Genomic DNA, 56,496 nt, shown 5'->3' with positions numbered 1-56,496 from the left:
TGCCGGGGGTGCGGGACACCGTCGTCACGGCTGCATGAGCGGTATCGGCGCAGGCTGGAGGATGTGTCGTGCGCGGGTCGGCCGGTGCGGGTGGAGTTGGAGGTCCGCCGGTTGTGCTGCTTGAACGCCGACTGCGCCGTGGTGACGTTCGCCGAGCAGGTCGAGGGAGTGACCCAGTGGCGGCAGCGGCGGACTCCGGGCCTGCGCCATGTGCTGGAGCGGGTCGGCCTGGCACTGGCCGGGCGGGCCGGAGCGCGCCTAGCGGCGGTGTTGGGCGCGGTGGTGTCGCGGTGCACGATGCTGCGGCTGATCCGTGCCCTGCCCGATCCCGAGGTCGGCACAGTAAGAGTGCTGGGCGTCGACGAATTCGCCAAACGCCGTGGTCAAAGCTATGCCACCATCCTGATCGACCTGGACACCCACCGTCCGGTCGACGTGCTGGACGGCCGTGAGGCCCAACCTCTGGCCGACTGGCTGGCCGCCCACCCCGGGGTTGGCGTCGTGTGCCGCGACCGGGCGGGAGGGTTCGCCGAAGGCGCACGGCTGGGAGCGCCTGACGCCCGGCAATGCGCCGACCGCTGGCATCTCTACAACAACCTGTGCGTAGCGGTCGACAAGACGATCCGAGCAAACCGCGCCGACCTGCGCGAACCCATCCCCGCCGGGGACGGCCAGGACGCGCCGGAGGCCTCGGGTACCGGCACCACCGCCGCCGCCCAGAACAATGCCGACACTCAGATCTCCGAGCCTCCTGAGGAGGCCAGCCGCACCGGCGCCGAAGATCTACTTCCCAGCGCCGAGGCATCCGCCCAGTTGCACAACTTCATCCCCTACCTGCGCAAACGCATCCTCGATGATCGGTGCGCCAACGCCGCCCTCCTCTTCCAGGAACTGCGTGAACACGGCTATCAGGGCAGCGCCCGCACCCTTCGCCGTTACCTGGTCCCGTTCCGGGACGAGCTGGCCGCGCGGAAGTTGCCGTCGGTGCCCCTGTCCGGCCCCAGCACTGTGTCAGTCGCCGACCGGACCCGCCAGCGTCACGCCGAGATCCACGCCCTGCTCGCCCAGGGCTTCAATCAGACCCAAATCTGCCAGATCACCGGCCTGTCCGAGCAGACCGTCAAGAAGTTCCGCCGAGCCGCCACCGCCGACGAGCTGCTGGGGGACCCCGGCAACCAGTACCGCCTCTTCGAGAGGTTCGTCCCCTACCTGCGCAAACGCGTCATCGAAGACGGCTGCGACAACGCCGCGCTGCTGTGCCGGGAACTACGTGATCAGGGCTACCGCGGCAGCACCCGAACCATCCGCCGCTACCTGGTCCCGCTCCGCGCCGGACTGCACGGCCCCGACCTCCCACTCAAGCCACCGTCCGTCCGCGACGTGCGCCGATGGATCACCAGCGACCCCGACCACCTCACCGACGACGACAAAGACCACCTCGCCGCCATCCTGGACCGCAGCCAGCCCCTGTCCGCCCTCGACCAGCACGTCACCACCTTCGCCAAAATGCTCATCCACCGCACCGGCGAACGCGACCTCGACGACTGGCTCACCGCCGTCGACACCGAGACCACAGACCTGCCCCACCTGCGGTCCTTCGCCCAAGGCCTCCGCCGCGACCACACCGCCGTCCTCAACGGACTGTCCCTGCCCTACTCATCCGGCGCTGTCGAGGGCGAAAACTGCAAGATCAAGCACCTCAAGAGAATCATGTTCGGCCGCGCCAACCTCGACCTCCTCCGAACCATGATCCTTCACAACTGAGCGTCACCACCGACGGCCCGCCCCAGAGTGAGACAGAGCCCCTTCTGGATGGCCACCAGCAACGCCCGCCACCACTGGTCCGCACTGGCGTGCTTGAGGAAGTGGAGCGCAGTCACCGCGAAACTGTCGTGCTGTCGGATCGCTGACGACCGGCGTCCCGAAAGGTTCTTTGAAGAAATCCGGGAGGCGGTGTCGGATCGGGGCGGTGGTGTTCGTAGCAGGGGTGAGGCCGCCCACAAGGGGCGGCGCCAAGGTAAGGAACCGCGATCATGAAGCTGACGACCATGACTCAGGTCACCATCGATGGAGTGATGCAGGGAAACGGCGCCGCGTCGGATGACCGCAGGAACGGATTCGAGCGCGGCGGATGGGCCCGGGGGAAGGGCGACGACGAGACCAGGATGTTCATCACGCAGACCTACCAGCGCGCAGAGGCGTTCCTGTTCGGCCGGCGCACCTACGAGCTGTTCGCCGGCTCCTGGGGATCAATCGACCAGATGCGCGCACATCCCATCGGCGTGGCCTTGAACGAGGCCCCCAAGTACGTTGCCTCGACCACGCTCACCGCGCCGCGTTGGGAGGACACGACCGTTCTCCGCGGTGACCTCGCGGCGGCCATCAGTAAGCTGAAGGCCAAGCCGGGGGGTGAGTTGCAGGTGCACGGCAGTGGCATCCTGACCCGGTGGCTGCTGGAGAACGATCTGATCGACGAGATGACTCTGCTCACCGTCCCGGTGGTCGTCGGCCAGGGCGCGCGGCTGTTCCCGGACGCGGGCCCGGATCTTGCGCTCGACCTGGTCGAGTCGCGCGTCGACTCCAAGGGCGTGACGATCCAGGTCTACCGGCCGGCCGGGCGCCCGCAGTATGCAACGGCTTGAAGTCCCTACCACCGAACCACGCTGTCTTGACACCGCAGGAGATGATCTTCAGATGCAGTACCTGGTTTCCGTGATCGATGACAAGAGCAATCCCGGCAGCACGGACAGGCGGCCTGCCATCAGCGCGTTCAACGAACGACTGATCGCCGAGGGCTACTGGGTTTTCTCGGGCGGACTCGCGGACACCGACGCGGCCACGGTCATCGACAACCGGGGCGAGCAGGCGGTGTTCAGCGACGGGCCTTTCGTGGAGTCGAAGGAGTACCTCGCCGGCGTCTGGGTGTGGGAGGCCCCCGATCTGGATGTGGCGCTCAAGCTCGCCACCGAGGCGTCGAAGGTCTGCGATCGGAAGATCGAGGTACGGCCGTTCCAGTGAGCGACGTCGAGGAGGCGATCACCCGGGCCCACCACGACGAGTGGGCGCGGGTGGTCGCCGCCGTGACCAGGCGCTTCGGTGACCTCGACATCGCCGAGGAGGCGGCCGCCGAGGCGTTCGCGACCGCCGTCGAGCGCTGGCCGGCCGACGGCGTACCGCCCAACCCCGGCGCCTGGCTGACCACCACCGCCAACCGCAAGGCCATCGACCGGATCCGGCGCGAGAACAAGCGCGACGACAAGCACAAGGAGGCTCAGATGGTGTACGACGACCCGCCCGAGCCTGTCGGCGCCATCGACGACGACCGGCTCCGGCTGATCTTCACCTGCTGTCACCCAGCGCTGGGGATCCAGGCCAGGGTGGCGCTGACGCTGCGCATGGTCGGCGGTCTGACCGTGCCCGAGATCGCCCGTGCCTTCCTGATCCAGGATGCCGCCTTGGAGCGGCGGATCACCCGCGCGAAGGCCAAGATCAAGGCGGCTCGCATCCCGTATCGGGTGCCGCCCGCCGAGGATCTCCCGGCACGCATCACCGGCGTACTCGCCGTGCTGTATCTGGTGTTCAACGAGGGCTACCTGGCGACCGGCCCCGGCACCGACCCGGTGCGTCACGACCTGACCGCCGAGGCGATCCGGCTCACCCGCCTGATCCGTGCCCTCCTGCCCGACGACGGCGAGGTGGCCGGGCTGCTGGCGCTGATGCTCCTCACCGAGGCCCGCCGCACCGCCCGGGTCTCGGCCAGCGGCGAACTGGTCGCCCTCGACGAGCAGGACCGTGGGGCCTGGGACACGGCGCTGATCGCCGAAGGTCACCACCTGGTGCGCGAGCGCCTCGCCGCGGCCGCCGCCGGGGTGGCTCCAGGCCGCTACCAGATCCTCGCCGCGATCAACGCCGTGCACACCTCCGCCCGCGACGTCCGTGACACCGACTGGTCGCAGGTCCTCGCCCTCTACGACCAACTCGTCCGCCTCGACCCCTCACCGATCATCGCCCTCAACCGGGCCATCGCGGCCGCCGAACTCGACGGCCCGCAGGTGGCACTGGCAGCCATCGACCGTCTCGAGGACAAGCTGGCCGGCTATCACGCCTACCACGCCACCCGCGCCGACCTGCTGCGCCGGCTGGGCCACAGTCAGCAGTCGCGCGCGGCCTACGACAAAGCCATCGAGCTGGCGGGCAACACCGCCGAGACCGCCTACCTGACCCGCCGCCGCGGCCAACTCCGGTAGCACCCACCGATCCCGATCGACACCCCTCGCGCAGCGGCGGCCGACCCCGAGGCGCCCTGCCGCTGCATTCCGCAACGTGTCGCCCCAGCGACGGGTCTCGCTTCGTCCGAGCTTCGAATGCCAGGTCGCGAATACGCATTTCGCGACGCCGAGCGCGCAACTGAGCGTCACCACCGACAGCCCGACCCCGCAGAGTGAGACAGAGCCACCCATGGCCGTCCGCCAGGGTTGTCATGGCCGCCAATCGGGGCTCCCCGATGACCGCTAACGCACGGCAACCCCGATCCAGACGATGGTGGCGGACGGTCGGCCTTCGACTCCCCGGGAACATTTGTCCAAGACTGATAGTCGACCGCCCGTGCACAGTCTCCGCATGAATGAGTACGACATCGAGCCGCGTGGTGAAGGCCGCGGTCGAGAGAGCCGCCGACTGGAGAGGGCGGGGTCTTCGTAGACGGGGGCGCCTGCGGCCAGTAGGGCGGTGAGGGCGTGCCGCTGGCGGGCGTCAGTCTGCATGTCTGTCGAGTGCCACAGGCGGACCCGGTCAGCCACGTCCGGCATCCGTGACGGGTGGGTGCGGGTGAAGGCCAGGGCGGTGGGCAGGGCGGTGCCCGCGCTGGTAGGGGCGTAGTCACGCCGCTCCTGGGTGTCGGCCTGCCAGGCCAGCTCGACCGGGCCCTCGCCCCCTCATACGCCGCCCCTCATCCACCATCGGCTCGGCCACGGGCCGGGTCGTGACGAGATCGACGAGACCGGAGAACGATGACCACCACCAGCGACCTCGCTCGGACGACCGAGCAATCGCATGCCGATTCCGCGGCGGGACAGAGCATGACCCGGCTGTTGCGTCCCCATCTGCGAAGCTTCGCGGCCGTGGTGATCTTGCAGGTCATCGGCGCGCTCGCGGGTCTGGCCCCGTTGCTGGCGGTCGTCGAACTGGGCCGTGCCCTGCTGTCGCCCGGCCCGATCGATCACGCTCACGTCTGGACTGTGGTGATCGCGGGTGCGGCCGGCCTGTTCGTCCGGCTGCTGTTCACCGCCGCATCGTCGGGGATCGGGCATGTTCTCGACAGCCGGGTGCAACTGACGTTCCGCCGGCAGTTGGCCGCGTCGCTGGGACGCGTCCCGATCGGCTGGTTCTCCCGGCGCCGCACCGGTGAGCTGGCCAAGGTGGTGGGCGAGGACGTGAGTGCCGTGCATCCGTTCATCGCCCACGCCCCCGGCGAGCTCGTCGCCGCGTTCGTGGTGCCGCTGGTGTCGCTGATCTACTTGTTCACTGTCGACTGGCGGCTCACGCTGATCACGTTGATCCCGGTGGTGCTGGCGATAGCGCTGGTCCCGCTGCTGATGCTGCCGGCCAGGACACGCGAGCAGGAGGCCTACGACGCGGCCATGGGACGGATCGCGATTTCCGTCGTCGAGTTCGTGCAAGGCATCTCGGTGGTCAAGGCGTTCGGCGGAGGCGAGCGTGCCCACCGCACGTTCCTGACAGCCGCCGACGATTTCGTCAGCATCTTCTCCCGCTGGGTGCGCGGCATGTCGGTGGTCGCCGCCGGGATGCAGCTGGCGCTGTCGCCGCCGTTCGTGCTGCTGGTCGTGCTGATCGGCGGCACGGCTCTGATCACCTCCGGCGGCCTGGCGCCAGCGGACCTGCTGCCGTTCCTGCTGCTGGGCCTGGGGCTGACCGCTCCGGTGGCGGCGCTCGGCCACGGCTTCGACGACCTGCAGGCCGCCGGCCGCGCGGTCGGCCGGATCAAAGACGTGCTCGCGGTCCGGCCACTGCCCGAGCCCGCCCACCCGCGTCCGCCGCGGGGACACCGGGTGGAGCTGCGTGACGTCCGCTTCGCCTACGACGCCGGCCGCGAGGTGCTGCGCGGCATCGACCTGGTGCTGGAGCCAGGGACGGTCACCGCGGTCGTCGGGCCGTCGGGAAGCGGGAAGTCGACGCTGGTCCAGCTGTTGCCGCGGTTCTTCGACCCCAGCCACGGCTCGGTCCTCCTCGGCGGCGTCGATCTGCGCGAGATCGGCGGCCGGGAGCTGCATCGGCACGTGTCCTTCGTCTTCCAGGACGTCCGTCTGCTGCGTGTCTCGGTCGCCGACAACATCGCGCTGGCGGTGCCGCGGGCCGACCGCGATGACGTAATCCGCGCCGCCCGGCTGGCTGGCATCCACGACCGCATCCTCCAGCTGCCGCACGGATACGACACGGTGCTCGGCGAAGAGGCCAAGCTGTCCGGAGGCGAGGCGCAGCGGATCTCGATCGCCCGCGCGCTGCTTGCCGACGCTCCCGTGCTGGTGCTGGACGAAGCGACCTCCTTCGCCGACCCGCAGACCGAACAGGCGGTCCGCCGGGCCCTGGCGATGCTGGGCGGCGACCGCACGATCGTCGTCATCGCCCACCGGCTGGAGACGGTCGCCGACGCTGACACTGTCGTGGTGCTGGAGGACGGAGCGATCGTCGAACGCGGCAGGCCCGCCGACCTGCTGACACGAGGCGGAAGGTTCGCCGCGTTCTGGCGATCCCACCAATCCGACGAGATCAAAACCCACGGTGGCGTACTGCGAGGAGACGAGCCCCGATGATCCGAATGCTGCTGCGTGTGCTCGGAGATGAGTACGCCTGGGCGATGCGCCGCACCGTGATCCTGATGACGATCACCGCGGTGGTCGAAGGTTTGTCCTACGCGCTGCTGGTCCCGGTGCTGCGGGCGCTGCTCGGCAGCACGCCCGCGGATGCCGTGCCCTGGCTGGTCGCGTTCGGGGCCGCGGTCGCCCTCTACGCCGTGCTGCGCTACATCAGCGACTTGTCCGGCATGCGGGTCGGGACCACCATGTTGCGCGGCATGTATCGCCGGCTCGGCGAGCATCTGGCGCGCCTCCCCCTCGGCTGGTTCAACGCCGGTCGCATCGGCGAGGTGTCCGCCCTGGCCGGCCGTGGCCTCCTGCAAGCCATGGGCGTGGCCGCGCATCTGCTGGCACCGTTCATCTCTGCCCTGGTCACGCCCCTGACCATCGTGGCCGTGATGACCGCCTTCAACTGGCGGATGGGGCTGGCCGCGTTGCTCGCCGCACCCGTCGTGGCGGCGATCCAGGTCTGGACGGCACGCGCGACGGCCGCCGCCGACGTTGAGCGTCACGAACGCGACCAGGAGGCCGGCGCGCGTGTGATCGAGTTCCTCCAGGCCCAGCCGGTGCTGCGGGCCGGCGGACGGACCGGCGAACGCTTCCAGCTGCTCGACGACTCGCTTCGGAATGCCCAGCGCGCCTCCCGCCGTACCGTGCTGGCGACGCTGCCCAGCGCCGTGGGGCTGACGGTCACCGTGCAGGCGATGTTCACCGTGCTGCTGGTCCTGGGCGCCTACCTCGCGCTCGGCGGGAACATCGGCGCGGCGGAGGTTCTGGCGATCCTGGTGCTGGCCGCCCGCTGTGCCGATCCGCTGCTGTCGCTGTCGGACATGGGCGGCAAACTGCGCGGCGCGCGTTCGGAGCTGGCCAGACTCGAGACGGTGCTGCGCACCGAGCCGCTGCGAGAACCCCGCGAGCCGATCCAGCCGGCGCACCACGACCTGGAGTTCGACGCCGTCGCCTTCCGGCACGGCGCGCTCACGGTGTTCAACGAGGTGTCGCTCACCGTCCCTGAAGGACAGCGGCTCGCGGTCGTCGGACCGTCCGGCGCGGGCAAGAGCACTCTGCTGCAGCTGCTGGCGCGCTTCTACGACGTGGACGCCGGCGCGGTGCGCGTGGGAGGCGTGGACGTGCGCGCGATCAGCACCGAGGCGCTGATGGCGCGGATCGCCATCGTCTTCCAGGATGTCTATCTCTTCGACGGCACGATCGAGGAGAACGTGCGCCTGGGCCGTCCCGGCGCAGGCGCGGCCGAGGTGCGGGCGGCGGCGACCGCGGCGCGGTTGGACGAAGTGATCGAGCGACTGCCCGGAGGATGGGCTGCGAAGGTCGGCGAGGGCGGCGCACTGCTGTCAGGTGGTGAGCGCCAGCGTGTCTCGATCGCGCGGGCGCTGCTGAAGAACGCGCCCATCGTGCTGCTGGACGAGGTGACCTCGGCGCTGGACCCGGTCAACGAGGCGGCCGTCCACGAGGGCATCGAGCGCCTGATGGCGGGGCGGACGGTGGTGATGGTGGCGCATCGGATGCGGACCGTCCGGCGCGCCGACCGCATCGTCTTCCTGGACGGCGGCCGGATCGTGGAGGACGGCAGCCACGACGAACTGCTCGACCATGGCGGCCGCTACGCCGGCTTCTGGAACATCTCCATGGCTCCCGCCGCGCGGGAATGAGCCCGCCGGGCCCGTGTTCCGGCCTTGGGACCTCGGTACGGCCGTTATGGTGACGGCCGCCGGTCTTCGACTGCGCGGGAACATTTGTCCAAGACTGGCGGCCGGCCGCGCGTGCATAGTCTCCGCATGAGTGAATACGACATTGAACGTTCGCATGGGATGCACGTGGTCCATGACGGCTCGCGGCAGGCGCCACCGTTGTTGCTCATCCACGGGTCGGGGGCCTCGGGCGGTTTCTGGGGTCCGGTGGTCCCGGCGCTGGCCGGTCACCATCACGTCATCCGGGTCGACCTCCCGGGTTGCGGCCAGTCCCCGCCCGCGCCGTCGTATGACGTGCCCGCGCAGGCGGGTCAGGTGGCGGCGCTGCTGGACAACCTCGGGCTTCGTCACGTCGCCGTGGCCGGGCACTCCAGCGGCGGCTACGTCGCCACCGCGCTGGCCGAGCAACGTCCCGACCTCGTGGGTTCGCTTGCGTTGATCAGTAGTGGCCCGAGTCCGGATGCGCTCCTCCGGCAGCCGTTCATCCTTCGGGTGCTGCTGGCCCCGCCGCTGGGCCCGCTCATGTGGCCGAGGCGTTCGGATGCGATGATCCGCAAGGGGATCAGCGCGACGGCCGTTCGCCCCGTGGACCTCCCGGCCGACGTGGTCGCCGATGTACGGGGCATCACCTACCGCGTGATGAGGACGGTACTGCGCCAGAACACCGCGTACATCGCCGAACGGAGCGTGCCCGAGCGGCTCGCCGCCCTCGGGGTCCCCGTGCAGGTGATCTTCGGTGCTGCCGATCCCCGTTGGGAGCCGTCGTCGGCGCGCCGATACGACGCGGTGCCGGGCGCGCGGGTCGAGCTGCTACCCGGTGTCGGGCACCTACCCATGCTGGAAGCGCCCGAGACGATCGGCAAACTGCTGCTGGACTTCACGGCGGCGGGGCCGACGACGACCCGTGATCCCTGATGCCTAGACTGGCCATGTGTTGCCTGCCGGAATGCCATCTGACCAGGCGTGGGTGGACATCGCAGTCCCACGCCCGTCGGTTCGGCTGCCGGGGGTCAGCATGGCCGGGTTCTGCCATCGCGCCCCGGCCTCGGTGGACATCTCCATGATCGCCTACCCGTCCGTCACCCTGCTCGTCGATCTGGGCGAGGGAGAAGGTATCGTCTACGAAGCCCCTGGCCGGCACGAGCGCGGCAGCGTCGTCGCCGGGCTACTCCCCGGCGATCTCCAGGCAACTGGCCGGGGAGCCGGACAGTTGCTCCAGATCCGGCTGGATCCGGTCGCGGCGGCTGCGTTGCTGGGCGGCGCATCGGCCGAGCTCAGCGGGACGGTGGCAGCCCTTGAGGACGTCTGGGGCCGCGACGCCGGGCAAGCCGAGGACAGGCTGCGCACCGCCACGTCGTGGGACGAACGCTTCACGATAGCGGTGGACATCCTGGGCCGGCGGCTGGGCGACCACCCGCCGGTCGACCCCCAGGTCGCCCACGCCTGGCGGCGGACGCTGTCCAGCCGGGGCCGGGTGCGGGTCGACGGCCTGGCGGATCCTCGCTCAGGGTGCCGCGGAGCGGTTCGCAGGGCTCGCTCCAGCCATTCCACCCGGCGGGGGCTGCGTCGCTGGCCGGTCAGCTCTTCACCGTCGTGACCCTTTCAAGATCATCCCCATGTGGGTTTTGGGCTTATGTGGGCTGTTACCTGACAGGCCAATCCGGCTACGACAAACGCCCGCACAGGGCCCTGCCCCTCCTCAAACGAGCGATCCGAGCCCTGGCGCAAGACACCGCCTGCGGACCAACTCCATATGGGTCGCCGACTCCCACCCCCGTCGAGTGGATCCGACCCCGCCCTCCGCCCGACCGTCTCCGACCCGAACACGATCAAGCAGGCCATGGGACACCAGCTCACCGCCCTACTTGGCCAGCTCGAAGCGACCTGCACAGCCGAGCAGAACCTGGCTACCCTCGTGGAGGAGGCCTTCACCCAGCACCCCGACGCCGAAATCATCACCAGCTTCCCCGGTGTCGGCCCGCTGGTCGGCGCCCGCATCCTGGCCGAGATCGGTGACGACCGGACCCGCTTCGCCGACGCTCGCGGCCTGAAGGCCTATGCCGGCTCGGCACCGGTCACCCGAGCCAGCGGCAAGTCGCGGCACATCATGACCCGCAAGGTCAAAAACGACCGCCTGGCCGCCGCCGGCTACATCTGGGCTTTCGCCGCATTACGGCCCTCACCAGGGGCTCGGGCGCACTACGACCGTCGCAAAACAGCCGACGACGCCCATACCGCAGCTCTACGGCACCTGTTCAACCGCCTGATCGGCTGCCTCCACCACTGCCTCCAAAAGCGCCGAACCTACGATGAATCCGTCGCGTTTCCACCTCGTCTCACAGCCGTGGCTTGACACCACAACGTGCTCGGATGTCTGAGGACACGTTCGGGAGTGGAAGGCCAACCTGGCCGCCTCATGGCATAGATGAACCCGGGTACCCATCGTCTGGCCGGCTCGCGCGTCCTCGCGGGTGAGCAGTCCCCGACTTGACGAGTCGCTTGAGTCGGTCGGCGAGAATATCTGAGGCGATCCCCTCGATTGAGTTGGCCTGCAGCTCTCGGAAATAGCGGCGGTCTCCGAAGACGATGTCGCGCAGGACGACCTGGCCACGGGTCAGTCGGCGGAGCCGATGAGGTACACGCACGGATCGAGCGGGATCGGGTGTACGTGCTCGCCTTGCGTGAGGGCCATGTCCCAGTGACCTGCGGGTCGGCCCATCGGCTAAGCCCGGCTGGGAGTGGGTAAGCGATGTGCACAACGGGCAAGCCCAGCGCCTCGCCCGACTCGGCTGACCGACGACTACGTGACGCTCCCCCAGGTTCGGATTCCTTTCGGACCGAGTCTGGGGGCAGTACCGTTCGAGACAGAGCGGCTCGGCCGGGACCCCGTCTCACCGGCCCGCCGCCTCCTTCACCCACAAGACCACCGAACGCTTGAGGACATCACGCTCCATCTCCGGTTCAGTGCGTTCCTTGGCCCACTCAGCCCGCTGCCGGCGCAGCCGGACCAGTTCCTCTCGCTCGGACTCGGTCAGTTCCCCAGCGGTGTCCTGTTCACGGGCCGGGCGGTCCATCTGCGTCCAGTTGGCCAGCGTGCCCGCGTTGATCCCCAGGTCCTTGGCGACCGAGGCGATCGATTTCCTGGTCTCGTGCACGATGGGGTCCCGGTAGCAATGAAGAAATTTCCAACGGATACGCAGGTCGGAGCCCCTGTAAGGGCCCTCAGCACGGCCAGGAAGATAGGCCGCTGACCTGCATATCCGTTGTCTCCTGCGCCGTTACTACGGAGACCCCCTGTAGCTGCGCGGATGACGAGTACCGGATGCCACGGGCCGGCCTGGCGTGTCGCGGTTGCGGTCAGTAGACGATCGACACGATCTGACAGGCGGCTTCGCCCAGTTCACGGTCGCCGTCGATGCGGACACGGGCCAGGGCGGTGTCCGGCTGGATGCCACGGGTGCACAGCCGCCAGGCGGTCTCCGTGTCCAGGCGGACGGCCGCGGCGGGGCGTGCGGGGTCCGGCTGGGCGAGGGACCAGCCGGGTCCGGTGGCCGTCACGGTCCAGGTGCCCCCGGCCGGGCCGTCGATCCGCACCTGGATCTGTGTACCGGACGGCGCGGCGACCTCGCGCAGGGTGTGCGGCAGGGCCCGCATGAAGGTGTCCAGGACCACGGACAGGAATCGCGGATCGGGGTCGGTGTCCTGGCCGGCTGCGTGGCGGATCTGCTGGCGGTGGGTCCAGAACTCGGTGAAGTCGCGGGCGCTGTCCAGCCACATCGGCGCCGGATCAATACCGGCCCAGGACACCCCCAGCGACAGGCTGTTGGGGTCGGTGGCCTCGAAGAACCGGGCGACCTGCCCGCCCACCACATCGAGTGTGTCGCTGAGCGCGGCCGGGCTCACCCGGCGGTGGGCCTCGACCCATTCCTGGTTGACACGGTGGATGAACGCCTCCAGGCTCTCGCCCGGCGCGAAGGCAGGCCCGTCCCGGTGGCCGTCGCGGTCCCGGGCCAGGCGCCCGTAGAAGTCCCCCAGGACGTGCGCGGCTAGATCCCGCACAGTCCAGCCCGGCACCGCCTCCTGGCCCCAGTCCGCGGGCGCCAGGCCGCGCAACGTGGCCATCAGCGCGGCCTGTTCAGGCGCGAACAGGAAGCGGGCATCGATCGGAGTACCGAGCCACGAGGGGCTCGGCACGTCAGTGATCCGGGAGTTCATGGCTCAAGCCTGCCAACCGAAAGACCCGATCACCACCGAATACCTCATCCAAGCCGATCATGCCGCACTCCCGGCCGGGCCGCGACGGCTCGGCCGCGGCGACCGGCCGGCCGCCTCGTGCTCGGACGTCATCGCGGCCGCGGTGGCCGCGCTGCTGGAGCACCGGGGCTGCCAGCTCGGGCGCGCACCGTGCCGGACGGAGTGATCGCCCACATCGCCATCGACCGGGCCCGCCGCCGCGGCGCTGCCGTGCCCCTCGGCCAGCGCCCACCCCCCGGCCGAGTCGCGGAAGGTCAGCTTGGCCACATCCACCACCAGGCGGCTGTGGCCGCGGACCAGGGCGCCGCTCGGCCCGGTGTCACGCTCCGGTCGGCGTCAGGGGTGCCGGCATGCCGGTTCGGCCGGTGTCCGGCCCGCCGGAGGCGTCGATCAGAAGGCGTGCGACGGCCTGGGCCTGGTGGGCGGTCTCGGGGGTGGCGAAAATGCCGGCAGTGGCCATGGCGCCGTTCACGAGGATCGACAGCTGGTCGGCGACGTCCGCGGGCAGGCCCGCCGCCGCCACGAGCTCGCTGAAGTAGTCCGTCACCGCGCACTTGTGGACACGGGTGATGTCGGCGATGCGGTCGGAGACGCTTCCCATCTCGCCGAAGGCGTTGATGAAGAAGCAGCCGCGGAATCCCGGCTGGCTGAACCAGTTGTAGAGGTAGTCGAAGACGGCCAGGATCCTGTCCACGGGGGCGCTGGCGTGGGAGTCGACATATCGGATGATGGCCGCGCGGGCATCGATGTCACGCTGGCGAAGCACCTCGTGTATCAGTTCGTCCTTGGACGCGAAGGTCGCGTAGATCCGCTTGAGCGGCACACCCGAAATATCACGGATGGTGGCCATATCGACCGCGTGCACACCGCGTTCGTTGAAGAGCGCGTCGGCCACCCGCATGATCCTCACTCGATCCATTTCGTTGCCCAACCTCGTCACCTCCCTGCGAGGATCGTCGTTCTCTTGTGCCGTGTGGGCGTCAGGTCGGCGCCGGTGTCGGCTCGACACCGACGATCTTTACGGGCGGCGCGTCCGGGGGGACGACCGGCCCGGGCGCGGTCTCACAGATCCGGTTCCGCGTTGACGGGCAGCCGGAGCACGAAGCGCACGCCTCCGGCCGGGGTTCCCTCGACGGTCAGGGTGCCGTGATGGGCCTGGGCGATTTCCCGGGCGATCGTCAGACCGAGCCCTGTTCCCCCGAGGTCACGGCTACGGGAGGTGTCCACCCGGGCGAACAGATCGAAGATCCGGGCCCGGTCGGCCTCGGGCACGCCCCGGCCGTCGTTGGTCACGGTCAGCTCGGCGGCGCCCGCTTCGTGGCGCACTTGCACCAGCACCAACCGCTCGGCGTGCCGGTGGGCGTTGTCCAACAGGTTGCTGAGCACCCGGCCGATCTGGTCCTCGACGGCGTCGACGGTGACGTACGGGTCCATGCTGAGCTGGACCCGGTCCTGGTCGCTCCGCCGGGAGATCTCGGCGTCGACCAGCCTCGCCAGATTCACCGGCTGCGTTCTCGCCGGCCACGCGGTGTCCAGGTGGGCCAGCAGGAACAGGTCGTCGACGATCGCCTGCAGCCGGTCGAGGTTTCTCAGGGCGCGCTCCAGCACTCCGTCCATGTCGATCTCCTCCGAGTGCAGCCAGGCGTCCTCCAGCTCGGCACGGAGCCCGGCGAGGGGCGTGCGCAGCTCGTGGGAGGCGTCGGAGGTGAACTGCCGTTCCCGCTGGAGCGCCCGCTCCAGCCGTTCTTCCATGTCCTCGAGACTGCATCTCAGATCGTCCGTCCTTCGGGCGCGGTCGCCGGAAGGACGGGGTTCGAGCTGAACAATCTGGTCGATGAACGGCGCCAAGGGCTGGCATTGCGACATGACAGTTTCCCTTTCTGGCAAGGATTGGGAGCTTTGTCCCGTTATCACACGGTATGAGAATGATGGTTCTCAAACAAGATGAGATGCCAGCATTCAGGTAAAACTCCGGCATGCGGGGAGCCGGCCCGCCGGAGGCCCGCGGACACACCGCCGGCGCACCGCGCCGGCACGGAGCCGACAAGGTGTGGCTGAGCGAGTCGGAGATCGCCGCCGTCTACCGGCGCCGCGACTACGGGGCGCTCCTGCGCATCGCCTGGCCGACCTGCCCGAGCCGCCGCCGGCCACCGCGGCCCAGAGCGGTCCCGCCTGCCCTCAGCCCCCGGGGCCGCGGTCGGGCCGTTACCCAGCCGCTACGTCAGGTCGGCCCGGTGATCGATTCTTCCATCCCCGGGCACCGGGTGAGGTTCTGCCAGATCGGGCCGGTGGCCGCGCGGGCTCCATCGCCCTGGTTCACCGGCGCCATCGCCCGCCGGTCCGCCCCCGACCGTGCAGACCTCGGCCGCCTGCTGGCCCGCTTCGCCGACGACGTCACAGCTCACCTGACCCTCCTTGAGGACAGGTGAGCTTGTGGATCGTCCTGGCCGTCGGCGGCGCAACGGCGGAGCCGGTCTGGACGAGCACCGGGTAGTTGGCGCGGAACACGTTGTGCGGGTCGCGGGCCCGCTTGATCTCCCGCAGCCGCGCGAGCGCGCTGCCGGAGAAGGACTGAGCCGCCGTCTCACCAGGAGACAGCATGGTGTACGGCTTGCGGCCGCTGATGTAGGCCTCCAGGTCGGCCACGACCTCGGCCTGTTTGGCGCGCGTCGCATCGGCCACGTGCGGCAGGCCGAGACCCAGCAGGCCGAGCAGGTACGGCTCAGCCGCAGCGCCGCTCGCACCGGCTCCGCCGTACAACTCGGAGAGCGCTCCGCCCAGGTGTCTGATCTGCACGTTGATGAGTGGTTCGACCGGCTTGGCGAGCAGGAGCTCCACCGCGTCCGCGTCCAGGCCGGTGAGCAGCTCCGCACGAGTGATGGAGGGGGCCGGATCGGTGGGCTCGGCGGTGATGTCACCCAGGTCGGCAACCGGGACGACGCCGCGGCTGTCGAAGATCGCACCCTCGATCTTGTCGACGCGCGCCAGCAGGTCCTCCCCCAGAGCAGCCTCACCCAGGTAGACCAGATCCAGCGTGACCATCGGCGACGCGCCGGGCGGCTGGAGCCGGTTGATCCAGACACTGAGTTCACGCGGCGCCTCGGCGGTGATCTCCAGGAACGCGTCGTACACCTCTCTGGTCCGGTGCTCCGGCCAGATGACGCGCCCGCCGTACATGGTGGGCACGGGGTACAGCTCGAGTTCGAGGGCGGTCGCCACCGCGAAGTCCCCGCCACCGCCGCGCAGCGCCCAGAACAGCTCGGGATCGGACTCGGCGGTCACCCGGCGCGGCTCGCCATCGGCGTCCACGATGTCGACAGCCCGCACGCTGTCGGAGGCGAAGCCGTACTTGCGGCTGAACCAGCCGACCCCGCCGCCCAGGGTGTAGCCGGTCACGCTGACCCCCGGCGCGCTGCCGGCCAGGCCGGTCAGACCCAGCGGACCGGCCGCCGCCAGCACCTGCCCCCACTTCACGCCCGCGCCCACCCGGGCCACGCGCTCCTCCGCACGTACTTCCACCTGGTTCAGCAGGCCGGTACGCAGCAGGATCAGGCCTTCCACATCGCCGGAGGCGCCATGCCCGCTCGGCTGCGCGGTCACCGTCATGCCCGCCCGCCGCGCGTAACGCACGAGCGCCGCTACGTCATCGGCATCCGCGGCCTCCACCACGGCCGCGACCGGCTGCCTGACGGTGAGGTTCCACGCGGTGGCCGCCTGCTCAAAGCCGTCGTCATCAGGCAGGAGCACGCGCCCCTTGAGGACACCGCGCAAATCGTTGATCGTCATAGTCGTCTCCCTTTTTCGAGTTCTCGGAAATGCGCCTGCCGGACCACGCGGTTTACGCGACGAGCAGGAGCACACTGATCGCCGGCATCACCACGGCGGTGGCGGCGTGGATGCCGAAGCCGGCAAAGGCTGCGGCGCCCAGAAGACTCGGGCGCCCATGAAGATGACGCCCGCGCCGATCAGTCCGGCGAGCACAGTGGCGATGTCGCTGAGCATGAGTTGCCCCCTCAATCCCCGATTGGCCCTCGGCGGGGCGATGGCATCAGGCGGGCTGCGGGGCGGGCGTCGCCGGAGCGGCCGCGACCTTACGGGTCTCGCGCATCATCAGCAGGCCGTTGATCAGGATCAGCGTCGCGGTCAGGCCGTGGACGCCGAGCGCGGTGGCCACGGAGCCGTGGTGGGCCAGCACGTTGGTCATGTCGCCGTACGCGGCGAGGGCCTCCACCAGCAGCACCCAGCCCAGCGCCCGGCGGTGGCCCGTCACCAGCAGGATGCCCAGGACCAGGGCCAAGACGACGTCGCGGATTCCCTTGATGATCAGGAAGCCGTCGCCGTCGCCGGACGGCCAGCTCGGCAGGCCGTAGCCCGGCGCCACCGTCTCCGGGCTCAGGATGAACTCCGTCCCGAACCAGAGGATGAAGAGGATGAAGGCGACGGCCAGGACGGTGTTGATCTTCTTCAGCGACATTGTTCTTCTCCTTGCGAGTCTTGGTGAGCTTGGTGGAGCTTGGTGAGTCGTGTGGGGCCTGATCAGGCCGCGCGGACGCGGCTGATGTGGCGGGCGTAGCGGGGGCGGCCGATGATGTGCCAGATGCCGCGTACCGGTGCGGAGAGGGCGGACAGGAGCGTGGCGCGCTCGCCGGCTCCGGCGGTGGCCTCCCACGCCGGGACCGCGGTGTCCAGCCGGGTCAGCGTTGCCGAGATGCGTTCGTGCTGGGCCTCCATGCGCAGGACGATGTCCGCCTCCAGATCGACCCGGGACAGGAGCGGCGGCCACAGCAGCTCGTCCTCGCCCTCGTGGTGGTTCTTCAGTCCCAGCCGGTAGTCGCGGAAGTGGTCGGCGATCACCTTGGCGCGAGCGGTGTCACCCGGGGCGACTGCCGCGACGAGTTCCATCAGCAGCCGCGACTCGCGGCGGAGGGCGCGGTGGACGATCTCCATGTCCCGGGTGTTGACGCTCATCTGTTCCTGCCCTTCGTCTGTTCGATGTGCTCAAGACTGCTCCCGGGGTTTTGGAAGGCACTTGGAGTCGATTTGGAATGGGTGAGGCGACCGCGCGTACGATGTGCCACGTCATGGTCTTGATCCGGGTATTGGGCTCGTTCGCGGCCGAGGCCGGCGGCGAGCCCGTTCCCCTCGGCGGACCGCGGCAGCGCGGCGTGCTGGCCCTGCTGGTGGCGGCGCGCGGGCAGGTCGTGCCGGTCGACCGGATGGTCGAGGACCTGTGGCGCGGCGAACCGCCGTCGCGCGCCCTGGTGTCGTTGCAGGCGTACGTTTCGAACCTGCGCCGCCTGCTGGAACCCGGCCGTCCGCCGCGGACCCCGGCGCGCCTGCTGGTGAGCGCGTCGCCCGGCTACGCACTGCGGTTGCCGCCGGGGGCGGTGGACGCATGGCGCTTCGAGGAGCTGCTCGACGAGGCCCGTAGGCTCGCCGATCCCCGTGCCGCCCGCGCCCGGCTGGACGAGGCGCTGGCGCTGTGGCGGGGCCCCGCGTTCGCCGAGGTCGCCGATGAGCCGTGGGCCGCCGCCGAGACCGCCCGGCTGAACGAGCTGCGCCTGGTCGCCCGCGAACTGCGCATCGCGGCGGGACTGCGGCTCGGCGACCCCGCGGCGGTGGTACCCGAGGCGGAGGGCCTCACCCGCGACGCTCCCCTGCGCGAGGAGGGCTGGCGCATGCACGCCCTCGCGCTGTGGAGCAGCGGCCGCCAGGCCGACGCCCTGGCCGCGCTCCGTCGCGTCCGCGCCGTCTTCGCCGACGAGCTGGGCCTCGACCCCGGCCCGGACCTGGTGGCCCTGGAAGAGGCGATCCTCACCCAGCGCGCGGACGTCCTGCGCGCGGCTGCCCCTCCCTCCCGCGCGACTACGCCCCGGCCCCGGGCAACCGCGCCGCCGCCTCCGGACAACGGGCCCGGCGCGACAGCATTCGTGGGGCGGGAGGGCGAGCTGGCGGCGCTGGTGGCGGCAGCCGGGGAGGCCGCCGCCGATGGGGCGCGCGTCGCGCTCGTCACCGGGGAGGCGGGACTCGGCAAGTCGGCGCTGCTGGAGCACCTCGGCGCGCGACTCGGACGGGACGGGTGGCTCGTGGCCGCCGGGTGCTGTCCCGAGGTTGACAGCGCGCCGCCCGCGTGGGCGTGGGTCGAGGCGCTGCCGAAGGTGGCCGTGAGCGTTCCTCCGGGGGAGTTCGCGGACGACCTGGCGCCGCTGCTCTCCGACTCCGCGCCAGTGGGCGGTGACGCGACGGCAGGGCGGTTCCGGCTGCGGCAGGCCGTGTGGAACTGGCTCGCGGCGGCCGCCGCCGACCGGCCGGTCGCCGTCGTCCTGGACGACCTCCACTGGGCGGACGCCGCCACGCTGGAACTGCTCGGCGGCGTCGTCGGCGTGCGGGCCCCGATCCTGGTCGTCGCGGCGTACCGCGCGGACGAGAGCGAGCGCCTCACCGACACGCTCGGGTCCCTGGCCCGCACCGCGCCGCTCCGGCTGGACCTGCCCGGGCTGGAAGGCGACGCCGTCGCGGAGCTCGTACGCGCCGAGTGCGAGGCCGACGACGCGACCGTGGCCGGGATCGCCGAGCGGACCGGCGGCAACCCGTTCTATGTGCGGGAGAGCGCGCGGCTGCTGAACGGAGAGGGCGCGCTGGTCGCGCTCTCCGAGGTCCCCGAGGGCGTACGGGACGTGCTGCGGCGCCGGCTGGCAAGGCTTCCCGAGAGCGGCGTGTCCGTCCTGCGGCTGGCGGCGGTGGCCGGCAGGGAAAGCTCGGTGGACGTGCTCGTGCAGGCCGCCGACTCCGACGAGGACGGCGTGCTGGACGCGCTGGACGCGGGCGTCATCGCCGGCTTGCTCGACGAGCCCGGGCCCGGGCGCGTCCGGTTCGTCCACGCGCTGGTCAGGGACACACTGGTCGCCGACGTCAGCCGGTTGCGAGCCACCAGGATGCACGCCCGGATCGCCGCCGCCCTGGAGGGCACCGGCGACGTCGCGGCGCTCGCCCATCACTATGCGCGAGCGGGATCACCGAAGGCCGTCGGCTATTGCGTACGGGCCGCCGAGCTGGCCGAGGCGCGCTACGCCCACGACGTGGCGGCCGCGCTCCTCACCGACGCCGTCACCAACTCCAGCGAACCGGACGAGCGCGTCGACCTGCTCGGCAGGCTGCTGCGCACGCAGATCAGGGCCGGGGACGTCGCCGCGGCCAGGGAAACGCGCGAGCAGGCCGTGGAGTATGCCGAGTCGATCGGCCGCGACGACCTGATGATCGCCGCGTTCACCGCCTGGACCGAGCCCACCCCCTGGCTGGCCCGCACGTACGGCACGGTCGACCGTCCCATCGTCGGCCGCCTCAGCCGCCTGCTCAAGCGGACCGGCCTCGCCCCCGACGTGCGGTCCCGCCTCCTCACCTCGTACGCCAACGAGCTGGTGGGAGAGGACGATCCGACGGTCATGGCGGCGGCGCGGGAAGCACTCGACCTCGCCACCGATCCCCGCCTCCGGGCCGCGGCGCTCCTGGTCCTCGCCCACGACCCTGGGCGGGAGGAGTACTCCCGCGAGCTGGTGGAGATCGGCGTCGAGCACGACCTGCCCGTCTACCGCGTGACCGGTCTGCTCAACCAGGCCGTGAACGCCGCTGCGGCCAACGACCCGGCGACCATGCGCCGCGTGACCGGGGAGATGCTCGACCTCGCCCGCGCCTACCGGATGCCGGAGGCGATCGGTGTCGCCGAGATCGCGCTGGCGACCCTGGTGCTCATCGAGGGCCGCTACGCCGAAGCCCACCGCCTCTACACCGAGGCCACCGGACGCCTGGAACGCGCCGGATCGGTGCACGCCTCGGGCTTCCTCCGACTCGCGCTGGCGGTGATCTGGCTGAACGACGGCACGCTCGGCGACCACCTGGACGACGTGCTCACTCTCCACGAGGCGCTCGGCCCGATGGTCGCCGACCTGCTCACGCTCGCCCTCCACGCCGCCGGCCGCAGCGACGAGGCACGCCGGACCCGCACGTCACCGAGCCCGATCCGGCCCGACTTCTTCTTCACCTTCCTGACGAGCCTGCGCGCGACAGCGATCGTCGCGCTGAACGACCGCGACGCCGCCGAGGAGATCTACGCGGACCTGCTCCCCCACCGCGACGATCCCCCGGCCGGCGCGGTGAGCCTGTCGCTGGCCCTGCGTCCGGTCGCCCACACGCTCGGCGAACTCGCCCTCCTGCTGGGCCGCGGCCACGAGGCCGCCGCCCACTTCGCCCAGGCCGCCACCATCGCCGACCGGTGGAACGCACCCCACTGGGCCGCCGAGGCCCGGTCGCGAACGACCACCTAGTCTCTGCCCACGGCCCCGCACATGTGTGACACAGAACTTGGATCACCTGTCACACTGCCCTGCGTCGGCTCGCGTCCGCCCAGCACGCCGTCCGCCGCGGCGGGAGTGACTCGGCAACGTTATGTCTCACATCCCCCCGGGAGGGAGGTCATCGGGGGTCCGTCGCCGCGTTCCCCGGCCGGTCCGGCTCATCCGGCGCCTGCACCCTCGCGGCCGTGGTCGAGCGCTACTTGGACCAGATCCAGACCGCCACCACCCGCGCCAGCTACGACGAGACCCTCGCGCGCCTGACCGACATCGCCGGTGGCGCCAGCCCCGTCGCCGACCTGACACCCGACGACTTCGCCGCGGTGATGAAGCACTGGGACAGTGCGGCCGCCGCGACCTGGAACCGCACGCCCGCGGCTGGACGCTCCACCAGCAACGCATCACCGCTGTTCAAGATCTCAGCGTAGACCTCCGCTGACCGCGGTAGCCGTGGATCTTCCGAGGGCGGTCGTCGAGCTCGGGCAGTTCTTTCGGCTGGGCCGCAGCGCGCTGGATGCTCTGGCGTCGAAACGACGTCCGGCGACCAAGCTCGGGTGGGCCGTGCAGTGGGGCACGGTACGGATGCTCGGGGTGTTCCTGACCGATGACCCGCTGGCCGTTCCGCCGGGCGCGTTCATCGCTGAGCAGCTCGCGCTGGATCCGGCGCACTTCGCCGACTATGGCCGGCGGCAGCAGACGGTCTACGAGCACGCCCGGGAGATCCGCGAGTTGCTGGGCCATCGCGATTTCGGCGCGTGTGAGGCGGAGGTGCGCCGGTACGTGGCGGCCCGGGTGTGGGCCTCCAGCGAAGGACCGCGGGCGCTGTTCGACCGGGCGCGGGTGCACATGCTCAGGGAGCGCATCCTGCCGCCCGGTATGACGGTGCTGGTGCGGCTGGTCGGGGAGGTGCGGCGGGCGGAGAACGAGCGGTTGCACGCGCTGCTGTCGGGCCGGTTATCCGCTGAGATGCGTCGCGCGCCGGTGGGGCCCGTTCGATCCCGCTTGTAGGCTCCTTCCGGTGAGTGAGCAACCGCTTGATGGTGGCATGGAGCTGTCACCCGCCGAGGTCGAAGCCCTCGATGCCAGGTGGTCATCCTGTTGGACTCCGAGCGAGGTCGCGCAGCGCCTGGCCGGGATCTCCACGGCCTGGTGCGTGGCTGCGGGCTGGGCGCTGGATCTGTTCCGCGGCACGCAGACGCGCGAGCATGGGGACATCGAGATCGCAATCCCCGCCGCCGGCTTCCCCGAGGTCCGCGACCGCTTCCCCCGATACGCCTTCGACGCGGTCAGCAGTGGCCTCATCTGGGAGAACGCCGCACCGGACGTCCTGGCCGCCACACACCAGACCTGGCTTCGCGAGCCGACCACCGGCAACTACCTGCTCGACGTCTTCCGCGAACCGCATGACGGGAGCACCTGGATCTGCCGACACGACGAGACGATCCAGCTCCCCTACAGCGACATCATCCACCACAGCCCAGACGGCATCCCGTACCTGGCACCCGAACTGGTCCTGCTGTTCAAAGCCAAGCACGCCCGCCCCAAGGACCAGGCGGACTTCCGCGGCACCATCCCGCGCATGACCCCGACTCAACGCCGGACCCTGGCCGAACTCCTCACCCACGCGCACCCAGGACACCCCTGGCTCGCGGAGCTGTAACCGCGCCTCGTGCAGCTTCAGACCATGGATGGCCGGATCCCAAGGGAGCGGGCCGCCGACACCCCGTGGTCGCGGAGGTCATCGCCTGCTGAAGTTTCCATATGGGAAGCTCACGGAATTCGGCGGGCCCCGTCCCCGGCAGGCACCGACCCGCGACGCTGCCCCTATGACCGCCACTTCGCCGCCGGACCTGGTACGGCACTACTCGGGGTGCCGGTAAGAAACGTGTCATGAGCCCAAACGAGCGGCTCGCCAGTCCGAAGCCTCTCCAGAGCCTGCTTTGATCTTGTGCGAAATCGATGGGTTTTCTGACGGACCTTCTCCGCGCGTCTGCTACGGCATCAGTGGTGGGGCGCAATGGAACGAATGTATGGTGGCCGCCCGATCGGTGTTGAGCATCCGCTTTCGGCGGGGAGTCGTCCCAACGTCGTGTCCGGGCTGGAGTTCGCTGTGTGGCTCATCCGGTCACCGGGACGGTCCGGCCCCTGACGGGCGCTCCACCGCGAAGTACTCGACCGTGGTGTGAGCGAGGATTGATACCAGATGTCGACAGGTGCGGCTCCAGCCGCCCGAGCCGGAAAGGCCGTGTCAGTGAGTCTTGAGACCAGGGTGTCCGGCTGGTGAGGAGATCGGGATGCTTCGAAACGGCAAAAGCAGTACTCGCAAGATTGCCAGGTCCGCTGCCCGCCCTTGCCCTGAAGCACCGGGAGCTGCTGAAGTTCGCGGTGGTGGGTGGAACATCGTTCCTGGTGGACAACATGGTGTTTTACGGGCTGAAGCTAACTGTTCTGGAACCGAAGCCGGTGACCGCGAAGGTCATCGCGGTGCTCGTGGCGACGATCGTGTCCTATGTGCTGAACCGTGAATGGTCGTTCCGGACCAGGGGCGGTCGCGAGCGCCATCACGAGGCGGCGCTGTTCTTCTTGGTCAGTGGCGTCGGTCTGGTGCTCAGCTCCGTGCCGCTCTGGATCTCCCGGTACGTGTTCCTGCTGGAGACCCCGGACGTGAGCCTGGTCACCCAGGAGATCGCCGACTTCATGAGCGCGCAGGTCATTGGCACGCTGATCGCCATGGTCTTCCGTTTCTGGGCGTTCCGGAAGTGGGTCTTCCCCGATGAGGAGGCCGACCCCGGCCGCGTGCGGCTAGCTGTACTCGATCATGAGGTTGGTGACAGTCGGCTGATCGACGGAAGACCGCCGAGTGCGCTGTGACGCCGTGGGGTGTTGTAGTAGTCCATCCATGGTCCCAATGCCACGGCGTGTCACCAACCTGCCAGCCAAGTACATCAGCGCCTAAAGGACCATCGCGCCGAGACCTGTCCTACTTCGGTTGATGCTTTACACCCCTTCGGCTGACCTGCCTCCTGTGATCGTTGACGATCACGCGGGGAGGCCGGGCTGGCCGGGCGCAACGCCGCGCCGGCCGAGCAGGTGGCCGAGCATGCCAAGCATGACGCCGCCGAACGTCGGGTGACCGACCTGTACACCAAGGCCGTCGAGCAGCTCGGCCACGAGGCGGCCGCGGTGCGGCTGGGCGTGGATGATCTCAGTATCCACATTCAGTTGATCTTTGTCTGTGAGTCTGTGTGCCAGGCGAGCATCCGGGTGGTGAACCACGCCTGGGAGATCAGCAGTTCGTACATGGAGCATGGCCCTCATTGGGTGAAGTACAGAGCCCGGTGCCGCGGGTCAGCGGAGCAGACGTAGATCCCGGCGTCCGCGGCGTCGTCCACGAGGAAACCGGTTGCCTCCCGGGCGAGCGTGTACTCCTCCGTCTCCCCCACCAGATGCTGTCCTGTCACGCTGCACAGGTACGTGTGCGGGTTCTCCGATACGAGCGGCAGGTCCTCGTAGGAGTCCACCTGGAGCAGGAGGACGAGAGGCGCGCTGCACTCGGGGCAGTCCATGCTCTCGGGCATGTCGGTGGAGGCCCAGGACTTGCTGCCGCCGACCTTCCAGCCGGCCGTGAGGCTCTTCTCCCAGTAGAGGTCGTCAAGCTCCTCCCCGTTCTCCAGCTGTTTCCGGAGTCCGGCGGGCAGTTCCTCCCACCAGGGGTACTCGACGATCAGCTCGGGATGCACGGTGCAGGGCCGGGGGACCTCGTCCCACTGCCCGTTCCAGTGCTCCCAGGGGTCAGGCTGCGCCCCCGGCCCGTGCGCGACCTCGCCGGAGCGCCGCCAGAAGACCTGGCAGTGCTTGCCCTGGAACTGCGGTTCCGGCAGGGCGTGCGTCGTGGGGCACCACACGATCTGCACCAGGTCGGTTTCCTCGGGGAAGGGGATCTCGGGGACGTCGGCGGCGTACAACTGGGCCACGGACACCATCGGCACCGATCGTCCGCTCCCGTGGTCCGCGTCCGCGCAGTGCGGCCAGGGCTCGTCCACCGGCCAGAGCATCGGCCCGCCGACATGGCTGTCCCGGATGCCGGGCTCGCCGCGGCGCGGGCGGAGCCCGACGACCGTGCGGGCGAGCAAGGACAGTCCGGGCATGGCGGCCAGGAGACGGGCCAGGTCGTCCTCGCCCTCTTCGGGGGATCTGCGCGTGCCGGTCACGCGTGCATTCTTCTTGACTTGGTGTCCGCCCCGGAAACGGCGATCAACCACAGCGATCAAACCGTTATGGATCCCGAACAGCCCGACGCCCACCCGCATCGGAACGGCCGGTGCCGGAAACTCGAACCCCGGCGGCTCGCTAACACCACTGGCCGTTCGGTTGCTGCTCAAGGGCCCAAGCCGGGCCGCTACCGCAGATAATCGTGTCAGGTCAGCCGCTCCCGGCAGACTTCCGCTCTCGTCCCACCGGGTCACCGTCGTCTGGCAACCGCAGATACTCGGTGGTTATCTGCGGTAGATCGTCACGGAGCGTACAAGCGCACGATCCGGTTCCGATGTTCCTCACACCCCGACGACTTGCCCGCGTTCTTCCCGGTCTTGATCGTCAGCTTGCCCGCGATCTCCGGCACGGGCCCGCCCGGTGCCTGCCGCTACTGGTGACGCGGCCGGGGCGGGCGCGACGGCGGGGGCGGGATGGTGGCGATACCGGGCGCGGGTTCGGGCCACACCAGCAGCACGGGACACGGGGCGTGGTCGACGATGAAACGGCTGGCCGGCCCTAGGCTGTGCGGTCCGAGGTGGCTGCGGTCGCCGTCGCGGGCGAGGACGAGCAGGTCGGCGTCCTCGGCGGCGGCGACGACTTCCCGCTCGATGCGGCCGGTGCGCTCGACGCGGGTGCACGGGCGACCCAGACGCTGCGCCGCCTCGGCGAGGAGCTCATCGGCGGAGGCTGCGGCCAACTGCTCCACCCGTGTGCCGGGGTCGCGCTCGGGGTGGCCGCGGCCCAGCAGCCCGGCGAACGCGCCGTGCGCCGCACCCGGGACGTCGGCCGGGGTGACATGGAGCAGCACGATGTCCGCGTCCTCGGGCGCGTATGCACGCGTGGCGTCGATGCCGGCGGGCCAGGTGCCCTCGGTGATCCAGGCGATGACTTTCATGGCGGTCAGCCTCCGATCAGGGTCAGCGAGGTCCACAGTGCCAGTACCGACAGCCCCAGCGTGGCGGGCACGGTGAACACGCCGAGCCGGGTGAACTCGCCGAGTTCGACCTCGCTGTCGTGTTCGTGCACGATGCGCCGCCACAGCAGCGTGGCCAGGGAGCCGGCGTAGGTGAGGTTCGGGCCGATGTTCACCCCCAGCAGGACCGCCAGGACCGCGCCAGGCCCGGACGGGGCGGTCAGCGGCAGCAGCACCAGCACGGCGGGCAGGTTGTTGATGACATTGGCCAGCACGGCGGCCAGCGCGGCGATGCCCAGCAGAGCCGCGAGGTCCGTGCCGCCCGGGATCAGGTGGCCCAGCCCGGCCGCGAGCCCGTGGTCGACGACCGCGCGGACCACGACTCCCAGAGCCAGGACGAAGGCGAGGAACGGCACCGCGGCGGCACGCACGATCGCCGCGGGCGTGGTGCGCCGCTGGACCAGCGCCCGCACGGCGAGCACGGCGGCGCCGGCGAAGGCCGCCCAGGCCGGATCGATCCCCACCGCGGAGGTCAGGACGAACCCGGCCAGCGTGCACGCCACCGTGACCAGGGCGAACACCGGCAGCTCGGGTGGCTCGGCGACGGCAGGGGCCTGAGCCCCGGCGTCCAGGTCGGTAGCGAAGAACCGGCGGAAGACCACGTACTCGGCCGCGATCGCCACCAGCCACGGCAGGGCCATCAGCACGGCGAACCGGGTGAAGCTCAGCCCGCTGGCGGCGAACGCCAGAAGGTTCGTGAGGTTGGAGACCGGCAGCAGCAACGACGCGGTGTTCGACAGGTGGGTGCAGGCGTAGACGTGCGGTTTGGACCGGGCGCCGAGCCGGGCGGCGGTGGCGAACACCACCGGGGTCAGGAGCACGATGGTGGCGTCCAGGCTGAGCACCGCGGTGATCACTGATGCGGCGGCGAACACCTGGACCAGCAGGCGACGTGGGCGACCTGCCGCGCTGCGGGCCATCCACGCTCCGCACGCGTGGAACAGCCCCTCGTCGTCGCACATCTGGGCCAGGACCAGGACGGCGGCGAGGAAGCCGATCACCGGTCCGAGCCTCGCGGCCTCGTCGCGGGCGTGGTCCAGCGAGATCGCTCCGGTAGCGATGACCACGCCTGCGGCCGGGACCGCGACGACCGCCTCCGGCCAGCCGAACGGGCGGATGACGGCGCATGCCAGCACCGCCAGGAGCAAAATGACGGAGACAGCCTCCGCCACAGATGAGTTCACCCCTAGATCTTCTCCCAGCCGTGTGATAAAGCGGCCAGCGCATCCACAGGAGGGTGAATCACCCCGGGCTGCCCTGCCCCAGCCAGCGCCCGGCATAGCGACGCGGCCGAAGGGGGTCCCGGTAGTAATCGCAGAAAATCCACCACGCCGACCATGACATCAGCTATGAATCGGTCTACGAGATCACCCACCGCCCCAGCGCCAGCGGCGAGCGCTACCTCGAGACCCTCTCCTGGCGCTATGTCGGCCCCCGGGAAGATGCTCGGCCAACGCGGCTACATCACCGTGCGGACCGACGACCTGCGCGACAGCCAGCCCACCACCGACGACGGCCTGAAATGGGGGGCCAACCTGTACAAGGTCGTCGAGCGAATCTATCCCTCCATGCGCGAGCGCGACCGTTATCGGACCCTCATCGCCGCGGCCCGTGAGAGCGCGCCGACCGTCGCGGTGCTGCTGGCCATCGGCGTGGCCGGCGGCCACCTGGAGTGGGACACCGACGAGACCGTCGCTCAAGCCGCCCACCGCCTGAGCCTGGACGGGGCCTGGACGCTGCGCAACAGGCAGTCGCTGCTCGGCATCGAGGAGGAGGTGCTGGCCGAGACGATGCGGTTGCTCGGCCAGCGTGGCGAGCCCCGCCGCTACGCCGCCAACTTCCTGGAGCACCGCAGTGCGATCTTGGCCGACCTCGACAACCGGGGCGTCGTGCTCGGCGGTCCGCTCTTCGACACCGAGGAGGTCGCCGAGCGCGCGGGGATCGCCTCTCGCACCCTCAACTCTTATCTGGCCCGTGACCAGGCTCCGAAGCCCGACCAGGGGGAGGGGACCCGCAAGCCGAAATGGAATGAGATCACCGTGACCGCGTGGCTTCTCACCCGAAAGAGTGCATGAGCGCCCGCGACATCCGAAGCTGCCAGGGTTTCTCAGCGCACGAGTACGGCTTGCGACTACACACCGCGCAGCCTTGGGTGCGGCCAGTCGGGCCGCCTCCCGGGTGGCTCTGTGTACAGGGCCCGGACCTCCTACAGCTACGGCGAGCCGCCACCCGCGGCCAATCTGAGGACTCTCGGGTGATATGCGAAGAGTTAGCTATCGGTTTCAGCACGTAGTCATCTCAGGTGGTGCATACCTTCCGGTAACCCCTCGGTCTTCTCGATGGCGATCGAGCCGATGGTGGCATAGCTCTGGGGAGGAGCTCCACGTGCGTACCGACTGGGAACAGGGTGAGCTGATCAGCGTGTGGACGCTGGTCGAGGGCGATTGGGACCTGGTCGGGGAGAAGATGGGGGCCGGCAGGCTCGGGTTCGCGTTGATCCTGAGTTCTACGAGATCGAGGGGCGGTTTCCCGCCTACCCAGAGGAGATCCCGGCGGCCGCGGTGGAGTACGTGGCATCGCTGGTAGCAGTGGAGCCGGGGCTGCTGGCGAAGTACTCCTGGCGGAGCCGGACCATCGAGCGCCACCGGGCGCAGATCCGCAAGAGGTTCGGCACCCGCCCGGCGACCGAGGACGATGAGGAGCGGCTGGCCCAGTGGCCGGCCGACATGGTGTGCCCGATCGAGACGAGCCGTGATCGCCTGGCCGACGCGGTCCAGGCCCTCGCGCGGCCGGAGCCGACGCGGCTGCGGCTGGAGCTCGTCTTCAGCCCGGACAACGCCGCCCGGGCCGCCGAGCTGGCCGCGCGGGAGAACGGCTGCTGTTCCTTCTTCGCCTTCACCCTCACCATCGCCGACGGCGGCCTGGCGCTGGAGGTGACGGTCCCGGCCGAGCACGTCGAGGTGCTGGACGCGCTGATCGAGCGCGGGGGTGTGCAACTGGTGGAGGCGCTGCCGCTCGACGCCTTTGCCGCCGAGCACCTGCCCGGCGCGCGCAACGTGCGGGCCAGGTGCCGGGGCTTGCCCTTCACCTGGCCTGACGAAATTCGGTCGTCATGGTGAAAGGCCAGCCCATGCCCCAGCGTCCCGGCGCAGGGGGGACGAGGAGCGCGGTCGGTAGGTCGTTCCTGCCTCAGCGGCTCACTACGGTCTCCTGCTCCACGCGCGACAGCTTCTCGGGATTGCGCACGTGGTAGGCGCCGGTGACGTAGCCGTTCTCCACGCGCACCGCCACCACTCCGTCGAGCTCCCCGTCGACACGGACGAGCAGCCCTGGGCCGCCGTTGATCTGCACCAGCTCGGTCGACCTTTCTGCGTCGCGTTTCCACCAGCCGATGGCCAGCAGGCGTGCCACGTTGTCGACCCCCACGACGGGCCGCAGCAGGGCATGCTTGATTCCCCCGCCGTCACTCAGGGCGACGACATCCGGCGCGAGAACATCGAGCAGGCTCTGCAACTCGCCGGTTTCGACCGCTTGCTGAAAGGCATGGAGTACGGCTCGGGTCTCGGCCGGGGAGGCGATGCCGCGTGGCCGGCGCGCGGCGACGTGGGCCCGCGCCCGGTAGGCGGTCTGGCGGACCGCGGCCGGGCTCTTGCCGACGGCTTCGGCGATCTCGTCGTAGTCCAGATCGAACACCTCGCGCAGGACGAACACTGCCCGCTCGATCGGCTGAAGCGTCTCCAGCACGAGCAGCATCGCCATCGAGACGCTCTCGGCGAGTTCGACGTCCTCGGCCACATCCGGCGCGGTCAGCAACGGCTCGGGCAACCACGGACCGACGTAGGACTCCTTGCGCCGGCCGAGCGCACGCAGCCGGTCCAGCGCCTGCCGGGTGACGATCCGCACTAGGTAGGCACGCTCCTCCCGCACGGTGGCCAGATCGACGTCCACCCAGCGCAGCCAGGTTTCTTGCAGGACGTCTTCGGCGTCGGCGGCCGAACCGAGCATCTCGTAGGCAACGGTGAACAGCAGGTTGCGGTGGGCGACGAACACCTCGGTGGCGGAGTCCGAGGAGCCCACGGACTCCATGGAGCCGGCGCGATCGAGCGGCTCGGCCGGGTCCGCACTTCGTTCGCTGCGCTTGCTCATGCCCGGCTCCCGCCTGTTCGCTCTTCGCACTGCCACACGCACGAGACGCCGACCCCCACCGCTCCGTAACACCCACGGTAGGTGGTCTTTGTCACATGGCCTCGCTGTTACGGCGCTCGGGGCGCCGGCGTCTCGTGGTCGTCAGAACGCCGCGCGAACGATCCGTACGGCATCACGGCAACAAACCACGAGCCGAAGGAAAGACCTCACCATGTCCACACCCACGACGACCGGCACGACGACCGAGCAGGAGGGCCTGCGGTCGCGTATGCCCAACCCCCTCCCCTTCCTTCCCGAGATGGCAGGAATCGCCGAAGGGCTGCACAAGGTCATCCGGAACGGCGCGCTGCCGCAGACCACCATCGGCCTGCTGCAGTTGCGCGCCGGGCAGATCCTCGGCAGCACGTACTTCACCATCCGGGAGACCGCCAACCTTCGCAGGATCGGGGACTCGGAGGAGCGCATCACCGCCGTGGCCACCTGGCACGACGCCACTTCCTTCACCGACGCCGAACGGGTCGCGCTGGAGCTGGTGGAGGCGGTCCTCACCCCGAACCCGTCCGGGGAGCGTGTCCCCGATGAGCTGTACGCCAAGGCGTCCGCGCACTACGACGACAAGGCGATGTGGACGCTCATCATGGCGATCGCTCACATCGGCTTCTTCACCCCCGCAGCCCTCATCGCCAAGCCGATCCCCGGCATGCCCCCCGGCCAGAACTACAGCGACTAGATCCTCCGGCCAGAACGACGGCGACCAGAAAGGCATGAGCATGAGCAAGATCGCAGTGGCCGGAGCAACCGGGCGGCTGGGCCGCCACGTCGTAGACGTCCTGGGTGAGCTGGGGCACCAGGTTGTGCCGATGTCCCGCGCCACCGGCGTGGACATCGTCACCGGCGACGGCCTGGCCGACGCCCTCACCGGCGTCGAGACCATCATCGACGTCGCCTCGTGGCACTCCTCCGATCAGGAAGCGGCGACAAAGTTCTTCCGCACGTCGGCCCGCAATCTGCACGAGTACGGGCAGAACGCCGGGGTCGCCCGGATCGCCATGGCGTCCATCATCGGCGTCGAGAACGCCACCGCCGGATTCCTCGCCGCCAAGAAGGTACACGAGGAGGTCCTCCTGTCCGGCCCACTGCCGGTCCGCATCCTGAGGGCCGCACAGTTCCACGAGTTCGTCGGTCAGCTCCTGGACTGGCAGCAGGGCGACGTCGCCTACATCCCGGCCCTGCCCTCTCAGCTCGTGGCCGGCCGCACCGTGGCCGAGACACTGGCCGACCTGGCCCTGAGCCACGACGCACCAGGCATACCGGTCCCCGAGATCGCCGGTCCCCGCAAGGAGACCCTGGCGGAGGCGGCCCAGCTCCTCGGCGCCCGCCGAGCGATCAAGGTCGTCGCCGCCGACGGCTCCGGCATGCCCGATGCCGAGATCGCCGCCGCCGGTGGGTTCCTGCCCGGCCCGCACGCCAAGCTCGCCGGACCCACTTTCCAGGAGTGGCTCGCCACCCAACCCTGAGCCAGCCGTACGGCAGAGCCTTGCCCCTGTTCCCGTGGACTCCGCGGGAACAGGGGCGGCGCCCGGACTCATCAGAAGGAGGCACGCTCATGCCTGTTACCACGATGGACACAACGACCGCACTGGTCCTCATCGACCTGCAGAACCTCGTCGCCGGCCTCCCCACCACCCCCTACACCGGCTCTGAGGTGGTGGCCCGTGCGGTCGAACTGGCTGACGCCTTTCACCACCACGGTGCACCGGTTGTCCTGGTCCGGCTCGCGGCCGGCGCGGACGGATCAGATGCCGCGCCAGGACGCACCGAGATCCCGCGCCCGCCTGGCCCCCTGCCCGTGGGCTGGGACGTCATCGTCGATGACCTGACCGGCCACCCCGGCGACATCACCGTGACCAAGCGCACCTGGAGTGCCTTCCACGGCACCGACCTGGACCTGCGGCTGCGCCGCCGCGGCGTCACACAACTGGTGCTGGCCGGGCTCGTCACCAGCATCGGCGTGGAGTCCACCGCCCGCGCCGCCTACGAACACGGATACCACGTCACGCTGGTGACGGACGCCATCGCCGACCGAGACGCGGAGACGCATCGCCACAGCATGGAACGGATCTTCCCACTCCTCGGCGAGCGCGGCTCCACCGCCGAGGTCATCGACCTGCTGGCCAAGACCCGCACCATCACCGAACGAAAGGACAGATGATGACAGAAGCGCTGGAATTGCCGTTGCACATGCGGCGGAACGGGCTCAACCCGGTCCAGGAACTGGCCCGGGCCCGCGACGGCGAGGGTGTGGTGCGAATGGAGACACCGTTCGGCATGCCCGCGTACCTGATCTGCCGCCAGGAGGACGTTCGCCAGGTGCTGGCTGATCCGGCCCGGTTCAGCAGCGCCCTGACACCGTTCCCGGGATCCGAGCGAATGAACGCCGACGAACGGGCCACGATGCAGGCCGGGCAACTGATCGGATTCGACCCACCCAAGCACACGCGGTTGCGCCGGATGCTCACCCCGGAGTTCACGCTACGGCGGATGCGCAGGCTCGAGCCGCGAATCACCGAGATCGTCCAGGCGGCTCTCGACGATCTGGAGCGGGCCGGCAAGCCGGCCGATCTGGTGAAGCACTTCGCGCTGCCGGTGCCATCGCTGGTGATCTGCGAGCTGCTGGGCGTGCCGCAGGCCGACCGCGAGGAGTTCCAGGAGCGTTCCGTGCGCATGCTGGACACCTCCTTGCCGATGGACCAGCGCGTCGCGGCGCAGCGGGAAGATCGCGCATACATGGCCGACCTGGTCGCCGGCGCCCAGGCTGATCCGGGCGAGGACACGCTCGGCATGCTGGTGCGCGAGCACGGCCACGATCTCCGTACCGATGAGCTGATCGGCATCGCGAGCCTGCTGCTACTGGCCGGACACGAGACCACCTCGAACATGCTCGGCCTGGGCACCCTGGCCCTGCTGCGGCACCCGGACCAGCTGGCGATGATCCGCGAGGATCCGGCCCAGATCGAGCCCGCCGTCGAGGAGCTGCTGCGCTGGCTGTCCATCGTGCAGTCGCTGCCGCCGCGCACGACCACGACGGACGTGGAGATCGCCGGGCACGCCATCCCCGCAGGCTCGCTGGTGATCTTTTCGCTTCCCGCCGCCAACCGCGACCCTGCCTTCATCGACGATCCCGAGACCCTCGACATCACCCGGGGAGCCGCCGGCCACGTCGCCTTCGGCCACGGCGTGCACCACTGCCTCGGGGCGCCGCTGGCCCGGATGGAGATGCGCATCGCCTTCCCCGCACTACTGCGCCACTTCCCCGGCCTCGCCCTGGCAGAGCCACACGAGCAGGCCGACTTCCGCACCTTCAGCCTCGTGTACGGCGTGCACACGCTGCGGGTGACCTGGTGAGCCCACAGCCGCCGGAAGCCGGCACCGCACCCACCCGATTCTTTGGCCTGATGAAGGCGGGCACGGTGTTCCTGGCCGCCGCGCTGCTGGTGCAGGGGATCACCGCCGGACAGCTCCTGTCCGGCGGCGCTGGCCGCCAGTTGCACCATGCCACAGGTGGCATCGTCTCGGTCGCGATGCTCCTGCAGATCATTGCCGCGTTCCTGGTATGGCGGACGGGCCACGGATCGGCGCGGTATCTGGCCGTCAGCGCGTTCCTGATGGTGCTGATCGGCGTCCAGTTCGTGGTCGGTTCGAGCGGCGACCTCGCCGTCCACGTCCCTCTCGGCGTGGCCCTGTTCGGCGCGGGCGCCGTCCTGATGGCACAGGTATGGTCGCCCCGCCCCGCTGACTGAGCTCACGGCCCAACTCGCCTACTCGGACCAGAACGACCTGGACCCAACCCGGCAACGACGCCGTTGACATAAGCCGGCTTGATCGCGTGTAGCAGGGTGGTTCGGTCTTACCGACGCCCCGCTGCGCGCGGCGACGCGCTTGATCACCATGAGGTGATCCTCCGTAGGGTCTTATCCAGGTCGGGCCGCCTCGGTGAATGTGCGTGGTAATGATCTATTATCACGTACCTGAGCGATCACGGCGGCGCGGCGGCCAGGAGAAGCCCTCGCCGGGACGGTGCGCGACTCCGGCACGTTATCGGGTACATCACAACAGAAGTCGCGCGGCCGGCATGAGCGCGGCGTCGAAGGTCGCCGCGCTGCGCGGAGGGCACGTCAGTCTCGCCGCGGCCGCCGACGCCTTTCTGGCCATCCCGCGCACGGCCAACCCGAACACCCGCCGCGCCTATGCCTCGGCCATCGACCGCGTCATCACCCGGCTCGGCCGTGACCGGCCGCTGGCCGAAGTGGCCGACGCCGAGATCGGAACCGCGCTCGCCGAGTTGTGGGGGGCGAGCGCGCCGGCGACCTGGAACCGCAACCGCGCCGCGGTCGCCTCCTGGCTGCTCTGGTGTCACGCCAAGAAGCACTGGGCGGCGCCCTCGGTCCCGGCCGACGCCGAGCGCCGCAAGGAGAGCGCCGACGAGACCCGTGCGGTCGCCAAGACCACGATCCACCGGCTGCTGTCACGCCGCGACATCCCCCTGCGGGAGAAGACGCTGTGGCGAATGCTGTACGAGACCGCTGCCCGAGCCGCGGAGATCCTGGCGCTCAACGTCGAAGACCTCGACCTGGAGCACCGGCGCGCCCCCGTCCGTTCCAAAGGCGGCGCGATCGAATGGGTGTACTGGGACCGCGGCACCGCCCACCTGCTGCCCCGCCTGCTTCGGACGACGTGGCCGAGCGCATGTTCACCCTGATCGCGCGCCGCGGCGAGGACGGCGCCGAGACAGAAGATCGGGATTCACAGGCCGGTGGTGAGATCGGGGACGGCGGTGAGGAGGTCTCGACGGAGGCTGAGGGCGTGGACGTGTTCGCGGCGATCCGGCAGGACCCCGGCAACGTGAGCGTCACCACGATGGAGAAGGAGGTGTTCAAGCTCGGCGCCATCGAGGCGATCGGGCTGCCGCAGGACGTCTTCGACGACATCGCCCCCGGCGTTCTGCTGTCCTGGCGGGCGCGCGTCGCGGTGTCCTCGCCCAGCCATCTGCGCCGGCATGGTCACGAGTTGCGGGTGACGCTGCTGGCGGCCTATCTGCACTGCCGCCGCCGGGAGATCATCGACGCGCTGACCGACCTGCTGATGACCACCGTGCAGCGGATCAACGCGCGCGCCGACACCAAGGTGACCGAGGAGTTCGTCGCCGAGCTGAAACGAGTCTCGGGCAAGGAGAACATCCTGTTCAAGATGACCCAGGCCGCGCTGGAGGCGCCGCAGGAGACGGTGAGCGAGGCGATTTACCCGGTGGTGCCGGGCGGGGTGGACACGCTGGTGGCGTTGTGGCACGAGTACACCCACAAGGGCAGCACCTACCGCCAGCATCGGCAGCGCGTGTTCAAGGCCTCCTACACCAACCACTACCGGGCCGGGCTGATCCAGATCCTGGAGGCGCTGGAGTTCGGCTCGACCAACACCGTGCACGCGCCGATGATGACCGCGCTCGCGCTGATCAAGTGGTACAAGGCCGAGACCACCCACCGCACCAAGTACTACGCCACCGGCGAGACGGTGCCGGTGGACGGCATCGTTCCGGCGGAGCTGGCCGAGCTGATGTACCGCACCGACAAGAACGGGCGGCGGCGGATCTTGCGCAGCGTGTACGAGTGCGGGGTGTTCCAGACCCTGCGCGAGAAGCTGCGCTGCAAGGAGATCTGGGGGCACGGTGCTACAAGTGGCGCAACCCCGACCTGGACCTGCCGGCCGATTTTGAGGACAAGCGGGAGGAGCACTACGCCCGGCTGCGCAAACCCTTGCAGGCGAAAATCTTCACCGCCGAGCTGCTGGAGGAGATGGACGTCGAACTGTCGGCGTTCGCCGCTGGAGGCGCTGCCCGAGCCGCGCAACCTGCGCAAGCTCAAGGCCGCGGTGCGCTCGCGGTGGGGCGTGGTGCCGCTGCTGGACATGCTCACCGAAACCGCGCTGCGCACCGGCTGCCTGGACGCGCTGATCCCGGCCGGCACCCGGATGGGCATGGAGCCGGCCGAGTTCTTCGAACGGATGCTGCTGGTCATCTACGCCCTGGGCATCGGCGCCGGGATCCGGTCGGTGGCCGCCGGCGAGCACCCCTACAGCGAGGAGGACCTGCGCTACAGCCGCCGCTGGTTCCTGTCGGTGCCCGGAGCGCGGCAGGTGGCCAAGACGATCGCCAACGCCACCTTCGCCGCCCGCCAGTCCTGGCTGTGGGGCGAGGGCACCACCGCGGTGGCCTCCGACTCCACCCACTTCTCGTCCTTCGACCAGAACATCTTCACCGAGTACCACTCGCGGTATAAGCGGGCCAAACGCGGGGTGTTGATCTACTGGACGGTCGAGACGGCGGGCGCGATGGCCATTTACAGCCAGCACCTGACCTGCTCGGCCTCGGAGGTGCACGCAATGGTCGAGGGCGCGATGCGGCACGAGACGAACATGAACGTGGAGACCAACTACGTCGACTCGCACGGAGCTTCACTGATCGGGTTCGGCATCACCCGGTTGCTGAACTTCGACCTGGTGGCCCGGTTCAAGCAGATCAACGTGATGAAGCTGTACCTGCCCGGCCGCACCGACCGCTATGCCTATCCGCTGCTGCGCCCGGCGTTGACCCGGCCGATCCGGCCGGAGATCATCGAGAACAACTACGACCTGATGATCAAGTACGGTACCGCGATCCGGCAGGGCACCGCCTCCACCGAGGCGCTGCTGCGGCGCTTCCAGGGTGAGACCACCCACCCGGCCTACTCGGCGATGCTGGAGGTCGGCTGCGCCCAAAGAACGATCTTTCTGGCGCGGTGGCTGCGCGACAGGGATCTGCCGCATGAGACCGAGTCCGGGCTGAACGTGGTGGAGAACTACAACGGGGTCAACGACTACATCCGGTTCGGCAAGCGCGGCGAGCTGGCCTCCAACCGGCGTGAGGAGCAGGAGCTGGCCATGCTCTGCCTCATGATCTTGCAGAGCAGCCTCGGGTACATCAACACGTTGATGATTCAAGACACCGTCGCCGAGCCGGAGTGGGCCGACGTGCTCACCGACGTCGACCGGCGCGGCCTGACTCCGTTGTTCACCACGAACATGACCCCATACGGGACAGTACAGCTGCGTCGTGAGCGCCGCTTGGCCCTCAGCGGCCCTACCTCTCCGCCGGAGAGGTAGGGCGCGAGCTGCGGGGAGGCAGGGCCCTGGCCGGATACGACAAGCAGCAGGCCTACCCTGAGGCCGTCGCGGCCGCGCACGCCGACTTCGCCGCCCTGCGCCCCCGAACTGCACGGGAATACACGACACAGGATGTCGAGATTCGTTGGGAGGCTTAACGGAGTGATCCCTCAGACACCCTGAGCGGTCACTCCATACGGGTCTGGGCGCGCAAGCAGTTCCGGGGGCCGAACCTAGGCGGTCAAGCACTGCCAGGTTCGGATGGCCTTCGGTACCGGCTGCTGCGGTCCTGGCCGTTCGCAATTCACCCACACAAAGGAGCATCGGATGGGGTCTCAACTCAACCCGTGCCTCGCTTTCAACGGGAACGCACGGCAGGCGATGGAGTTCTACCGGGACGTCTTGGGCGGCAAGCTGGAGATGGGCACGTACGCCGATTTCGGCTCGCCGGACGTACCCGCCGACCGAATCATGCATGCCACGCTCCGCACCCCGGACGGCTACACGCTGATGGGTTGGGACGTCCGGGAAGAGACGCCTCACACCCCGGGCAACAACCTTGCGGTCTTCCTCGGCGGCGACGACGCCGCACTCCGCGGCTACTTCAAGAGGCTGTCCGCCGGCGGCACCGTGACGTTGCCCTTGGAGAAGCAGTTGTGGGGTGACGAGGCCGGCTCGCTCGTGGACCGGTTCGGTATCACCTGGATGGTCAACATCACCCAGCAGCAGTCCTGATCGACCACGGAAGTAGCTCAGAGCCGGTGATGGACGAGTTGGATGCCTGGCTGCATCAGTTCGGGTAGCACCACTTCCGCGCACGGTTCCGGCTCCGTGGCCGGGACCGTGCGGTGGTCGGTCTACGCGGCGTCACAACCGTCCGCAGACACACCGAGGAGCTGGTCGAGCGCAGGCTGGCCCCGGCCAGAACCGCGCAACGACGGCCGCCCCTCCCCGCACGGTGCGGCACCGCCGAAGCAGGAGCGATGGGCAGGCCGCGTGCGTATATGCCGGGAAGAGATTCGGAACGGAATCCGACGTTAACAGCATTCCCGCAGTTCAGTGAACCCCTGCTATCGCGGTTTCCAGACGTGGTTACGCCAGGTTCCGTTCTATCGCCCAGAGAGGCGTGGGGCACGACCAGTTCTTAGATAACTTTTGTTATCTGGCAAGATAGCGATCACCGGCATAGCGCGAGCTGGGCCGGCCGTCGCCCGGCGCGCAGGCTTCGTCTCCCGGTTATCTGGCAACCTGGCGGATGGTGGAGGTCGGCACGGTGGATCCGGTCATCGCCGAGCAGCTCGGCCACTCCCACCCGCTCGCCCGGCACCTGGACGACTTCCTCACCGACCTGGCCAACGCCGGCGCCTCCGCGCACACCCGGCGCGCCTACCGCGGCGACCTGATCGCCTTCGCCGCCCACCACGGCGAAGAACTCGGCGCATTGTCCGCCGCGCCGGTTCGCGCGTTCCTCGCCGAGCTCGCCGACCTGTCGCCGGCCAGCCGCAAGCGCAAGCGCGCCGCCGTCGCCTCCTTCGCCAAGTGGGCGGTCCGTCATGACCTCCTGACCGCCAACCCGATGGACCGCATCGACACGGTCAAGGTGCCCAAGAGCCTGCCCCGCCCAGCCGTGCCCGCCTCGGCTACGACCGTGCCCGCGTCCTGCTGGAGAAGCACGCCGGCCTCGATCTGCACCAGTTGCGCCACAGCGCCGCCACCCACCTCGGCGAAGCCGAGGTCCCGCTGCAGCTCATCATGGGCAAGACCCGGCACAAGAACCCCCGCACCGCCATGCGCTACGGCAAACCCGGTGCCGAAGCCATCGCCAAGGTCACCGAGGTGCTGGCGCCCCGTCGCCGTACTCACTGATCAACCGAGTGGCGGCTGGCCGGAGCTATAGGAGTTCCGGGCCTACTGGCGGTGGGAGTGGCTTGCCTGGGAGCGGGCCTGGTGGCAGTGTCCATTCTCATGCTTGTTGTGGCAGCCGAGGCTGCTTCGGATTCCCGGAGCTGCGAGTCCGGGAGGGCGGAGGAGTGACGTCGACATGGCAGAGTCGGTTCCTGGGTCGACGGCGGCCGTGTCGGCTGATGTGGCGCGCGCTCGGGCCGAAATCGAGCTGAGCCTTCCAGCTCCGCTGGTGGCTTTGTGGAAGGTGATGGACGGTCTGATGACTGATGCTGGTGTGACCGTGTACTCAGCTGGGTGCATCGGCGAACGCAACACCACCTACGACGTCACGCAGTACGCACCGGGTTTCGTCCTCATCGGCGACGACAGTGGTGGCCGCGGGTTTCTCCTGCGTGCCGATGATCCGTACTCCGCCGTGTTCTCGTCAGACCTGGGCGATCTGGGCCCTGAGGGCTTCGAGGTCGAGTCCGTGGACTTCGCATCCTGGATCGAATCGCTCCGTCCTGGCCCCTTCTGCTGACGAAGGGCGTTCTCGGATTCGCGTGCACTCGCGAGGTGGAACAGGGGACGGACTGAGCAGCTCGATTTTGCTGGTGGGACTTGTGTGGACGTGGGTGTGGCCACCGTCGTTGATCATCGGTGTGTGAAGACAAACGATCACACGGTGGCCGCAGGTCACAGCGTAGACCCTGTTCGCTGGCAGGAGGCGTTCGAGGCCCTGATGGACCGGATCGCAGGCCGGTTCGCCCGGTTCGAACCCCGCCGCCGGATACGGTCGTTGGTGCTCGGTCTGCTCTCGGACCTGCCTCGGAAGAACTGCTGGACTATCGCCGAGTGGGCCGGGGACGGCATGCAGCATCTGCTGAGCCGAGCCAAGTGGGATACCAATGCGGTCCGCGACGATCTGCGCGCGTATGTCGTGGAGCATCTGCACGATGAGCAGGCGATCCTGGTGGTCGACGAGACCGGGGACGTGAAGAAGGGCGTGCACACGGTCGGGGTCCAGCGCCAGTACACCGGCACCGCCGGCAGGGTCGAGAACTCCCGAGTCGCCGTCTACCTGGTCTACGCAGGCCGGCGCGGTCATGCCGCGGTGGACCGCGAGCTGTACATCCCGCGCTCATGGACCGGCCAGCCAGGCCGCTGCCAGGCGGCCGGATTCGACCCGGACACCGCGTTCGCGACCAAGCCCGAACTGGCCGCCCGCATGATCGCCCGCTTCCTGGACGCAGGCCACCACGCCTCCTGGGTGGCCGGCGACGAGGTTTACGGCGGCAACCCGAAGCTGCGGGCCGCCCTGGAGGAACGCGCCACCGGCTATGTGCTCGCAGTGGCCCGCACCCACAAAGTCACCGCCCAGGCAGGGAAGTTCCGCGCGGACATCGACGAGTCCGGGCCAGCGGCCTGGACGCTGGACACCCTGACCGAAGCCGCCCGTGCCCTCGGCATCGAGGTGGCGCGCTCGCAGGTGCGGCGGATCCTGCTGGCCGAGGGCGTGCGTTGGCGCCACACCCGCTCCTGGGCCACCAGCCATGACCCGGACTTCGCCCCAGAAGAACCCGGATTGTTGCCCTCTACACCTGCCCGCCGCCAGGAGTGACAGTCGTGGCCGCCGATGAGCTCGGCCCCGTCCTTCCGCGGACCTTCGACCCCGCGCCCGGCTGGAGCCCCGACGGTCGGCGGATCAAAGCCGCTCTGGAATACAGCCGTGGCCCGGAGAAGACCTGGGTCTACGGCGGCCTGCGCATCGCCGACGGCCAGGCGGTCACCATGACCGCCGCCTCGCACAACAGCGCCGACTGGCAGCGTTTCCTGGCCCTGCTGGAAAAGAGCAACCCGATGGGCACGATCGCGGTGATCACCGACAACCTGTCCAGCCACGACAGCGTCTCCACCTGCGAATGGCTCACCGGGCATCCGCGGATCCAGCAGGTGTTCATCCCCAAGGGCGCCTGCCGGCTCAACCTGCAAGAGGCATGGTGGCGCATCTTCCGCCGCCAGGCCCTGGCCGGGCAGGCCTTCGCCGACCCCAGCGAGATCGCCTACGCCACCACCGTGGCGACCGCGCAGCTCAACGCCCGCGCCCGTCCCTCGATCTGGGGCCGTCCAACTCCCGAGCCTCGCCGCCGTCGACGTCGTTTTACCTACCTGTTTTAAGGAACGAAGCACTAGTCAAACCCGTCCGGGGTTGTCGGTGAATTCGCCGGTGGCAGGTGCCGAGCGCCGGACGCTGGGGCGTTCTGTGGATGTAGGTCGGGAAGGTGCCCCTCCAGTGTGGCCTTCTGCCGGGTCGAAAGCTGCCGGACCTCCGTAATGGAGATCGATACGGCGGCGGCTCCGACGACGATGGCGGCACAGGCCCACAGGACCGGCCGGATGCCGAACGCCTCGGCGGCCGGCCCGGCCAGGGCGTAGAACACCGGCACCAGCAGCGTGCCGATCAGCGCGGTGAGGGACAGGACCCGGCTGAGGTATTCGTCGGGGACATGCTCTTGGATATAGGAGGTCCAGGCAATGAGCTGCATGGTGCCGCCGGCGCCCGTGAACGCGCCGGCGACGGCGATCAGCGGCAGTGGCCGGCCGGCGGCCATCGCGGCCAGCAGCAGCGCCTCGACGAGCGCGGCTCCGCAGACGATGAGACCGACCCTGGCCGGGCGCAGCAGCAGCGAGGCCACCGATCCGGCGGCGAGGCCGACGCCGACGGCGGAGCTGACCACCCCCCAGCCCACGGCCCCGCCCAGGGAGCGATCAGCGTAGACGGGGCCGAGCACGCTGACGCCGGCCGCCCAGCAGCCCGCCGTCAGCGCTCCTTGGACGGTGAGCACCCATAGCCAGCGGCGGCAGGTGAAGGCCGACCAGCCCTCAATGAGGTCGGCGACGACCCTCCGCCGGGGATGCAGGCGGGAGGCGGGCGGGAGCCGTAAGGTCAAGAAGATCGCGGCGGAGACGCCGAAACTGAGGGCGTCGAAGGCCAGCACCCACCCCGGCCCGATCCCCGCGACGACGAGCCCGGCCAGGGCAGGTCCACCGATCGCGACGACGTTGCCCGCCAGCTGCAGCAGCGCGTTGGCGTGGGCCAGCATGGGGCCGTCGACGAGCTGCGGCAACAATCCCTTCATCGCGGGCTGGAAGAAGGCGCCCGCGGCCCCGGTCAGCAACGCCGGCCCGGCGAGCGTCCCGGTGTCGGCCGTGCCGGTGAGGATCACGACAGCGGCGGCCGTCTGGGTGAGGCCGCTGACGGCCTGGCAGGCAACAATGATCACCTGCCGGGGAAACCGGTCGGCGGCGACACCCGCCACGGGCATGACCAGCAGGAAGATCACGGGACCGGCGGCCAGGACGAGGCTCACATCCGCCGGGCCGCCCCCGGCCTGCAGCACGGCGAAGGCCAGGCCCAGCGGGGCCACGGTCGTCCCGGCGACGGAGGCGGACCGGGCCAGAAAGTACCGCCGGTAGCGGGAGTTGCCGCCAAGCAGCTCCACGGCTCCGGTCAGGCGTTCGCGCATGCGCTCTCCACCGCGTCAGAAGGATGCTCAGCCGCCGGCGGAGCGGCGACGAGCAATCGAGAAATGAGGAGAGCCGAGCTACACAGGACCCGCCCCAGACCGACCAGCCCGCCCACCGAGGATACGTGCGTGCGGTCCCGAGCCCACGGGGCCGCACGGTGCCCGGGACGGTGCTCAGCGGCGTTGGATGGCCTTCAGATCCCCCAGCGTCAGCTCCTGACTTCCTTCGGCGGTCTTGCTGCCGACCCACGCGAGAATCCGCGGATCCAGGTCATCGGACGGACGGAATCGAATGGCGGTATCCCGGTCGTCCGAGTCGACCAGCTGAAGGTAGGCGGCGAACGCGGCGCTGCCCCCGGCGCCGGCTTGAGGCGCGTCATCGGCCCGTGGTTGCCTGGCGGTCGCACCGGGCGCAAGAGCATCGACCCCATGTATCGACTCGACTGGCTGTTTGTCGGATCGGGCTGCGAGACTCCGTGCATGCATGATCTCGTACTCTCAGGGGAGGCCACCGCAGCTGGTCTTCTCGCTGCGGTGAGACGCTTTTGGGACACGCGTCCTGGTCCCAGCCGCAGCAGGCGGCCGACGTGAGCGCGTTCGAGCGGTTCAGCCTCCAGGCGGGCCCGGAAGAGTGGTCACCTGTGTGGATCGCTCGCGGAGAGCTTCGCCACCAGCGGTTCGATCTGCCCGCTGGAGTGTCCAGCGTGACCTTCGACCGGGCACGGCTGGTGAACGTGGACTTCTCCGGAACACGGTTCGCCAGCTTCAACATTCACAGTAGCGCGTTCGAAAGCTGCGACTTCTCCGGCACCGTCTTCGAACAACTTTCGATGAGCACCACCCACATGGGAGGGCGCTGGGACAGAGCCAGCTGGCCGCAGTCGATCTTCCGTGATTGCGTGTTCCGGCGCACCCGCTTCGCGCCTTTCACCTTCTTCGGTAACGTCCGGTTTGAAAGGTGCGTGTTCGACCGCTCTCGCCTGAGGGACCAGACAATCACGTTCGAAGCCGAGTTCGTCGACTGCGTCTTCCGCGGCCGCGTGCGGAACATCAACTTCTGGGGCTGTCCGACCGACCACCAGGCCGCGCTGGGCAGAGACCGCAATGACTTCACCGGCAACGACTTCACCGGCGCGGAGCTCGACTACGTCGCCTTCCACCACATCGACCTCCAGGCCCAGCGCCTGCCTGGACTGCCCGGCTACGCGCTCCTCGACCGGATCAGCGAACGGGTGGAGGCGGTGCTCCCCCTGGTGGAGCACTGGCCGGAGGCACGTCACCGGGAGGAGGCCGGCTTCAGCCTGAAGTTCCTCGCGGACAGGGCCCTGGAGCAGAACGACGATCAGGCGCTGGTGAGCCCTTTGGACATGGGCCGGAAGCTTCCGCCCGCGCTCCGCGAGGAGCTGTTCGAGGCGTTCAGGCGCATGTCCAGCGATACATCCCCTGGTTGAGCCGTACCGCCTCGCGGGCCAGGTCTCGCAGGGCCATGACGCGTTCGAGCTCGAACTCGTCGAGTAGTTCCTCCTCGGCGTACTCGCGCAGCCGTGCGTCGTCCACGGCGGCGAGTGCGGCGATGGTCTCGGGTGCCACCCGGTCCACGCTCGCCGATTCGCCGTCGTCCACAACGGCCTGGCTGTCCCCGAACTCGCTGAGGTCGCGTCCGCTGAGCTCCGCGGCCAGCGTGTCGAGCTCGTCGAGCCACCCCTTGCAGTCGATGTACGGCAGGTTCGCGGCCCCCGGCCCTCCGGACAGGGCCGATCGGGCGGCCTGCTCAGAGTCCGCTGTGAAATAGTCGACGAGAACGCCCATGGCGCCCACTTTACCGATCATGCCCACGTCGGGATGAAAGAAGGTCACGCGCCTCAACGCAGTCGGACTCCCGGGCGAGGATGTCGTGCGGTGTTCGCCGCCCACGTCAAACTCGATGGAGCCAGGACGCCGGCGCCGCGCCTGCGCTTCCTCGACGACACCCACAACACCGGCCTGCTGTATGTCGGCCGGCTCGGACCTCACCTGATCACCGGCCGAACCAACTAATGTCGCACCCGCGTTGGGAGGATCTCAATGATCTTGGCCCGTGCTCAAGCGGGCGGTATCCGGCCACGTGCGGCTCAACCCGGCGTAGGCGCGGATGCGGGGCCGGTCTTCCGGGAAGGCACCCACCCAATCGTGATCCAGCGGGATCCACGCCGCAGGCTGGCGGCTTTCCGCGGCCAGTGGAAGCGAACGGTCAACGATGGCCGCGTAGGACAGGCCGAGCGTGGGCGCCCAATCGAAACGGTAGGACCGGACGACCACCGCCGCCGGCACATCCAGCACCTCAGCCAGGACGCCGGTCTCCTCGGCCAGCTCCCGGCACGCCGCGTCGCGTGGCGTTTCCCCAGGCTCCACCCTCCCGCCCGGCGGGACCCAGCCACGCCAGCGGTGCTTCACCAGTAGGACATGCTCGAAGGTCTCGTCGAAGGCCCAGACGTCGGCCGCGATCGGATCCATCGGCCCCTTCACCGCCTCCTGCAGGCCACCGCATTCGGCTGCGATCCGGGCGGTGGCCCGCTCCGAACTCTCCTGCGGCCGAGGTTCTCCACCGGGCCGCCCGGTGTCCGTTCCGGCGGTGCGTCAGTCCACGTGGTGACCGACATCCTCCCTTTCCTCAGGTCGCCGACAAGCGTCTGCTTGATCAGGCGCAGCTTGGCCCGGCACAGCGCCCCGCGTACCCGGGTGCCCGGGTGCCCGGGTGCCCGGGTGCTGTCTCCCGGTGTCGGGATCCAGCTCACGGTTTCGCTGGGGGCCGGCGAACCTCCTACATCAACGGCCAGCACCACAGCCAGGCCCTGATGGAGGCCGGCGTGCGCCGCACCATCGTGATCGACCTGATCCCCGGCAGCTGAGGCGAACGCTCGCGTGTGCGCGCGTAAGGGTGTCGCGAAAGCCCGCCCCGGTCGTGAGTCATCGTGGGCATCGCGTGCGCGCGAAGGATCCTGGCGAAACCCTCCGCCGGGTTCCTCGTGCGCGCGCCCGCGCGAATGCCTCGCGAAACTCCTCCCTGGACCAGGTCAGGCTGCCCCATCCGCCGTGCCGTCCCCGCCGTCCCCCGGCTCCATCGGCCGGCGAAGCGCTCCACCGCCGGACCGGCGGGCCCGTGCCGTACCTGACCGGTGAGCGGGATCACGGGAATGTCCGGCGCAGGCTCTAGCATCCGCGGCATGAACAACACCGGACCTCACCGCCCCGGCATCGCGTCATCAGTGCCGCAGAGGCGGAGAAGCGGTTCGGCCTCCGTTGGCACAGGAGTAAAAGGAATAGTCGATGGACGAGCATGACCCGATCAGCCGGTTCTACGGGCTGCCGATCACGCCGGAGACGGCCGCGGCGTCGGTGGAGCACCTGACCGACCCGTTTGCCGACGATCTCGTCAAGGCGCATCTCGGGAGCAACTATTCGTACTTCGGGGCGATCGACAAGACGCTCGCGGGTTTCTTCGTCCTTGATGACGAGGGCGACAACTACACGCTGCTGGACGTCCGCGGGGACGGGCGGGTGTGGTGGCAGGACCACGAGACCCGCGAGCTCTACCTCCACTTCGACTCGCTGGACGACTGGCGTGCCTTCAAGGAGGAAGTGGACAGAGGCGGCGACGAGGACGAGCTTCGCGACGCCTTCCGGACCGAGGAACGACCGGCGGCCCGGCCCGGCGAGGCGCCCGGCACGCCTGCGCTGGCCACGAGGTACCAGTGGCTGGTCTGGCTGCTCGCGCAACCGCTGCGCGACCATCAGGGCCGGGTGACCCAGGACGACGACGAGCTGACACGGAGCGCGATCGGGCATTTCCGCGCCGTCTGGCCGACAGATGAGGCCGCGGAGAAGAGCCTGCTGGCGGAGTTGCCGCTGCTGGCCGGGGACCCGCATCTGGCGATCTACTGGCTGCTGCACACGTCGCTGCTGGCGATGGAGCCGCAGCGGGCACGGGTGCTCGCGGCGATCGGGCAGGCGCCGTGCCGTACGCCGCTCGTCGACGCGTTCGCGGCGGCTTTCGGGTCGCTGCCGCTGGACGGGGATGTGACGATCGTGCCGGGCTTCAGGACGCGCCGCTCGCTCGCGCTCCTGTACACCGGCGACGACGCACCCGAGACGGAAAGTGCGCGCACCGCGCTGGTCTCCATGGAGGTCGAGCCCCGGGCGAGGTCGCTGATGAAGTTCGTGCTCGTCTGCGACGGCCTGGAGGAGGGCACGTTGACGGACGCCGAGGTCGCCGCGGCGGCGACACGGATGGATGCGACGCCCGGCTCCGCGGCGCTGCGCGCCCTGCTCGACCGGCGCGCCGGGATGGAGGCCAGCCCCCATGCCGACGGGTTCGCGCGGACGGCGACCACCACCGGCGAGACCTGGCCGTGGGTGCTGGCGACGTTGTGGCAGGTCCATTCGCTGGTCCGCGACCTGGACGCACTGGAGACGGTGATCGGTTTCCTGCTGGACAAGGATCCGTACCATCGGCGCGTCCTCGCCATACTCCAGCACGCTCAGGGACTGGCCGGGCGCGAGTTCCTGATGCCCGCCGACGAAATGGAGCGGGCGCTGGCGCTGGCGGAGGCGTCCGCACCGATCCTGCAAGAACTGGCGGCGACGCCGGACGACCACTCGGCGATCATCGCGAGGACCGCCGACCCGGCGTTGGCACAGGCGGTCGCGCGCCGCGTCCTGCACCGTGCGGACGTGGACGAATACGCGGCCGAGGTGAGCTCGTGGGCGATCCGCGCCGTCCTCGCGGGTGACGACCCCGACCGGGGGGAACTCGCCGCCCGGGGTTTCGAGGCTCTGCCGCTCCAGTCCCACCAGCAGGTGCTCACCGACATCGCCGGTGAGATCACCTCCCCCGGCCACCCTCTCGTCCGCGTCATGCTGCGGGTGCTGGAGCACGCCGCCGAACCCGACGACGCCGACTTCATGGCGACCTACACGGTCAAGCAGATGAAGAAGGAGGTCCTCACGGCACTCGCACCGTTCGCGCACGAGCCGGAGATCTTCGACGAGCTGATGCGCCTGGCAGAGCTGCCCGCCGGCCATACGACCATCGATTCACTGTGGAGCGAGCTGTTCGACCCGTTCAGCGAGGAGACCTACGTCCTGCCCCGGCTCTCGGACGAGCAGGCGGTGCGGGTGGCCAGGGCGATGATCGCCACCCAGCTCACGCATCCGGTCATCCTCGCCCGCAACACCGCCGGGCATCAGCTTTACCGCTTCGCCCACGCGGGCGCCGAGGACTTCCTGATCGAGGCGCTCAACGAGTACGGCAGGCGCTTCGCCGATTCCATGGAGAAGGGCGGGAAGGTCTTCGACCGCGGCCAGACCGAGGACGACCTCCTCAAGGACCTGGTGGCGAACCTCTACTCCGCGGTCGGCAACATGGGGACGCCCCGGTCACGGACTGCGCTGATCGAGCGGCTCCTCACCGAGCGGCGCGAGTTCTGGCGGATGGGCAACGCGATCGGCGGCGTCTTCTCCGCCGAGGTCCACCGCGAGGCGCTGACCATGGTGCGCGAGCGGCGGGACGGAATGGGCGCGGGCTGCTACGCGTACGCCCTGGCCGACTTCGTGAAGCAGGGGCCGCCGAAGGTGGACCTGCTCCAGGAGCTGGTCGGCTGGCCGGTGCCGGCCGAGGAGCTTTCCCGCCGCTTCTTCAAGTACGCCCTCATCGTCGGGATCGAGGCGGCCCTGACCGCGGAGGCATACGACCTGGTCCGCGCCGCACACGCCCTCGCCTCCTCCGTCGCGGAACCGCCCTTGCAGCCCGACGAGCACGCGCGCGCCACCCGGTGGGACAACCCGCTGGAGACGGAGGAGCTGGCCAGACAGCTGGAGGCGGTCCTGTCCGGAGCCGCGGACGACAAGCGCCGCCGCCTCGTCGAGAAAGGCGCGGCCGCCCGCGTCCAGGGCACGCCACGGCTGAAGATCTCCGACAAGAAACTCGGCATCCTGGCCGGTACGACCGTCCGACGACGGCTGCTGCATGACACGACGACCGGGGAGGTCTGGTTCCTCGACATCGACGGGGCGGTGCACGCCTTCGACGGATACGAGATCACCGGCCTCCCTTTCGAGCCCCGGGCGATCGGTTACGGCCGAATGCGGGCGTTCCTCGATGGCGTGACCGAACTGTCCGAGCGCGCGCTGTTCTGGGACCGCCGGGCACACGAATTCGTCGAGGTCATCCGCTATGGCGACCGGCTGACCTACGTGTGGGGCCGGAACAACAGCTCGCTCGACGGTCTCGGCCTCTCCTTCCCCGGCGTCGACGCGGCGGCCGACGCGTTCGCCCGCGTGAAGAGCAGCGTCGCCGCGGCCGGCATGACCGAGACGAGTCCCTGGTACGTGCCGGGCAAGGGCGCGGTCCTGCGCACCTTCCACACGCCCGACCCCGCCGGCCCGAACAACTCAAGCGACTATCGCCGAGTGTTCGACCGGAGGATCGGCGGCGGCCCTCGTTTCGCCACCGAGGCGGAGGCGGTCGCCGCACACGAACGGTGGGAGCTGGAGGCGCAACGGGACCGCGACGCGGGCCTGACCTGCCTGGAGTGGCAGGACAACCAACGCCGACCCGAGGACATGACCGTGCGGGAATGGATCAGGGACCGGATCCGGGACGACCCCAGCGACGCGGCCTGGCACGCCCGGGCGCTCACCGAGATCGTCGATTACCTGGGGAGCCACGGCTACGGTGACCTGATCGGCTCGATCGAGGTCGAGGTGGGCTCGGGCGTCTCCGACGACGAGATCGCCGCCTACGAGGCCGAGCGCCGGCACCCGATCCCCGAGGTGTTGCGCGCCTTCTGGCGCGAGATCGGCCACGCCCGCTGGTCCGTGGGCGGGGCGGGAATGCGGGTCCTGGCGCCGTCGCAGGTGCTGTCCCGCCGGCCGGCCGCGCGACAGCTGGGAGAGGACTTCCTTCGAGAGCTGGCTCCTGCCGAGGCCGACGCCGCCCGGCCGCTGATGAGCGCGCTGGACGTGCTGGTCGAGACGCTCGACGGCCCTGTCATCTCCACCGTGCTCGCCGACTGGGAGGCCAAGGAGGGCCGGGTCTTCACCCATGCCGACTACGATCCACGCAGTTTCTGGTGGGAGAGATCTCTGTCCTGGATGCTGGCGACGCGCTTCCTCGACGTCTTCGCCGACGCGATCGAGGAGGCCGCACCCGTGGTGGCGCAGCTCTACCACGGCCAGCGGTTGAACCCGGACCTACAGCGCCGCTACTTCGAGCTGAGGGAGCAAGGCAAGACCCCCAGGTTCTGGGAGCTCCTGTACGACGAGACGTTCGGCCTGGTCTCCACCCGCTCCGGAAAGATCGGCGCGGCCGGTGCCATACGCAACAGACGGTACGGCGACCCGGCCCGCGCGGCCCGCGAGGCGGCCAAGCTCGTCGCCGCCAGGGAGAAGGACGGCTACCGCGAAGCCGTACCCGTCAAAGCCCGGGCCGACGCCCCCTGACCGGACCCGCGAGGCCCGGCTCCGCCGAGATCCGGGCCTCCGGCCTGCCGGAAACTTCTTGATCATCAGATCACGGCGAACTGAGAGGAGTGGCGTGGGCATGCCAGGATCGGTTACGCCCGCGCCTCGACACTCCGCCGGTCGCTGGACACCCGGCTCGACTCCCGCAAGGCCGCCGGGGTGAGCCGGATCTTCTCCGAGAGGATCTCCATCCGTACCACCCGCCGGCCCGAGCTCGAGCGGGCCGTGGCCCTGGCCGGCGAGATGCGTCTCCGGCATCGTGGTCACCCTGGTCGTCCACGAGCACAAGCGGCTAGGTCGCGGCCTGGCCCTGGCCGAACTCGCCGAACAGCTCCGGGCTGCGGGTGTCGGCCGGCCCCCTCCCCCGCCACCGTCCTGCGCATGTTGCGTGACCACGATGCACGGAACCCGGTGACGACGCAGACAGGCGAGCTCTGAAGATCGCCCTCTACACGCGCGGCCGACACCGAAGCGGGCATGGGCCGTCTCGGCGCCGCCTGCGCACCTTGAGGCCGGCGGTGGTCTTACCGGTCGTGCGGGAGCGGTTCGGCGAAGGCCCAGTGCTCGACGAGCTGACCGTCACGCACCCGGACCATGTCCATGCCCCGGATCTCGAAGCGCTCCCCGGTGGGAGGCTGACCGAAGAAGTCCCCCGTGTGGGTGCCGCGGATCGTGTAGCGATTGGAGACCCATTCGCCTTTCTCCACACTGTGCTCCGTGATCACCTCCATGTCGGGGCAGCCTGCCCGCATGTGCTCCCATTTGCGCCGCCAGTCCTCCCGGGTGACCCGCACGCCCTGGTCGAGTGAGTCGGGGGCGACGAAGCGCAGGCTCGTCTCCAGGTCGTCGTCCTCCCGAGCGGCGATGATCGCCCTCACCACGGCCGCCGGTCCCATGACTTCGGTCATCCCTCCACCTTCCCAATAAACGGGGAACGGTCCCCGTTTCTCGAGTCAAGATACGGGGAGATATCCCCGGTTAGCAACTAGGATGTGCTGCATGGCTTCCCGACCTCCGCGCCGAGCCGACGCGCAACGTAACTACGATCGCCTCCTCGCAGCCGCCGAGACCGCGTTCAACGCGGACGGGGCCGATGCGTCGCTCGACGACATCGCCAAGGCGGCCGGCGTCGGGAACGCCACGCTCTACCGGCACTTTCCGACCCGGGAGAAGCTGATCGAGGCCGTCTATGACCGGCGAATCCGGGCGCTCTGTGACCTCGCCGGCGAACTGGCGGCGTCGACACAGTCCGGCGAGGCGCTGCTCGAGTGGCTACGTGCCGTGGTCGTCCACATCACCGAGAGCCGGGTGCTCGGCGAGGCGTTCATGGCCGCCTACCGAGGCCCCGACGACGTGGAGCCGCCGCAGATCGTGGCCTGGCACCGTGCCGTGCAGGAAGCCGCCACCCCCTTGCTGGCCACCGCACAGGACGCCGGAGACATACGGCGTGACATCGGCGTGGCCGAGCTGATGGCACTCACCACCGCCGTGGCCCGCGCGGGAAGTCCACCTCAAGCCGGCCACTACCTCGACATCCTGCTGGAGGGCATCGTCCCGCGTTGAGAGCGGTGACCCCAGGGATGGGAAGGCGTCGCTACTCTCCGAGACCACACCGCGCAGAGCCATCGAGAAGACCGGCCAGGCACGGCAAGTTCGCCAAGCAGCAGCGCGCAACCGATCACCACCCTGGTCGGACCGCGTCGTAGCCGCTCACGGTCCACACCGTAAGCGAACCCGAGACCCTGACATAGAGGGAGGGAGTCACCGCAGGTCAGCGCTGTTTCCGTTGAAAATTTCTGCATTGCTACCGGGACCCCGTGCAGGGCCATGAGGTCGTTCCCAGGAAGCCCGTCGGCGACACCTGTTGATCCAAAAACCTCGGTAGCGTCAAGCCACGACCGCCTTTGCGATCGCAGGCCTGATGCTGCTCGCCATACTCGCCATCGGCCAGATCGCCCTTGCTGCCGGAGCGCCCTTGGGCCGCTTCGCCGTAGGTTCGGCGCTTTTGGAGGCAGCGGTAGAGGCAGCCGATCAACCGGTTGAACAGATGCCGCAGAGCTGCGGTATGGGCGTCGTCGGCTGTTCTGCGGCGGTCGTAGTGCGCCCGCGCCCCCGGCGAAGGATGTAATGCGGCGAAGGCCCAGATGTAGCCGGCGGCGGCCAGGCGGTCGTTCTTCACCTTGCGGGTCATGATGTGTCGTGACTTGCCGCTGGCTCGGGTGACCGGTGCCGACCCGGCATAAGCCTTCAAGCCGCGAGCGTCGGCGAAACGGGTCCGGTCGTCACCGATCCCGGCCAGGATGCGGGCGCCGACCAGGGGAAGCTGGTGATGATCTCGGCGTCGGGGGGCTGGGCGAAGGCCTCCTCAACGAGGGTGGCCAGGCTCCTCAACCTGCTCCGAATCCGTACACTCCACAACGCCTGGCTACACACCGTGAGCGCTCACACAGTTCGCGCCAGAGCCGGAGTTTTCCTGATGGTCGGCCAGCCTGGTCCAGGCCGGCGGCCAAGGACGCGATCAGTCCGCGGCTTCCGCCGGAGCGAAGATGCTCAGGAGTGGGCGAGGACGGCCGAGGGGCGGGTACGGCGCTGGTAGGAGCGGGTGCAGAGGGCGAGTGAGAGGCCCAGGCCGGCGAAGGCGAGTCCGCCCACGTAGCCGACCCAAGGGGACCAGCCTTCGGCGTCGCCGACCGTGAAGCCGACGGCCGAGGCGATCAAGGTGGCGAAACCGTAGGGGGCGAGGACCAGCGCGCCCGCCCAGCCCGGGACGAGCAGCGCCCGGCGCGGCAGCCGCTCGCCCCAGGGCCGGGCCAGCGCCGCCAGCAGCAACACCCCGCCGAGGGCGCCCAGCACGGTGAAGTCGATCCCGTGCTGCTCCATCCACACCAGCGCCTCGGGCGCGCCGTTGGCGCGCATCCCAGCGCCGAGATCACCGGCCGGCCGACCGGCGTTCCCGCCGAACGCCCAGTAGGTCTTCATCAGGATGTAAGGAGCCAGCGCAGCGATTCCGAACCACATGGCCTTGAGAGACTTCATCGAGATCATGCTGCTGAGCGTGGCACAGCCCCAGGTCCGGAACCTCCCCTCGGGGGACCAGCCGGCTCCCCCGCAAGGGGGATCAACAACGGGCCGGAGGACCGGGGCATGTCCCTTGGATCAGCTGAGGGGACCTCGGAGCAAGATCTTTGTCGAGGCGACGTCCGTGCAGGTGAAGGGCGCCCGAGAACCGGTGGTGACCAGAGCGGACGTCTCGCTCCAAGAGCACACCGTACGGCGCGTGCCCCTGACGCGAAGCACCGGTACGGAGCTTGCGAACGTCACAACGCGTCGGCCAGTTCGGCGCTCTCGAGGGATCAACGCATCACCGCTGTTCAAGATCTCAGCGTAGATCTCCGCTGGACTGCGGTAGCCGTGGATCTTCCGAGGGCGGTCGTTGAGCTCGGCGGCGATGGCATCCAGGTCTGTTTGCGTGAAGGCGCGCAGATCGGCGTTCTTGGCTGGGTACTGGCGCAGCAGCCGGTTGGTGTTTCGTCGGTGCCCCGCTGCCAAGGGCTGCGCGGCTTGCAGAAGTAGACCGGCATGCCCGTCGCGGCGCTGAAGGCGCGGTGCTCGGCCATCTCGGCCTGTTGGTAAGGCTGGCGCCACCGGCCGCCATCTGTGGCATTGCCGCTGGTGAACCCCTTGATCCGAAGGGGTGACGGGAAATGCCGAGCCTGTGCAGAAGCGGCACTTTGAGGCTGGAGACGCACGCAGACACCCCGCTGAACACCGGCGAACAAGGCGAAATGCCGTCGCCATCCGGCAACTGGGCACTTCTGGCTCGCAAATGGCGGCCGGCGGCGGCAGCCTTACCGACACCCCAAGCCCCGGAAGAGTGCAAAGTACGGGCGTTCGCGCAGGTCACAGCAGATTGGTGTCCCGGTAGTAGGGGTGCCGTTAAGAACGGCCGGACAGAAGTTGACGGGATCCCGTCTAATCTTGATCTTTAACCTGTGCGTTGTCGTCGGGCGGTCATGGTGAGGTCCCGTTTGGTGGTTTTTCCGACGTCATAGTGGGGTGCCGGCCTGCGGTTCTTGGAGCCGGACGGGCGTCCAGGACCGGGCCTGCCGGGTTTCGGCGCATCGGCCGGAAGGACGACCCTCGCCCGGAGGTTGCGAAACCCGCGAGGGACCCGCGCGGGAGTCAGCCGACCCAGCGGAGCCGGTTTCTCCCAGGGGCGGCGTAGGTCGTCGGCCAGTGGCCGAGCCAGGCGGAGTTGGGCGTGGGCGGCGATGATGAGCCAGGTCCAGCGGTCGGCGGCCTGCGGGGTGCGGATCTTCGGCCGGGTCCAGCCCAAAGTCTGCTTGAAGAGCCGGAAGGTGTGCTCGAGATCGAACCTGCGCAAGAAGGACTGCCAGCAGCGGTCGACGTCCGCGGCGGTGGCGCCAGGGGCCGAGGACCACAGCCACACCGGCTGGGGATCGCGGTCGCCGGGCAGGTGCTCGACCTCAAGGCGGATCAGTGTGCCCTCGATGACGGGCAGGTCGCCCTCGTGGTCGATCCAGCAGGTGCGGTGGGTCAGCCGCGGGTGCAGCCGGTCCCACTGCTGGCGATGGCTGTGCCGTAGCGGGTGGTTTCGGTGGTCGTGGTGTGCTGCGGCTCCGGCCAGGTGGCGGGCTTGTTCAGGGCGAAGGCGGGGCCGTGTTTGAGCGGACGACCGTGGGTGCCCGGCAGGCGGGGCGGTTTGGGCAGCAGCAGGACGCGGTCGGAGCGGATCCGTCCCAGCAAATGCACGGGGAGATCGGCCAGGACGAACGCCAGCCGGGTGACGTCGTAGCCGGCGTCCATGACGATCATGATGTCCGCGTCACCGCTCTGCCAGTGCCCGGCGGCGATCAGGCGGCCGACGACGGCGCGCAGCTGCTCGGCGGTCACCGCGGTGGCGTCGTCGGCGGGTCCCAGGCGGACCGCGTCCAGCACGGCGGTCCACGAGGTGCGGCCGGGATCCGAAGCCGCGACGAAGGAGTACGGCCAGCCCGGGATCAGCTGGGAGGCACTCTTGGCGCGGCCGTAGACATGGCAAAACAGCCGCTCCGCCGAGGTGGGTGCGTCCGAGCGCAGCCAGGGGCTGACATCGACCGCCAGCACGATCCGCCCGTCGGCGCTCCTGGGCAGCGGCAGCTCTGCCAGCACGGCGCGCAGTTGGCTCTCGTCGATCCGGCCGCTGTTCAAGGCGTCGTAGAGGGCGCCGTGACCGCGCCGATGCTCGGGCGTCAGGGTCAGATCGACCAGAGATCTGACCGCGCCATCGGCGCACAGCAGCGCGTCGGTGAGCTCGAACAGCGCATCCGCCCGAGCGGTCAGGCAGTCATACATGTCGGTCCGGAACCGGGACAACACGGTCAGGGACCCGACGCGGGCGGCGTCATCCAGCAGACTCACCTTCACGGCCTTGGGTTTGATCGTTAGCGTCTCGACAGCGCACATGATCACCCCAAGGCCGTACCGCTGTCCACCGAACACCAAAACCACCTGCCAGCTCACAATGAGCCAATCGAGGGCACAGGTTAAAGATCAAGCTCAGTCACCGGGGCCGAACGCCGAGCGCAGGCGTTCCAGCTCGCTGCTCACCGGTCCGGCGGGCACGCCGCGGCGGGCCTTGTGCATGATCAGCGAAGCGACCATCTCCGCCTCCTGCTCCTGCCGTTGGGCGTAGGTCGTGCGGCCCAGCACCCGCCGTACGAGTTCGACCGGAAGGTTGGGCATGAGCACCGAGGAGACCGTCTCGTCCAGCCCGCCGGAGCCCGCGTGGCCGCACAGGAGATGGCCCAGCTCGTGCATCAGGATGTGCTCCTG

At 69.4% G+C, this 56,496-nt stretch carries 53 protein-coding genes and 7 pseudogenes (1 of these 60 only partly in view); 36 read left to right on the top strand and 24 right to left on the bottom strand.

Annotated elements, in window-relative coordinates:
• Positions 1–1,764 carry the 3' portion of an ISL3 family transposase gene (locus ACZ6R6_RS41375; RefSeq protein ID WP_470102399.1) on the top strand. It extends 141 nt beyond the left edge of the window, so 1,764 of the gene's 1,905 nt are visible here — the last part of the coding sequence; the start codon falls outside the window, past its left edge; it ends in the stop codon at positions 1,762–1,764.
• Here the strand turns inward: ACZ6R6_RS41375 and ACZ6R6_RS41370 are convergent.
• Positions 1,755–1,880 carry a hypothetical protein gene (locus tag ACZ6R6_RS41370; protein ID WP_470102398.1) on the bottom strand — a complete coding sequence of 42 codons (126 nt, stop codon included), beginning with the start codon at positions 1,878–1,880 and terminating at the stop codon, positions 1,755–1,757. The genes ACZ6R6_RS41375 and ACZ6R6_RS41370 overlap by 10 nt on opposite strands.
• Before the next feature lie 153 nt (positions 1,881–2,033).
• On the opposite strand from ACZ6R6_RS41370, the gene ACZ6R6_RS41365 reads away from it, so the two are divergent.
• The 8 genes and pseudogenes from ACZ6R6_RS41365 to ACZ6R6_RS41330 all read left to right on the top strand — a co-directional run.
• The gene (locus ACZ6R6_RS41365; protein WP_470102397.1) at positions 2,034–2,642 is read left to right on the top strand and encodes a dihydrofolate reductase family protein; all 609 of its coding nucleotides are present in this window, start codon (positions 2,034–2,036) and stop codon (positions 2,640–2,642) included.
• A gap of 52 nt (positions 2,643–2,694) precedes the next feature.
• Positions 2,695–3,018, top strand: coding sequence for a YciI family protein (locus ACZ6R6_RS41360; protein WP_399521425.1), 324 nt, complete (start codon positions 2,695–2,697; stop codon positions 3,016–3,018).
• Positions 3,015–4,247: an RNA polymerase sigma factor gene (locus tag ACZ6R6_RS41355; RefSeq protein WP_470102396.1), complete on the top strand. Its 1,233-nt coding sequence runs from the start codon at positions 3,015–3,017 to the stop codon at positions 4,245–4,247. The genes ACZ6R6_RS41360 and ACZ6R6_RS41355 overlap by 4 nt, the downstream gene beginning before the upstream one ends.
• Before the next feature lie 831 nt (positions 4,248–5,078).
• Positions 5,079–6,830 (top strand): ABC transporter ATP-binding protein, encoded by a 1,752-nt coding sequence (locus tag ACZ6R6_RS41350; protein WP_470102395.1) that lies wholly within the window; start codon positions 5,079–5,081, stop codon positions 6,828–6,830.
• A complete protein-coding gene (locus ACZ6R6_RS41345) occupies positions 6,827–8,542 on the top strand; it encodes an ABC transporter ATP-binding protein (protein WP_470102394.1) in 1,716 nt (571 codons plus the stop codon). Before ACZ6R6_RS41350 ends, ACZ6R6_RS41345 begins: the two co-directional genes overlap by 4 nt.
• Before the next feature lie 126 nt (positions 8,543–8,668).
• Complete coding sequence (locus ACZ6R6_RS41340; protein ID WP_470102393.1) at positions 8,669–9,496, top strand: alpha/beta fold hydrolase; 828 nt, start codon at positions 8,669–8,671, stop codon at positions 9,494–9,496.
• Between the two features lie 31 nt (positions 9,497–9,527).
• The gene (locus tag ACZ6R6_RS41335) at positions 9,528–10,178 is read left to right on the top strand and encodes a hypothetical protein (protein WP_470102392.1); all 651 of its coding nucleotides are present in this window, start codon (positions 9,528–9,530) and stop codon (positions 10,176–10,178) included.
• A gap of 231 nt (positions 10,179–10,409) precedes the next feature.
• Positions 10,410–10,934 (top strand): annotated as a pseudogene (locus ACZ6R6_RS41330) (transposase); the annotation flags it as partial.
• A gap of 538 nt (positions 10,935–11,472) precedes the next feature.
• Here ACZ6R6_RS41330 and ACZ6R6_RS41325 read toward each other — a convergent pair.
• Complete coding sequence (locus ACZ6R6_RS41325; protein WP_470102391.1) at positions 11,473–11,736, bottom strand: transposase; 264 nt, start codon at positions 11,734–11,736, stop codon at positions 11,473–11,475.
• Positions 11,737–11,938: 202 nt separating this feature from the next.
• Complete coding sequence (locus tag ACZ6R6_RS41320; protein WP_470102390.1) at positions 11,939–12,796, bottom strand: maleylpyruvate isomerase family mycothiol-dependent enzyme; 858 nt, start codon at positions 12,794–12,796, stop codon at positions 11,939–11,941.
• Here ACZ6R6_RS41320 and ACZ6R6_RS41315 point away from each other — a divergent pair.
• Complete coding sequence (locus tag ACZ6R6_RS41315; protein ID WP_470102389.1) at positions 12,795–13,001, top strand: hypothetical protein; 207 nt, start codon at positions 12,795–12,797, stop codon at positions 12,999–13,001. The two genes, ACZ6R6_RS41320 and ACZ6R6_RS41315, sit on opposite strands and share 2 nt — an antisense overlap.
• Before the next feature lie 153 nt (positions 13,002–13,154).
• Here ACZ6R6_RS41315 and ACZ6R6_RS41310 read toward each other — a convergent pair whose 3' ends face one another.
• Together ACZ6R6_RS41310 and ACZ6R6_RS41305 are read right to left on the bottom strand one after the other, a co-directional pair.
• Entirely contained in the window at positions 13,155–13,736 is a 582-nt protein-coding gene (locus ACZ6R6_RS41310; RefSeq protein ID WP_470102388.1) for a TetR/AcrR family transcriptional regulator, read from the bottom strand.
• 161 nt (positions 13,737–13,897) lie between these two features.
• Positions 13,898–14,587, bottom strand: coding sequence for a sensor histidine kinase (locus ACZ6R6_RS41305; RefSeq protein WP_470102387.1), 690 nt, complete (start codon positions 14,585–14,587; stop codon positions 13,898–13,900).
• 224 nt (positions 14,588–14,811) lie between these two features.
• On the opposite strand from ACZ6R6_RS41305, the gene ACZ6R6_RS41300 reads away from it, so the two are divergent.
• Positions 14,812–15,264 (top strand): hypothetical protein, encoded by a 453-nt coding sequence (locus tag ACZ6R6_RS41300; RefSeq protein WP_470102386.1) that lies wholly within the window; start codon positions 14,812–14,814, stop codon positions 15,262–15,264.
• On the opposite strand, the gene ACZ6R6_RS41295 is transcribed toward ACZ6R6_RS41300, so the two are convergent.
• The 4 genes from ACZ6R6_RS41295 to ACZ6R6_RS41280 all read right to left on the bottom strand — a co-directional run bounded on the left by ACZ6R6_RS41295 (position 15,230) and on the right by ACZ6R6_RS41280 (position 17,803).
• The gene (locus ACZ6R6_RS41295) at positions 15,230–16,621 is read right to left on the bottom strand and encodes an FAD-binding oxidoreductase (protein ID WP_470102385.1); all 1,392 of its coding nucleotides are present in this window, start codon (positions 16,619–16,621) and stop codon (positions 15,230–15,232) included. The genes ACZ6R6_RS41300 and ACZ6R6_RS41295 overlap by 35 nt on opposite strands.
• 87 nt (positions 16,622–16,708) lie before the next feature.
• The gene (locus ACZ6R6_RS41290; protein WP_470102384.1) at positions 16,709–16,837 is read right to left on the bottom strand and encodes a hypothetical protein; all 129 of its coding nucleotides are present in this window, start codon (positions 16,835–16,837) and stop codon (positions 16,709–16,711) included.
• Between the two features lie 46 nt (positions 16,838–16,883).
• Positions 16,884–17,309, bottom strand: coding sequence for a DUF4267 domain-containing protein (locus ACZ6R6_RS41285; RefSeq protein ID WP_470102383.1), 426 nt, complete (start codon positions 17,307–17,309; stop codon positions 16,884–16,886).
• A 62-nt stretch (positions 17,310–17,371) separates the two neighbouring features.
• Positions 17,372–17,803: a hemerythrin domain-containing protein gene (locus tag ACZ6R6_RS41280; RefSeq protein ID WP_470102382.1), complete on the bottom strand. Its 432-nt coding sequence runs from the start codon at positions 17,801–17,803 to the stop codon at positions 17,372–17,374.
• A gap of 113 nt (positions 17,804–17,916) precedes the next feature.
• On the opposite strand from ACZ6R6_RS41280, the gene ACZ6R6_RS41275 reads away from it, so the two are divergent.
• The 5 genes and pseudogenes from ACZ6R6_RS41275 to ACZ6R6_RS41255 all read left to right on the top strand — a co-directional run.
• Positions 17,917–21,156 carry a BTAD domain-containing putative transcriptional regulator gene (locus tag ACZ6R6_RS41275; protein WP_470102381.1) on the top strand — a complete coding sequence of 1,080 codons (3,240 nt, stop codon included), beginning with the start codon at positions 17,917–17,919 and terminating at the stop codon, positions 21,154–21,156.
• Between the two features lie 215 nt (positions 21,157–21,371).
• On the top strand, positions 21,372–21,611 hold the full coding sequence (locus ACZ6R6_RS41270; protein ID WP_470102380.1) for a hypothetical protein: 240 nt from the start codon (positions 21,372–21,374) through the stop codon (positions 21,609–21,611).
• A 22-nt stretch (positions 21,612–21,633) separates the two neighbouring features.
• The gene (locus ACZ6R6_RS41265) at positions 21,634–22,191 is read left to right on the top strand and encodes a DUF4158 domain-containing protein (RefSeq protein WP_470102379.1); all 558 of its coding nucleotides are present in this window, start codon (positions 21,634–21,636) and stop codon (positions 22,189–22,191) included.
• A 10-nt stretch (positions 22,192–22,201) separates the two neighbouring features.
• Complete coding sequence (locus ACZ6R6_RS41260; RefSeq protein WP_470102378.1) at positions 22,202–22,843, top strand: nucleotidyltransferase domain-containing protein; 642 nt, start codon at positions 22,202–22,204, stop codon at positions 22,841–22,843.
• Between the two features lie 620 nt (positions 22,844–23,463).
• A pseudogene (locus tag ACZ6R6_RS41255) lies at positions 23,464–23,940 on the top strand (GtrA family protein); the annotation flags it as partial.
• A gap of 282 nt (positions 23,941–24,222) precedes the next feature.
• Here the strand turns inward: ACZ6R6_RS41255 and ACZ6R6_RS41250 are convergent.
• The 4 genes from ACZ6R6_RS41250 to ACZ6R6_RS41235 form a co-directional block, all read right to left on the bottom strand.
• Positions 24,223–24,399, bottom strand: coding sequence for a hypothetical protein (locus ACZ6R6_RS41250; protein WP_470102377.1), 177 nt, complete (start codon positions 24,397–24,399; stop codon positions 24,223–24,225).
• Positions 24,400–24,497: 98 nt separating this feature from the next.
• Positions 24,498–25,394 carry a YwqG family protein gene (locus ACZ6R6_RS41245; protein ID WP_470102376.1) on the bottom strand — a complete coding sequence of 299 codons (897 nt, stop codon included), beginning with the start codon at positions 25,392–25,394 and terminating at the stop codon, positions 24,498–24,500.
• Positions 25,395–25,825: 431 nt separating this feature from the next.
• On the bottom strand, positions 25,826–26,332 hold the full coding sequence (locus tag ACZ6R6_RS41240; RefSeq protein WP_470102375.1) for a universal stress protein: 507 nt from the start codon (positions 26,330–26,332) through the stop codon (positions 25,826–25,828).
• Between the two features lie 5 nt (positions 26,333–26,337).
• Positions 26,338–27,594, bottom strand: coding sequence for an SLC13 family permease (locus ACZ6R6_RS41235; RefSeq protein ID WP_470102374.1), 1,257 nt, complete (start codon positions 27,592–27,594; stop codon positions 26,338–26,340).
• A 240-nt stretch (positions 27,595–27,834) separates the two neighbouring features.
• Between ACZ6R6_RS41235 and ACZ6R6_RS41230 the strand changes: the two genes are divergently transcribed.
• Entirely contained in the window at positions 27,835–28,485 is a 651-nt protein-coding gene (locus tag ACZ6R6_RS41230; protein WP_470102373.1) for a hypothetical protein, read from the top strand.
• Positions 28,486–28,833: 348 nt separating this feature from the next.
• On the top strand, positions 28,834–29,529 hold the full coding sequence (locus tag ACZ6R6_RS41225; RefSeq protein WP_470102372.1) for a DUF4158 domain-containing protein: 696 nt from the start codon (positions 28,834–28,836) through the stop codon (positions 29,527–29,529).
• A 70-nt stretch (positions 29,530–29,599) separates the two neighbouring features.
• Here the strand turns inward: ACZ6R6_RS41225 and ACZ6R6_RS41220 are convergent, their stop codons facing one another.
• Positions 29,600–30,496: an RNA polymerase sigma-70 factor gene (locus ACZ6R6_RS41220; RefSeq protein ID WP_470102408.1), complete on the bottom strand. Its 897-nt coding sequence runs from the start codon at positions 30,494–30,496 to the stop codon at positions 29,600–29,602.
• A 271-nt stretch (positions 30,497–30,767) separates the two neighbouring features.
• On the opposite strand from ACZ6R6_RS41220, the gene ACZ6R6_RS41215 reads away from it, so the two are divergent.
• From ACZ6R6_RS41215 to ACZ6R6_RS41150, 14 genes and pseudogenes are all read left to right on the top strand, one after another.
• Positions 30,768–31,286, top strand: a complete 519-nt coding sequence (locus ACZ6R6_RS41215; RefSeq protein ID WP_470102371.1) for a carboxymuconolactone decarboxylase family protein — start codon at positions 30,768–30,770, stop codon at positions 31,284–31,286.
• Positions 31,287–31,326: 40 nt separating this feature from the next.
• Entirely contained in the window at positions 31,327–32,073 is a 747-nt protein-coding gene (locus ACZ6R6_RS41210; protein ID WP_470102370.1) for an SDR family oxidoreductase, read from the top strand.
• Between the two features lie 89 nt (positions 32,074–32,162).
• Positions 32,163–32,768: an isochorismatase family protein gene (locus tag ACZ6R6_RS41205; protein ID WP_470102369.1), complete on the top strand. Its 606-nt coding sequence runs from the start codon at positions 32,163–32,165 to the stop codon at positions 32,766–32,768.
• Positions 32,765–33,961, top strand: coding sequence for a cytochrome P450 (locus ACZ6R6_RS41200; protein WP_470102368.1), 1,197 nt, complete (start codon positions 32,765–32,767; stop codon positions 33,959–33,961). The genes ACZ6R6_RS41205 and ACZ6R6_RS41200 overlap by 4 nt, the downstream gene beginning before the upstream one ends.
• Positions 33,962–34,011: 50 nt before the next feature.
• Positions 34,012–34,356 (top strand): hypothetical protein, encoded by a 345-nt coding sequence (locus ACZ6R6_RS41195; protein WP_470102367.1) that lies wholly within the window; start codon positions 34,012–34,014, stop codon positions 34,354–34,356.
• Between the two features lie 332 nt (positions 34,357–34,688).
• On the top strand, positions 34,689–35,315 hold the full coding sequence (locus ACZ6R6_RS41190) for a tyrosine-type recombinase/integrase (protein WP_470102366.1): 627 nt from the start codon (positions 34,689–34,691) through the stop codon (positions 35,313–35,315).
• On the top strand, positions 35,291–37,750 hold the full coding sequence (locus ACZ6R6_RS41185) for a Tn3 family transposase (RefSeq protein ID WP_470102365.1): 2,460 nt from the start codon (positions 35,291–35,293) through the stop codon (positions 37,748–37,750). The genes ACZ6R6_RS41190 and ACZ6R6_RS41185 overlap by 25 nt, the downstream gene beginning before the upstream one ends.
• 327 nt (positions 37,751–38,077) lie before the next feature.
• Entirely contained in the window at positions 38,078–38,485 is a 408-nt protein-coding gene (locus ACZ6R6_RS41180; RefSeq protein WP_470102364.1) for a VOC family protein, read from the top strand.
• 83 nt (positions 38,486–38,568) lie between these two features.
• Positions 38,569–38,898: pseudogene (locus tag ACZ6R6_RS41175) on the top strand (hypothetical protein); the annotation flags it as partial.
• 107 nt (positions 38,899–39,005) lie between these two features.
• Positions 39,006–39,242, top strand: a pseudogene (locus tag ACZ6R6_RS41170) (site-specific integrase); the annotation flags it as partial.
• 167 nt (positions 39,243–39,409) lie between these two features.
• Positions 39,410–39,616, top strand: coding sequence for a tyrosine-type recombinase/integrase (locus tag ACZ6R6_RS41165; RefSeq protein WP_470102407.1), 207 nt, complete (start codon positions 39,410–39,412; stop codon positions 39,614–39,616).
• A gap of 175 nt (positions 39,617–39,791) precedes the next feature.
• Positions 39,792–40,175, top strand: a complete 384-nt coding sequence (locus tag ACZ6R6_RS41160; protein ID WP_470102363.1) for a hypothetical protein — start codon at positions 39,792–39,794, stop codon at positions 40,173–40,175.
• A gap of 144 nt (positions 40,176–40,319) precedes the next feature.
• The gene (locus ACZ6R6_RS41155; protein ID WP_470102406.1) at positions 40,320–41,255 is read left to right on the top strand and encodes an IS701 family transposase; all 936 of its coding nucleotides are present in this window, start codon (positions 40,320–40,322) and stop codon (positions 41,253–41,255) included.
• 5 nt (positions 41,256–41,260) lie between these two features.
• Positions 41,261–41,812 carry a transposase gene (locus ACZ6R6_RS41150; protein ID WP_470102362.1) on the top strand — a complete coding sequence of 184 codons (552 nt, stop codon included), beginning with the start codon at positions 41,261–41,263 and terminating at the stop codon, positions 41,810–41,812.
• An 11-nt stretch (positions 41,813–41,823) separates the two neighbouring features.
• On the opposite strand, the gene ACZ6R6_RS41145 is transcribed toward ACZ6R6_RS41150, so the two are convergent.
• The gene (locus ACZ6R6_RS41145; RefSeq protein WP_470102361.1) at positions 41,824–43,161 is read right to left on the bottom strand and encodes an MFS transporter; all 1,338 of its coding nucleotides are present in this window, start codon (positions 43,159–43,161) and stop codon (positions 41,824–41,826) included.
• 174 nt (positions 43,162–43,335) lie between these two features.
• Positions 43,336–43,647 (bottom strand): hypothetical protein, encoded by a 312-nt coding sequence (locus ACZ6R6_RS41140; protein ID WP_470102360.1) that lies wholly within the window; start codon positions 43,645–43,647, stop codon positions 43,336–43,338.
• A 59-nt stretch (positions 43,648–43,706) separates the two neighbouring features.
• Between ACZ6R6_RS41140 and ACZ6R6_RS41135 the strand changes: the two genes are divergently transcribed.
• Positions 43,707–44,612 carry a pentapeptide repeat-containing protein gene (locus ACZ6R6_RS41135; protein WP_470102359.1) on the top strand — a complete coding sequence of 302 codons (906 nt, stop codon included), beginning with the start codon at positions 43,707–43,709 and terminating at the stop codon, positions 44,610–44,612.
• On the opposite strand, the gene ACZ6R6_RS41130 is transcribed toward ACZ6R6_RS41135, so the two are convergent.
• Positions 44,578–44,970, bottom strand: coding sequence for a hypothetical protein (locus ACZ6R6_RS41130; protein WP_470102358.1), 393 nt, complete (start codon positions 44,968–44,970; stop codon positions 44,578–44,580). The two genes, ACZ6R6_RS41135 and ACZ6R6_RS41130, sit on opposite strands and share 35 nt — an antisense overlap.
• 90 nt (positions 44,971–45,060) lie before the next feature.
• Between ACZ6R6_RS41130 and ACZ6R6_RS41125 the strand changes: the two genes are divergently transcribed.
• Positions 45,061–45,198, top strand: a complete 138-nt coding sequence (locus ACZ6R6_RS41125; protein ID WP_470102357.1) for a hypothetical protein — start codon at positions 45,061–45,063, stop codon at positions 45,196–45,198.
• A 24-nt stretch (positions 45,199–45,222) separates the two neighbouring features.
• Here the strand turns inward: ACZ6R6_RS41125 and ACZ6R6_RS41120 are convergent, their stop codons facing one another.
• On the bottom strand, positions 45,223–45,654 hold the full coding sequence (locus ACZ6R6_RS41120) for an NUDIX hydrolase (protein WP_470102356.1): 432 nt from the start codon (positions 45,652–45,654) through the stop codon (positions 45,223–45,225).
• An 813-nt stretch (positions 45,655–46,467) separates the two neighbouring features.
• On the opposite strand from ACZ6R6_RS41120, the gene ACZ6R6_RS41115 reads away from it, so the two are divergent.
• Positions 46,468–50,640, top strand: a complete 4,173-nt coding sequence (locus ACZ6R6_RS41115) for a WGR domain-containing protein (RefSeq protein WP_470102355.1) — start codon at positions 46,468–46,470, stop codon at positions 50,638–50,640.
• Between the two features lie 545 nt (positions 50,641–51,185).
• Here ACZ6R6_RS41115 and ACZ6R6_RS41110 read toward each other — a convergent pair.
• Positions 51,186–51,569 (bottom strand): ester cyclase, encoded by a 384-nt coding sequence (locus ACZ6R6_RS41110; protein ID WP_470102354.1) that lies wholly within the window; start codon positions 51,567–51,569, stop codon positions 51,186–51,188.
• A gap of 91 nt (positions 51,570–51,660) precedes the next feature.
• On the opposite strand from ACZ6R6_RS41110, the gene ACZ6R6_RS41105 reads away from it, so the two are divergent.
• The gene (locus ACZ6R6_RS41105) at positions 51,661–52,224 is read left to right on the top strand and encodes a TetR/AcrR family transcriptional regulator (RefSeq protein WP_470102353.1); all 564 of its coding nucleotides are present in this window, start codon (positions 51,661–51,663) and stop codon (positions 52,222–52,224) included.
• Positions 52,225–52,645: 421 nt separating this feature from the next.
• On the opposite strand, the pseudogene ACZ6R6_RS41100 reads toward ACZ6R6_RS41105, so the two are convergent.
• The 5 genes and pseudogenes from ACZ6R6_RS41100 to ACZ6R6_RS41080 form a co-directional block, all read right to left on the bottom strand.
• Positions 52,646–53,043 (bottom strand): annotated as a pseudogene (locus ACZ6R6_RS41100) (transposase); the annotation flags it as partial.
• A 168-nt stretch (positions 53,044–53,211) separates the two neighbouring features.
• Complete coding sequence (locus tag ACZ6R6_RS41095) at positions 53,212–53,697, bottom strand: hypothetical protein (RefSeq protein WP_470102352.1); 486 nt, start codon at positions 53,695–53,697, stop codon at positions 53,212–53,214.
• A 312-nt stretch (positions 53,698–54,009) separates the two neighbouring features.
• Positions 54,010–54,281 (bottom strand): annotated as a pseudogene (locus tag ACZ6R6_RS41090) (IS30 family transposase); the annotation flags it as partial.
• Between the two features lie 937 nt (positions 54,282–55,218).
• Positions 55,219–56,082, bottom strand: a complete 864-nt coding sequence (locus tag ACZ6R6_RS41085; protein ID WP_470102351.1) for a transposase — start codon at positions 56,080–56,082, stop codon at positions 55,219–55,221.
• A gap of 138 nt (positions 56,083–56,220) precedes the next feature.
• Positions 56,221–56,496, bottom strand: a pseudogene (locus tag ACZ6R6_RS41080) (ImmA/IrrE family metallo-endopeptidase); the annotation flags it as partial.

This window comes from Streptosporangium sp. NPDC048886, from assembly GCF_055586905.1.
This window is presented reverse-complemented; position numbering and strand designations above follow the sequence as displayed.

Coding starts and splice junctions, on each gene's coding strand:
- ACZ6R6_RS41310 (WP_470102388.1), bottom strand. CDS start 13,736: ATGCGGGTGGCCGACGCGCTCTTCAACGAACGCGGTGTGCACGCGGTC.
- ACZ6R6_RS41320 (WP_470102390.1), bottom strand. CDS start 12,796: ATGAACTCCCGGATCACTGACGTGCCGAGCCCCTCGTGGCTCGGTACT.
- ACZ6R6_RS41140 (WP_470102360.1), bottom strand. CDS start 43,647: ATGCATGCACGGAGTCTCGCAGCCCGATCCGACAAACAGCCAGTCGAG.
- ACZ6R6_RS41290 (WP_470102384.1), bottom strand. CDS start 16,837: ATGCTCAGCGACATCGCCACTGTGCTCGCCGGACTGATCGGCGCGGGC.
- ACZ6R6_RS41190 (WP_470102366.1), top strand. CDS start 34,689: ATGAGCGCGGCGTCGAAGGTCGCCGCGCTGCGCGGAGGGCACGTCAGT.
- ACZ6R6_RS41275 (WP_470102381.1), top strand. CDS start 17,917: ATGGTCTTGATCCGGGTATTGGGCTCGTTCGCGGCCGAGGCCGGCGGC.
- ACZ6R6_RS41365 (WP_470102397.1), top strand. CDS start 2,034: ATGAAGCTGACGACCATGACTCAGGTCACCATCGATGGAGTGATGCAG.
- ACZ6R6_RS41240 (WP_470102375.1), bottom strand. CDS start 26,332: ATGAAAGTCATCGCCTGGATCACCGAGGGCACCTGGCCCGCCGGCATC.
- ACZ6R6_RS41120 (WP_470102356.1), bottom strand. CDS start 45,654: ATGGATCCGATCGCGGCCGACGTCTGGGCCTTCGACGAGACCTTCGAG.
- ACZ6R6_RS41350 (WP_470102395.1), top strand. CDS start 5,079: ATGACCCGGCTGTTGCGTCCCCATCTGCGAAGCTTCGCGGCCGTGGTG.
- ACZ6R6_RS41200 (WP_470102368.1), top strand. CDS start 32,765: ATGATGACAGAAGCGCTGGAATTGCCGTTGCACATGCGGCGGAACGGG.
- ACZ6R6_RS41315 (WP_470102389.1), top strand. CDS start 12,795: ATGGCTCAAGCCTGCCAACCGAAAGACCCGATCACCACCGAATACCTC.
- ACZ6R6_RS41285 (WP_470102383.1), bottom strand. CDS start 17,309: ATGTCGCTGAAGAAGATCAACACCGTCCTGGCCGTCGCCTTCATCCTC.
- ACZ6R6_RS41195 (WP_470102367.1), top strand. CDS start 34,012: ATGAAGGCGGGCACGGTGTTCCTGGCCGCCGCGCTGCTGGTGCAGGGG.
- ACZ6R6_RS41145 (WP_470102361.1), bottom strand. CDS start 43,161: ATGCGCGAACGCCTGACCGGAGCCGTGGAGCTGCTTGGCGGCAACTCC.
- ACZ6R6_RS41280 (WP_470102382.1), bottom strand. CDS start 17,803: ATGAGCGTCAACACCCGGGACATGGAGATCGTCCACCGCGCCCTCCGC.
- ACZ6R6_RS41215 (WP_470102371.1), top strand. CDS start 30,768: ATGTCCACACCCACGACGACCGGCACGACGACCGAGCAGGAGGGCCTG.
- ACZ6R6_RS41340 (WP_470102393.1), top strand. CDS start 8,669: ATGAGTGAATACGACATTGAACGTTCGCATGGGATGCACGTGGTCCAT.
- ACZ6R6_RS41110 (WP_470102354.1), bottom strand. CDS start 51,569: ATGACCGAAGTCATGGGACCGGCGGCCGTGGTGAGGGCGATCATCGCC.
- ACZ6R6_RS41345 (WP_470102394.1), top strand. CDS start 6,827: ATGATCCGAATGCTGCTGCGTGTGCTCGGAGATGAGTACGCCTGGGCG.
- ACZ6R6_RS41220 (WP_470102408.1), bottom strand. CDS start 30,496: ATGGAGTCCGTGGGCTCCTCGGACTCCGCCACCGAGGTGTTCGTCGCC.
- ACZ6R6_RS41095 (WP_470102352.1), bottom strand. CDS start 53,697: ATGAAGTCTCTCAAGGCCATGTGGTTCGGAATCGCTGCGCTGGCTCCT.
- ACZ6R6_RS41335 (WP_470102392.1), top strand. CDS start 9,528: ATGCCATCTGACCAGGCGTGGGTGGACATCGCAGTCCCACGCCCGTCG.
- ACZ6R6_RS41295 (WP_470102385.1), bottom strand. CDS start 16,621: ATGACGATCAACGATTTGCGCGGTGTCCTCAAGGGGCGCGTGCTCCTG.
- ACZ6R6_RS41115 (WP_470102355.1), top strand. CDS start 46,468: ATGGACGAGCATGACCCGATCAGCCGGTTCTACGGGCTGCCGATCACG.
- ACZ6R6_RS41360 (WP_399521425.1), top strand. CDS start 2,695: ATGCAGTACCTGGTTTCCGTGATCGATGACAAGAGCAATCCCGGCAGC.
- ACZ6R6_RS41160 (WP_470102363.1), top strand. CDS start 39,792: ATGGCAGAGTCGGTTCCTGGGTCGACGGCGGCCGTGTCGGCTGATGTG.
- ACZ6R6_RS41205 (WP_470102369.1), top strand. CDS start 32,163: ATGCCTGTTACCACGATGGACACAACGACCGCACTGGTCCTCATCGAC.
- ACZ6R6_RS41210 (WP_470102370.1), top strand. CDS start 31,327: ATGAGCAAGATCGCAGTGGCCGGAGCAACCGGGCGGCTGGGCCGCCAC.
- ACZ6R6_RS41305 (WP_470102387.1), bottom strand. CDS start 14,587: ATGGAAGAACGGCTGGAGCGGGCGCTCCAGCGGGAACGGCAGTTCACC.
- ACZ6R6_RS41230 (WP_470102373.1), top strand. CDS start 27,835: ATGTCGGCCCCCGGGAAGATGCTCGGCCAACGCGGCTACATCACCGTG.
- ACZ6R6_RS41130 (WP_470102358.1), bottom strand. CDS start 44,970: ATGGGCGTTCTCGTCGACTATTTCACAGCGGACTCTGAGCAGGCCGCC.
- ACZ6R6_RS41300 (WP_470102386.1), top strand. CDS start 14,812: ATGCGGGGAGCCGGCCCGCCGGAGGCCCGCGGACACACCGCCGGCGCA.
- ACZ6R6_RS41180 (WP_470102364.1), top strand. CDS start 38,078: ATGGGGTCTCAACTCAACCCGTGCCTCGCTTTCAACGGGAACGCACGG.
- ACZ6R6_RS41105 (WP_470102353.1), top strand. CDS start 51,661: ATGGCTTCCCGACCTCCGCGCCGAGCCGACGCGCAACGTAACTACGAT.